The following is a 56,332-nucleotide window of genomic DNA, read 5'->3' as shown; positions in this document are numbered from 1 at the left end:
GTCTTCGCAGAGCTTCTACGACGACTGCCATGAGTCGCTCCAGCCCGACGGCGTCATGGTGGTCAATCTGCAGTTCGGCGACCCGGCGAACGACGAGCACCTGTCGCGCATCCGCCGCAGCTTCCAGGGCGCGGTCCTGGTCGTCGATGACGGCGAGGAGAACCACAGCATCGTCTTCGCCTGCAAGGGCAAGGCCCTGGAGACCTACCGCCTGGGCGCGATCCGAAGGCCGCCGAACCTCGACCGCGCCGCCGCCGGCCAACTGCTTGCGGGCTTTGCGCTGATCGCCTCGGCACTGAAGGACCAGCGAATCTAGTGTTCCCCTGAAATGCATGGTATTCATGTACGATGTGTCGCGGGTACTTATCGCATTAACATGCCGAGGATCCATGAAGTTCAGAACCGCGGCGGGCGCTGCTGATCGATCGGAACAGGCTGGAAGCTTTCGGGCGCCTTGTTGCGGTGCGCGAGGCGGCGCGCCACGCCCCCCGGGGTCCGCGTCGTGAACGGCATGGCTCCGGTCGCGCAATGGCTCCATCTCGACTGGATCCTCGTCGTGGCCTCGGCCTGGTTGCTCGTGGGGGCCGCCGGCATCCTCGCCCTGCATCGATTCATCCTGGTCTCGCGCGTGCTCTTTCCTGTCGGCGCGCTCCTCGGGCTCGTGCTCTCCGGGCTGGCCCTGGATGCGCTGCTGAGCCCCGCCGAAGTCGCGGTGCTGCCCATCGGGCTGCCGTCATTGCCCTTCCACCTCCGCTTGGACGGCCTGTCGGCCTATTTCCTGATGGTGATCGGCGCGGCCTCGGCCGGCATCTCCATGTTCGCCGCCGGCTACTTCCGCAAGGGGGAAGGCACGCCGCCCGGCCTGCTGTGCCTGGAGTACCACGTCTTCCTGGTCAGCATGGCGGGCGTGGTGCTGGCCGACGACGCGTATTCGTTCATGGTGATGTGGGAGACGATGGCGCTCTCGTCCTTCTTCCTGGTGACCGCCAACCACCGCATCGCCGAGGTGCGCAGCGCCGGCTACCTCTATATCACGATGGCGAGGATCGGCGCGATCGCCGTCCTGCTGTGCTTCGGCGTGCTGCAGGCCAACACGGGCGACTACACCTTCGCCAACATGCGCGCCCAGGCGCTGTCGCCGTTCTGGGCCTCCGTGGGGTTCCTGCTCGCCGTGTTCGGGTTCGGCGCCAAGGCCGGCATCCTGCCGCTGCATGTCTGGCTGCCCGAAGCCCATCCCGCCGCGCCCTCTCCCGTCTCGGCACTGATGAGCGGCGTCATGCTCAACACGGCCATCTATGGCCTGTTGCGGATTTCCTTGGACCTGCTGCGGACGCAGATGTGGTGGTGGGGCGGGCTGCTGCTGGCGCTCGGCCTGGCGACCGCCCTGTTCGGCGTCATCTTCGCGGCGGTGCAGACGGACATGAAGCGGCTGCTGGCCTACTCGTCGATCGAGAACATGGGGCTGCTGTTCGTCGGCATGGGGCTGACGCTCATCTTCTCGGCCTATGGCATGAAGGCCCTGGCCGCACTGGCATTGACGGCGAGCCTCTATCACGTCGCCAGCCACGCCTTCTTCAAGAGCCTGCTCTTCCTCGGCACCGGCAGCGTGCTTCACGCCACTTCCGAGAGAAGCCTCGGCAAGCTGGGAGGCCTGATCCGGACCATGCCCTGGGTGGCCTGGCTCACGCTGCTGGGCGTGCTGACCAGCGCGGGCCTGCCGCCGCTGGGCGGCTTCGTCCCGGAGTGGCTGCTGCTGCAGAGCTTCCTCTTCACGCCCGGACTGCCTGTGCCCTTGCTGACCATGCTGATCCCGGTGGTGGCCGCGCTCATCGCGCTGGTCGCGGCGCTGGCGGGCTACACCATGGTCAAGTTCTTCGGCGTGATCTTCCTGGGCCAGCCGCGCGAGGAGAAGCTCGCCCACGCCCACGACGCCGGCAGATGGGAACGCGCGGGCATGGTATGGCTGGCGCTCGGCTGCGTCGCGCTCGGCCTGCTGCCCACGCAGTTCATTCAACTGATCGATCCGGTGACGCGGCGGCTGGTCGGGGCGGGGCTGGGCGCCAGGGTGGCGGCCAATGGGTGGCTGCTGGCGCCCAACAGTCTCGAGCGGGCCAGCTACGGCCCCGTGATCTTCCTGCTCGGCATCCTCGGCAGCTTCGCGCTCGCCTTCCTGCTCGTTCGCAGGCTCTACCACGGCCGCGTGCGCCGCGGCCTGCCCTGGGCCTGCGGCTTCCCGTGGGGCACGGCGCGCATGCAGGACACGGCCGAAGGATTCGGCCAGCCGATCCGCCAGATCTTCGAGCCGTTCTTCCTGATGCGGCGCGAGCTGCCCTCGCCCTTCGACACGAAGCCGCGCTACCGCGTGACGGTGGAGGATCCCTATTGGCGCTGGCTCTATGTGCCCATTGCCGACCTGGCGGCCTACCTCGCGCGGCTGATCGGCGTGATGCAGCAAGGCCGGATCTCGGTGTACCTGCTCTACAGCTTCCTGACGCTCGTGGCCACTCTGCTGGTGGTGATGCGGTGAGATCGCCATGAGCTTCACCGGCTTCATGGCCCAGCTGCTGGCGATCGTCATCGCGATCGGGCTGGCGCCCCTGCTGACCGGCTGGGTCAACCTGTGGCGCGCATGGCTCCAGAACAAGTCCGCGCCCAGCCTCTGGCAGCCCTACCGGATGCTGCACAAGCTGTTCAACAAGGAGTCGATGCTCGCCGAGCATTCGTCGCGGCTGTTTCGCCTCGCGCCCTATGTGATGTTCGGCTGCATGGTGCTGGCTTGCGCCGTCATCCCCACCTTGTCGACCGACCTGCCGCTGGCGCCCGCGGCCGATGCGATCGCGCTCGTGGGCCTGTTCGCCCTGGCGCGGGTGTTCATCTCGCTGGCCGCGATGGATGTCGGCACCGCCTTCGGCACCATGGGCGCGCGGCGCGAGATGCTGGTCGGCTTCCTTGCCGAGCCCGCGCTCCTGATGGTGCTGTTCTCGGCCTCGCTGATCTCCCAGTCGACCTCGCTGACTACCATTGTGGAGACGCTGGCGCATCGCGAACTGGCCATCTATCCCGGCCTGGCCTTCGCCGGGGTGGCGTTCACGATGGTGTCGCTGGCGGAGAACGCGCGCCTGCCGGTCGACAACCCGGCCACGCACCTCGAACTGACGATGATCCACGAGGCGCTCATCCTGGAGTACTCGGGCCGCCACCTGGCGCTGATCGAATGGGCGGCCAGCCTGAAGCTGTTCGCCTATTCGTGCATCGGCCTGGCCCTGTTCCTGCCCTGGGGTGTGGCCGAAGCCCACGCGCCGCTGGCGATGCTGCTGGCGCTGCCCGCCTTGATCGCCAAGCTGGCCGTGGGCGGCTTCCTGCTTGCCGCGCTGGAGATGGCCAGCGCCAAGATGCGAATCTTCCGCGTTCCCGAGTTCCTCGCCACCGCCTTCCTGCTGGCGGTGATCGGCATGCTGGTCCACCTGCTGCTCAAGCAATAGGATGAAACACCCCCGAAGCGCCTGCGGCGCCTCCCCCCTCAAGGGGGCGATACCAGCGGCCCGGCAAAGCCGGTTCCGCGGTATCCCTGGCATCGGGCCGCGCCGGCTTCATGCGTCCTTGGTCGCGGCAAACGCGGTGGGGCAGCTGAGATGAGCAGCGGCCTCCTGACCCAGTTCGTCAACCTGCTCGGCGCGGTGCTGCTGATGCTCGCCTTCGCCATGATCGCGCAGCGGCGCATCCTCAGGCTGATCCACCTGTTCACGATGCAGGGCGCAACGCTGGCGCTCGCGACCGCCGTCGTCGGCTATGTGACCGACCAGCACCACCTCTACCTGTCGGCCGGGCTGACCCTGGCGCTCAAGGTGCTGCTGATCCCGTACCTGCTGCACCGGGTCATCGACCGCCTCGACATCCGCTGGGACGTCGAGACGCTGATCAACATCCCGACGACGATGCTGATCGGCATCGGGGTCGTGATCTTCGCGTTCAACCTGGCCATACCCATCTCCCAGCTGTCGTCCGCGCTGGCGAGCGGCACGCTGGGCATCGCGCTGGCCTGTGTGCTGCTGTCCTTCCTGATGATGATCACGCGCGCCAAGGCGGTGCCGCAGGTGATCGGCTTCCTCGCCATGGAGAACGGCCTGTTCTTCGCCGCCACCTCGGCCACCTACGGCATGCCGATGGTGGTCGAGTTCGGCATCGCGCTGGACGTGCTGATCGGCGTGCTGATCCTGGGCGTGTTCATGTTCCAGATCCGGGAGCAGTTCGACAGCCTGGACATCCGCCATCTCGAGAAGCTCAAGGAAGACTGAGTTGCTCGCCCTCGCCTTCCTCCTCGCAACCCCGCTGGCCGGCGGCATCGTGCTGGCGCTGGTGGGCCATCGCGACAACGCGCGCGACGTCAACGTCGCCTTCAGCCTGGGCACCTTCATCGCGGCCTGCGTTCTCACGGTGCAGATCGTCGAGAGCGGGCCGATGCTGGTGTGGGAGCGCGAGTTCTACATCGACGCCCTGAACGTCTTCCTCGTCACGCTGACGGCATTCGTCGGCCTGACGACCTCGATCTTCTCGCGCCCGTACATGCGCATCGAGCGCGACCACGGCAAGATGACGCCGCCCCGCCTTCGCCTCTACCACAGCATGTACCAGCTGTTCAGCTTCACGATGCTGCTGGCGCTGACCACCAACAACATGGGCATCATCTGGGTCGCGATGGAGGCCGCGACGCTCACGACCGTGCTGCTGGTCAGCGTCTACCGCACCGCCGCCAGTCTCGAGGCCGCATGGAAATACTTCATCCTGTGCGGCGTGGGCATCGCCCAGGCGCTGTTCGGCACGGTGCTGCTCTACATGGCGGCCGAGAAGGTCATCGGCCCCGAGGGCGGCGCCCTGCTCTGGACCAACCTCGATGCGGTGAAGGCGCAGCTCGACCCGAACATCATCACGCTGGCCTTCGCGTTCCTGTTCATCGGCTACGGCACCAAGGTCGGGCTGGTGCCGGTCCACAACTGGCTGCCCGACGCGCACGCCGAGGGCCCGACGCCGGTGTCGGCCGTGCTCTCGGGCCTGCTGCTGAACGTCGCGCTCTATGCCATCCTGCGCTGCAAGGTCCTGACCGACGGCGCGCTGCACAGTGCGCTGGCCGGGCGGCTGATGATGGGCTTCGGCCTGCTGTCGGTGGTGGCGGCGGTGTTCTTCCTGATCCGGCAGAAGGACGTGAAGCGCATGTTCGCCTACTCGTCGATCGAGCACATGGGCATGATGACCTTCGCCTTCGGCATGGGCGGCCCGATCGCCAACTACGCCGGTCTGCTGCACATGACGGTGCATTCCCTGATCAAGTCCGCGATCTTCTTCGCCGTCGGCCATGCCACCCAGAAGGCCGGAACCCAGGTCATGGAGAACATCCGCGGGCTCATTAAAGTCAGCCCGACGGTCGCCTGGGGGCTGATGCTCGGCTCGCTCGCCATTCTCGGCATGCCCCCGTTCGGCGTCTTCGCGAGCGAATTCCTGATCGTCACCACCGCGATGCGCGAGCAGGCCTGGGCAACCCCCTTCCTGCTGATCGCCCTGGGCCTGGCGTTCGCCTCCGTCTTCAGCCGCATCCAGCCGATGGTCTTCGGCGAGACCAACGTCAGGCCCCTGGCGCATCCGCCCGCGCTGGTTCCGGTCTTCGTGCATCTGGCGCTGGGCCTCATGCTCGGCCTCTACGTCCCACCCTATCTCAACGCCTGGTACATCCAGGCGGCGGCGATGCTGGGGAACTGAAGCCATGGCACTCACCGAATTCGGATTCGAGCTGCGCAGCCTGCCGGCGCCCCTGCCCCTCTGGCATGGGCAGGTGAGCCGGGACGCCTGGAGCGCCGTGGCGCGCCGCATCGCGGACACCGGTGGGCGCCTGGTCTCGGTCTGGGGCCGCGCCCGCGGCGATTTCGACGACGCCAGCGCGGCAAGCGCGGCCTATGCCGTCCCCGAAGGGCTGGTCTGGCTGGAACTCGAGCTCGACGAGGCGGCGCCAGGCTTTCCGGATCTGGCGCCGGCATTCCCTTGCGCGGCGCGCATGCAGCGCGCGATGGCCGATCTCTCGGGCCTGCGCGCGCAGGGCGCACAGGACGACCGCCCCTGGCTCGACCACGGAGTGTGGTCGCCCGGATCACCACCGCCCCTGCAACGGGCCGGCGAGCCCGGCAGGGCCTCGGGGCGCCCTCTTCCCGCCAACTACCCCTTCGTGCCCGTCGAAGGCGACGGCGTGCACGAGATCGCCGTGGGGCCGGTGCACGCCGGCATCATCGAGCCCGGCCACTTTCGCTTCTCGGTGGTGGGCGAGAAGGTGCTCAGGCTGGAAGCGCATCTCGGCTACACGCACAAGGGCATCGAGCGCCGGTTCACGGAACTCGCTCCGATCGAGGGCCACCGGCTCGCCGGCCGCGTCTCCGGCGACACGACGGTGGCCTATGCCTGGGCCTACTGCATGGCGCTCGAATCGGCCTGGGGCGTCGAGCCTCCTGAACGCGCCGCCTGGCTGCGCGCGCTGATGCTCGAGCGCGAGCGCGTGGCCAACCACCTGGGCGACCTCGGCGCCCTGGGGAACGACGCGGCGCTGGTCTTCGGCCTGGCGCAGTTCTCGCGCCTGCGCGAAGACTGGCTGCGCCTGTCCAGGGAGATCTTCGGCCACCGGCTGATGATGGACGCGGTCTTGCCCGGCGGCGTGGCGATCGATCCGACAGCGCGGATGTGCGATCGCCTGCGCGCGCAGTGCGACGCGATCGAGCGAGAGGTGCGTGCCCTGCGGCGGGTGTACGACGAGCACGCGGGACTGCAGGACCGCTTCGTCGGCACCGGGAAGGTCAGCCCCCCGCTGGCCGCGCAACTGGGCCTCACGGGCCTCGCGGGCCGCGCCAGCGGGCAGGCGGCCGATCTGCGCTGCGACTTCCCCTGGTCGCCATATGACCAGCTGAAGGTGGCGATGGCAACGCAGCACGACGGCGACGTGGCGGCGCGCGTGACGGTGCGATTCGAGGAGCTGTTCGAGTCCTTGCGGCTCATCCGCGCCATTTGCGCCGGATTGCCGGACGGCGCCGCCCGCGCCGAGATGCGCCCCCGCGCCCTGGCCTCGCTGGGCGCGGGCTGGGTCGAAGGCTGGCGCGGCGAGGTTCTCGTCGCGCTGCGGACAGGCGCCGACGGCCGCATCGCGCGATGCCATTGCCACGATCCGTCCTGGCAGAACTGGCCGGTGCTGGAGCACGCCATCATCGGCAACATCGTTCCGGACTTTCCGCTGATCAACAAGTCATTCAACCTCAGCTATTCGGGGCACGACCTCTGATGTGGCACATCCTCAAGCAGATCGTCCGCACCGGCATCGTCACCGAGCCGGCGCCCCAGGTCGACGAGGCCGAACACGCCGCGGTCGAACGCATCCACCGCGACATCCTCGCCATCCTCGGCCAGGCGCTGACGATCCGCGCGGTCGATGCGGGCTCATGCAATGGCTGCGAGCTCGAGATCCACGCGCTCGACAACCCCTACTACAACATCGAGGGCCTGGGCATCAAGTTCGTCGCCAGCCCGCGCCACGCCGACATGCTGCTGGTGACCGGGCCCGTGTCGCGCAACATGGAAGAGGCCTTGCGGCGCACCTACGACGCGACCCCGGAACCGAAACTGGTGGTCGCCGTCGGCGACTGCGGCTGCACCGGCGGCATCTTCGGCGAGGGCTACGCCAGCCGCGGCAAGGTGGCGAACGTGATTCCCGTCGACATCGCCGTACCCGGCTGCCCTCCACCGCCGATCGACATCCTGCGCGCAATCCTCAGCGCCATCCGCGGGCGCCCGGCGGGCCCCGGCATGCCTGTGCCCTGAGGATGCCGCCGCTCGCCTTCCCGCAGCCGCCCTTCCAATCTCTCGGATCAAGCTTTCACCGATGCCAGACCGACTCGACCCCCGCCCACACCCCCGCCCCATCGTCAAGACCTCGCTGAGCTCGAAGACCCTGCATTTCGCGATCTGCGACGTGCAGAGCCAGATGCGCATCGGCCGGCCCGACGAGCTCATGCTGGCCTACACGCGCCTCATGATGGGCTTCCTGCTGTTCGCGCCGGATCCCCGCCACATCGCCCTGGTGGGCCTGGGCGGCGGGTCGCTGGCGAAGTTCTGCTACCGGTACCTGCCGGACTCGCTCATCCAGGTGATCGAGATCAACCCCCACGTCATCGCGCTGCGCGACGAGTTCGAGGTGCCTCGGGATGATCACCGCTTCAATGTCCGCAAGGAAGATGCGGCCGACCATGTCCGCGCCGGCCACTACCGCTACGACGTGATCGTGGCCGACGGCTTCGATGCCCGCGGGCTGCCCGCGAGTCTCTGCTCCCGATCCTTCTACGACAACTGCTTCGGCATGCTGCAGCCCGGCGGCGTGCTGGTCGCGAATCTCCACTCGCACCACGCGGAGTACCAGGCCTGCCTCGAGCGAATCAGGACGAGCTTCGGCGGGCGCGTCATCACCGTGGATGAGCCCGAACACGGCAACACCGTCGCCTTCGCGGTCAAGGAGGCGCCCGCGGCGCCCCTGCCTTCCAACCTGCGACGCTGCGCGTCGACACTCGCACCCGAGGCATGGAAGCAGCTGGCGCCCAGCTTCTCGCGGATCAAGCAGTGCGGAACCTGGCACAGCGGCAAGTAGGCAAGGCCTAGCGCCGGTCCTCGGCCCGTCGAAACAGGACCTGCTGCTCGGCCGCGCGCGCCCGCAACTGACCGCACCCGCCATCGACGTCCTGGCCGGCCGAATAGCGCAGCTTCGTGAGAATGCCCCGCCGCAGCAGCGTGCGCGCCATCTGCTGGCAGCGCTCCCATGACGGGCGACTGAACGCCGCGCCATCCACCGCGTTGAAGGGGATCATGTTCAACACGCCGTACTTGCCGGAGAGCAGCCTGACGATGCCTTCGATCTCCTCTTCCCCGTCGTTGACGCCTTCCAGCAGCGTCCACTGGTACTGAATCGGGTAGCCCGTCGCCCGGGCATAGCCTTCGCACGCGGCGACCAGTTCCTCGGGCGTCATGTTCGGCGCGCGCGGAAGGAGCTTCCTGCGCAGGTCAGCCCTGGTCGTGTGCAACGAAAGGGCCAGCGCAGGCCTGACGCGTTCCTGCCGCAGTCTCTCGAACGCGCGAGGATCGCCCACGGTGGAGAACACCAGGTTCTTGTGGCCGACGTTGCCCGCGGTGCCGAGCAGGTCGATCGCCTCCATCACGTTGTCCAGGTTGTGGGCCGGCTCGCCCATGCCCATGAACACCACCTTGCGCACCGGCCGGCGCATGCGCGCCAGGGCGACCTGGGCAATGATCTCGGCGCTTCCCAGCTGGCGCAGCAGCCCATCGCGACCCGTCATGCAGAACTGGCATCCGACGGCGCACCCGATCTGCGAGGAGACGCAGAGACCGTCCCGAGGCAGCAGCACGCTCTCCACGGTCTGCCCGTCCGCCAGGGCGACGAGCAGACGCTCGGAACCATCGGCGCCGGGATGGACCGTGTGGATGCGCGCCAGTCCCGCGAGCTCGGCTTCGATGGACGGCAGGGCCGCCAGAAGCGACGACGGAAAGAAACTCTCCGGCCGGCGCCTGCCGCTGTCTCGGGGCAGTGCATGGGACCACAGCCGCAGGATCCGCTGCTCGTGGAGGGGCCCCGCCCCGGCGTCCCGGAGCCGCCGCTTGATTTCGTGGATTCGCATGCGCCGCCTATCGCCAATGGACACCCGCGGATTGTGCACGTCAGTCACTGGCGCACTTCGCCCGCGCCAGCGCCACCGCGTCGGCGCCGGCCGGGAAGTGAAGCTGACCCGACGGGTCGTTCGCGGCGCGCCACACCGCCTCGGCCACCTCCGCTTCGACTGTCACCGGGGAAGACTGCGTGAATGCGGCGAAGACGGATTGCGCGAAAGGCCCGTATGCGTCGGGAATCAGCCCCGCCATGCGTGGGCCGCCGTTCGCGGTGAACCGGGTCGACGGGCCGTAGCCGGGCTCGACCAGCTTGACCCGGACCTCGAACGCCGCGAGCTCGTGGGCGAGCGACGCGGTGAAGCCTTCGATGGCGGTCTTGCTCGCGGTGTACACCGCTACCAGGGGCATCGGTGCGAGCGTCGCGCTCGATGTCACGTTCACCACCACGCCTGAACGGCGCGCACGGAATTGCGGGATCACCGCCTGCGTCATCGCCATCACACCGAATGTGTTCGTCTCGAAAACCTCGCGTATCGTCGCCATCGGCGTCGCTTCGAAAACGCCGAAGAGCCCGATGCCGGCGTTGTTCACTAGCATGTCGATAGGCCCGCTCGCCTCGAGCGCCGCCGCGATGCTCCGGGGCTCGGTCACGTCGAGCGCCAGCACGCGCAGCAGCGGCGACTTCGGCAGAACGTCTTCGCGCGGCTTGCGCATGGTGGCCACCACTCGGCAGCCCCTGGAAAGAAAGTGGCGAGCGGTCTCCAGGCCGTAGCCGGATGAGCAGCCAGTGATGAGGACGGTCTTCATGATGGGATCCTTGCTGGGGTTGATGGGCATGACGATAGCCTGTCGATGCAGGACTATCTACAATCATTCGTCCATCATTTGTTTGCCGGAGTCCGCCAATGATCGACCCGCTCTCGGAGATCATCACGCTCCTTCGGCCTCGCACCGTGTTCTCGAAAGGGATCAGTGGCGCCGGCCCCTGGGGTGTGCGCTACTCCAGCTTCGACCAGCCCAGCTTCTGCACCGTTCTCCAGGGCAACTGCCTTCTTGCCGTCGACGGGCAGCCCCCCGTCACACTCGACGCCGGCGACTTCGTGTTCATGCCCGCGACACCGGGCTTCACCCTGTCAGGCTTCGATCCGGTGACCCCTGAGCAGATCGACCCCAAGACGACGCCGTCGCCAACGGGGGACGTGCGCCATGGCACCCGGGGTGGGCCGCCCGATGTGCGATTGCTCGGCGGCTACTTCGTGTTCGACACACCCGACATCGCCTTGCTCGTGACGCTGCTGCCGGCCCTGGTCCATGTGCGGGGCGACCCACGGCTCTCGGTCCTGGTCCAGTTCCTCGCAGAGGAATCCCGCGCGCGCAAGTCCGGCCGCGAGCTCGTCCTGACACGCCTGGTCGAGGTGATGCTCATCGAAGCCTTGCGCTCGACGTCGAACGACGACGCACCGCCGGGACTGTTGCGCGGGCTGTCCGATGCGCGGCTCTCGGTGGCGATGCGGCTGATGCATGGCGACCCGGGCCGGTCTTGGACCGTGGAGCAACTCGCGAAGAAGGCAGCCCTGTCGCGCTCGGCATTCTTCGACCGGTTCACGCGTTCAGTCGGCTTGCCACCGATGGAGTACCTCCTGGCCTGGCGCATGGCCCTCGCGAAGGACATGCTTCGTCGCCGGGAGGTCGGCATCGCGGAGGTCGCGCAACGCGTCGGCTACGGGTCGGCAAGCACATTCAGCACGGCCTTCAGCCGCTACGTGGGTCAGCCTCCCGGACGCTATGCGCGGCAGCACTGACTGACTTGCACATGCGCCGCACGGCGTCGCCGCCGGCTAAAGTCAGGCCATTGGCAACTTGAATTCAACAATGAGGACGGCAATGGCCAATGGAATACAACCCGCGGACCTGGGGTTCTTCTCGGCCCTTGCCGGCGCCGGCAGCCTGAGCGCCGCGGCGAGGGAACTGGGAGTGACCACCGCCGCGGTGAGCAAGCGCCTTGCGCTGATGGAGTCGCGTCTCGGCATCTCCCTGGTCAACCGGACCACCCGCCGCATGAGCATGACGCCGGAAGGCGATGTCTATCTGGACAATGCGCGCCGCATCCTCGGCGAGATCGAAGGCATGGAGGAGTTGCTCGGTGCGGCCAGGGCGACGCCGAAGGGGCTGTTGCGCGTCAATGCGACGCTGGGCTTCGGACGCAGCCACGTCGGGCCGCTGATATCGAAGTTCGTGCGCAAGTACCCGCAGGTCGAGGTGCAGTTGCAGCTGTCGGTGAACCCGCCGCCGTTGACGGAGGATTCCTTCGACGTCTGCATCCGCTTCGGCGCGCCGCCGGATTCGCGCGTGATCGCGCGGCGCCTTGCCGCGAACCGGAGGCTGTTGTGCGCGTCTCCGGCCTATCTCGACAAGCATGGGATACCCAAGGTCCCGAACGACCTGACCAGGCACAACTGCATCGGCATCCGCCAAGGCGAGGAGGCCTATGGCGTCTGGCGCCTGGCGAGCGGCAAGGGCCGCACGGCCAGCGTCGAAGCGATCAAGACGCGGGGCACGCTCACGACCAACGATGGAGAGATCGCCGTCGCCTGGGCACTCGACGGGCATGGCGTCCTGATGCGTGCCGAATGGGACATCGAGCGCTATCTGCGCAACGGTCGACTCGTGCAGGTGCTTCCCCAGTACTCCACCCCCGATGCCGACATCCACGCCGTCTATCCCCAGCGCCACCAGCTCGCCGCGCGCGTTCGAGCATTCGTCGACTTCGTTGCGCTGGCGCTGAAGCAGCAGGCGCCTGCGGGATGACCCGATCCGGCGGCGGCGCCAGGAAGCGCTCACCGAGGGCAGGTCGGCGGCAGAAGCGACAGCTCGCGCAATCGCAGGTGCGCAGTACCCTCCCACGCAATGGGCTGTTGGTTCTTCGCATGGAGATAGTGATGGGTGAATACCGCCAGGTAAGCCTCCAGGGTCTGCTCGGCAACGTGTTCACCCGCCAGGTTCATGCACAGGGCGGCCACCTCGCTGGTGCAGAAGTAGTCGTCGCGGCCGGAGCGGCGCAGCTTGTATTGCGATATCTGCTCGGGCTCCAGGCTCAGCACCGGCAGTTCGTCAAGGTAGGGGCTTCTGCGGAACATCTTGCGGGCCTCGGCCCAGGTCGCGTCCAGCAGGATGAACAGCGGGCGCTTTCCGATAGCGCCATGAAGAATCGCAGGCGGCCGAACGCTTCGTACCACCCGCTCGGGCGCCGCATACTGACCCGGAAACACCACATAGGGTTGCCACTGCGGGTCGCCCAGCAGCGCCAGAAGCGCGGGGTCGGTCTCGGTGCGCGTCCAGCCGAAGGCAAAGGTATCGGCCACCACGTCGGCGACCAGCCAGCCCGTGTTGCTCGGCTTGAGCGGCTCGATGTCGGCCATGAGCAGGCACACCCCCGCGCGTGTGGGCACCGACGGGCGCAGGCTGCACATGCAGTGGCTGGGCACGAGCCGGCAGCCCGCGCAGCGCTCGCGCTTGAAACCACCACGGGCGAGAAAGGGCTTGGCGCTGCGCGCCAGGCGGGCGGCGCGCAGGAGGGAGACGGCGTGGGGCATGCGGAGATTCTCGCGCAGGCGCCTGGCCCGGCGCCGGCCCGTCGTCTTCCGGGCTCGTCAGGGGAATGGCTTTGGCAATCCGTAACCCTGCTGACGCGCGTGCCGCAAGCAAGAGCAACACCAGCTCGCGTCATCCCATGGCCTGCCGCCACGCTCAATTGCGCACCGGCACGATGCTGAATCCGGCGACGCCCTCGGCCGAGGCCATCTCCTCTGCAAGCGCTGCCGGCAAGGTGGCACGCGAGCGGTCCAGTGCGACGACGCTGAAACGCCACACAGGCCGACTGTCCGCGAAGGTGATACTCAGACTGTTGCGCAGCACGCGGTAGCCGCGTGCTTCCGCGATGCCGGACAGCACCTTGAACGAGGGCGGATCGGGTGGGTGGAAAGTCAGCGTCACATCCAGCGTCGAGCGGCCAGGAAGCAGGGTCTCCAGCCGGTGCAGCATCGACATCGACAGCATGCAAAGAAGTGCCAGCACCAGGGCGGCGGCATAGAAGCCGACCCCGAGCAGCACACCGATCGCCGAAGCCGCCCAGATCGACGCGGCCGTCGTGAGGCCGCTGATGTTCAGGCCGTCCTTCATGATGACGCCGGCACACAGGAAGCCGACGCCGGTCACGACGCCCTGCACCACCCGCGTCGGGTCGGCCTGCAGGTGCGCCGCCGTGCCCCCGTACCACAGCGATGCGTGGCCGACAAACACCGTGAGCGCCGTCGAGGCCATGCAGACGAGACCGTAGGTGCGCATGCCCGCCGCGCGGCCGTTGTACGAGCGCTCGTAGCCGACCAGCATGCCGAGCAGCAGCGCCCCCACCAGGTTCAGCCCGATGAAGGCGTTCGCCGCGAGGAAGGCGCCGCTCCAATAGTGGTGCAGATCTCCGAGCATGTTCTTTCAGCGGCCTGCGATCTGCAGCCGGCGACCTTGAATGGCCGGCCCGGGGTCGGTGCCGCCGGCCGGCTGGCGGCGCACCTTGCACCATGCGGCGTACAGCGCCGGCACGAAGAAGATGGTCAGCAAGGTCGCGACGGTCAGGCCGCCCATGATGGCGATCGCCATCGGGCCCCAGAACACGCTTCGCGTCAGCGGGACCATCGCGAGCACGGTGGCCAAGGCCGTCAGCAGCACAGGGCGGGTCCGGTGGATCGCGGCGTCGAGCACGGCGTTCCACGGGTCACGGCCTTCGGCGATCTCGGTTTGCACCTGGTCGATCAGGATCACGGAGTTGCGCATGATCATGCCGCCGAGCGCGATGATCCCGAGGATCGCGACGAAGCCGAGCGGCGCATGGAAGACCAGCAGCGCGGGCACCACGCCGATCAGTCCCAGCGGCGCGGTGAGCACCACCATCCACATGCGGGAGAAGTCCTGCAGTTGCAGCATCAGCAGCAGCAGAATGGTCACCAGCATGAGCGGGGCCACCGCCAGCAGCGCCTTGTTGGCCTTGTCGCTCTCCTCCACCGCGCCGCCCACGTCGATGCGATAGCCCGACGGCAGCCTGGCCTCGATGTCCTTGAGCAGCGGACGGATCTCCTGCGTCACCGACACGCCTTGCTCCCCGTCCTTCACATCGGCGCGGACCGTGATCGCCATGTCGCGGTTGCGCCGCCACAGCACCGGCTCCTCCAGTTCGTTGCGCACGGTCGCCACTTGCGACAGCGGCACGACCGTGCCCTGGCGGGTGTAGAGATTGATGTCCTTCAGCGTGCCGAGGTTCAGGCGCTCTTGCGGCACCGCACGGGCCACGATGTCGATCAAGTCCTCGTGCTCGCGCAACTGCGACAGCGTCGCGCCGTTCATCACCGTCTGCGCCACCAGCGACACGTCGGCCGGCGCGAGGCCGAGCGCACGCGCCTTGTCCTGGTCGAGTTGCACTCTCAGCGCGCGCACCGGGTCGTTCCAGTCGAGCTGCACGTCGCGCACCTTCGGGCTCGACGCCACAACGTGCTCGACCTTGCGGGCGATCTCGCGCACCACTTGCGTGTCGGGGCCGACGACGCGGAACTGCACCGGGAAGCCCACGGGCGGGCCCAACTCCAGGCGCGTGACCCGCACCCAGGCCTGCGGGAACTGCTGGTCGGCCGACGCCATCAGGCGCGAGCGCACGCGTTCGCGCGCTTGCAGGTCCTTCGTCATCACGACGAACTGGGCGTAGCCGGCGTTCGGCAGCTCCGGGTTGAGCGCGAGGTAGAAGCGGGGTGCGCCGGCGCCGGTGTAGGCGGTGAAGAACCTGACGTCCGCGTCCTTGGCCAGGACGCCTTCCAACTTCCGCACCTGCTCGGTCGTCGCCGCGAACGAAGCGCCTTCCTTCAGGCGCAGGTCGATGACCAGCTCGGGGCGCGAGCTGCTGGGGAAGAACTGCTGCGGCACCAGCTTGATGCCGGCGAGCGCGAGCGCGAGCGCCGCGACCGTCGTGCCGATCACGAGCCACCGGCGCTCGATCGCCAGGTCGATCAGCCCGCGCAATCTGCGGTAGAACTTCGAGCCGTACGGGTCACCGGCGTGTTGATGCTGACCGAAGTCCTTGGGCAGCATCTTGACCGCGAGGTACGGCGTGAAGATGCCCGAGCAGACCCACGAGAACAGCACCGCGGCGCCGACGATCCAGAAGATGCCGCCGGCGTACTCGCCGGTGGTCGACTTCGACAAGCCGATCGGCAGGAAGCCAGCGGCGGTGATCAGCGCGCCGGTCAGGCGCGGCATCGCGGTGGCCTGGTAGGAGAAGGCGGCCGCTTTCGTACGATCCCAGCCGCCCTCCATCTTCACCACCATCATTTCGATCGCGATGATCGCGTCGTCCACCAGCAGGCCCAGCGCGATGATCAGCGAGCCGAGCGAGATGCGCTCGAGGTTCCAGCCCATCGCGAGCATCACCAGCGCCACGCCGCCGAGCACCAGCGGCACTGAGGTCGCGACGACGATGCCGGTGCGCCAGCCCAGGCTAGCCAGGCTCACCGCGATCACGATGACCAGCGCTTCCATCAGCGAGCGCTCGAAGTCCCAGATCGCGTCCTTGACAGTGGTGGGCTGGTCGGCCACGCGCTCCAGCTCCACGCCATGCGGCAGCTCGGACTGGATCTTGGCGACCGCACCGTCCATCGCCTTGCCGAGTTCGACGATGTTGCCGTCGTCGGTCATCGAGATGCCGAGCATCAGCACCGGCTGGCCGTTGTGGCGCACGGTGTAGGTCGGCGGGTCTTCGTAGCCGCGCTGGATGGTCGCGATGTCGCCCAGCTTGATCGTCCGGCCGCCGGCCGAGAGCGGCACGTTGCGGATGTCGTCCTCGCTCGTGAACTGGCCACTCACACGCACCATCACGCGGTCGCCATGGGTGTCCACCTGGCCCGCGGGCAGCATCGCGTTCTGGCTCTTCAGGCTTTCGGCGATGGCCAACGGCGTCAGGCCGAGCGCGGCCAGCCGCTCCTGCGAGAACTCGACGTAGATGCGCTTGGCCTGCTTGCCGACGATGTCGACCTTCTTGACCATTGGCACCTTGAGCATGCGGCGTTTGATGTCCTCGGCCGCGTCGGACAGGTCGGCATGGTTGATGCCGTCGCCCTTGACCGCGTACATCAGCCCGTACACGTCGCCGTATTCGTCGTTCACGATCGGGCCGACGACGCCGTCGGGCAGCTCGAGGCGAAGATCATTGAGCTTCTTGCGCGCCTGGTACCAGGCCTCGCGCTGATCGGCCTTCGAGGTGCCGCCCTTCACGGTGAGCGTCATGCCGCCGTACCCCTGACGAGCAAAGGTGACCACCTTCTCGAAGTGGTCGATCTGCTCGAACTTCTTCTCCATGCGGTTGAGCACCTCGTCCTGTATCTGCTGCGCGGTCGCGCCCGGCCAGGCGACACCGGCGGTCATCGACGGCACGGAAAAATTCGGATCCTCGAGCTGGCCCAGCCTGGTGAAGCTGAACGCTCCGGCCACAGCGACGATGACGAGTAGGAACAGGACGACGGCGCGATGGCGCAACGCCCAGTCGGTGAGGTTGAAGTTGTTCATGGCGCAACCTGCGTGCTGTTGGCTTCACTCAGCGCCGCGCCGGGCAACGCGACCTTCAATCCGGGCGCCATCTTCTGCACCCCGGCGGTGACGACCTGCTCGCCGGCCGGCGGGCCGGAGACCAGCACCTCGTCGTTGCGGTAGCCGTGTACGGCAACGCGCATGAGCTCGACGGTTCCCACCGGCTCCTTGCCCTTGTGCTTGACCACCCACAGCGCCGGCTGGCCGTTGCTTTGCGTGATCGCCGTGGCCGGGACGGCCGCCGCAGGCGTACTCGACATCACGCGGTCGGCCAGCAGCGTGGCGGTGGCGCCGAGCGGCAGCGCACGGGCGCTCACCAGCTTCAGCCGCGCGCGGTACGTGCGCGTCTGGGCCGCTGCCTGCGGCGACAGTTCGCGCAGCGCGACTTCGAAGGTGTCGGCCGGCGTGCTCGCCAGCGATGCCTTGAAATGCGCGGTCTTGAAGGCGGCCACCTGGTCCTCGGGCACGTCGACCACGATCTCGGGCTCGCCGGGGTTCGCGATCGAGACGACCGGCAGGCCTTCGGCGACGACCTGCCCGACCTCGAAGCGCACCGCCGTGACCACGCCGCTGCGCGAGGCGCGCAGCACGGTGTAGTTGAGGCGGTTGCGCGCCAGCTCGAGCTTGCGCGCCTCGGCCTCGGCGGACGCGTGCGCGGTCTGCGCGCCGGTGGTGGAGCGCTCGTCGTCGGCGACGCTGACCGAGCCGTCGGACTTCAGGTGGCCCAGGCGCTGCCGGTCCGAGTCGGCCTGGCGCGCCTGGCTGACGGCGGCGGCATATTGCTGCCGCTCGGCTTCCTCGGCGAGGCGGTAGTCGGCGTCGTCCAGCACGGCCAGAACGTCGCCTTCATTCACGAACTGGCCGACATCGACCTTGCGCTGGACGACCTTGCCGCCAACGCGAAAGGCCTGGTCCACTTCGTGACGCGACTGCACCGTGCCCACGTAGCGGTTGGCTTCACGGACCTGTTCATAGCGGAGTTCGGCGGTGCGCACCGGCCGCGGCGCTTCCACGGACGGCTTGTCCGGCGCGCACGCGGAGAGCATCGCGGCGATCGGCAGTGCGACGACCGCGGCAAGAGAGTTCTTCAAGACAGTTCCTCGTGATAGGCAAAGGGTTTTCAGGAAAGCGGTCGGGTGGCGCCGGCTGCTGCGGCAGGCATGGCCGTGTGGTCGGCCGTGTTGGCGGCGGGTTCGAAGACCTGCCAGCCCCCGCCCAGCGCCTTGTAGAGCTGCGCACTGTCGAGCAGCAGCCGGGTGCTGCTGTCGTTGGCGCTGAGACGGACCGCCAGGCGCTGCCGCTGTGCATCCAGTAGCGGCAGCAGGTCGATCTGCCCGCGGTCGTATAGCGATTGCGCGCGGCCCAGTGCGGCTTCGGCGGAGGCCGCGGCGGTCTGCAGCGATTGCGAGCGTTGCCGTTCGGCGGAAAGCGCGACCAGCGCGTTCTCCACGTCCTCGAGCGCGCGCACCATCCCGTCCTCGGCGCGCAACAGCGCTTCGCGCTGGCCACTCTCGGCAACCTCGTTGAGAGCGCGCGTGCGACCGGCGTTGAAGAGGGGCATCGCGAGCAGACCCGCCACGTTGGTGTAGCGGGTGGAGCCCAGGCCGATGCTGTTCAGCGCCACGTTCTGACGGCCGAACGACGCGTCGAGAAACAGCCGCGGGAACCATTCGGCCGCGGCCTGCCTGCGACGCGCATTGGCCGCATCCAACTGCGCCATCAAGGCGAGCACGTCGGGCCGGCGCTGCAGCAGTGCGGCGGGCTGTCCCGGCCGGGCCTGGGGCACGACCGCGTCGCCATGCCAGGGCTCGATGCGCGCGGCATTGAAAGCCTGGTCGCCGATCAGCACGGCGATGCGGTGCCGCGATACCGCGGCAACCGTCTCCAGCGGCGGGATCTGCGCGCGCGCCGATTCGGCCTCGGTCTGCGCACGCTCCACGTCGAACGAAGTCCCCAGGCCCGCACGTTGGCGCGCCTTCACGAGGCGCAGGGTCTCGTCATGCGCCGCGGAGATCGCACGCAGCGTGTCGAGCTGGCGCAGCGCACCGACCAGCGTGAAGTAGTTGCTCGCGACGTCGCTTATCACCAGCAGGCGCACGCCCCGCACGCCGTGCTCCGCGGCCAGCGCGTCGGCCGAGGCCGCGGCCGCGCCCGCGCGCAGGCGGCCGCTGAGGTCGACCTCCCATGAGACGTCGAGGCCGGCACTGACGCTCTTGGTGTCCGGCAGGAGTTGCTTCACGGCATCCCCGTAGCCACTGCTGCGATCGCCGGCCGAGCCGACGCCACTGACGCTGGGCATCAGGAATGACCGGCTGACCGTTTCGCCGGCACGCGCGGCGCGCAGGCGCTCGGCGGCGATCTTGACGTCGCGGTTCTCGCGCGCCGCGCGGCGGACCAGGTCGGTCAGCACCGGGTCGCGGAAGCTCTCCCACCAGGCGGCCTCGGGCTCCATCTCGGCGCCCGTGCTCGCGGCGAACTGGGCCGGAACGTCGATCGTCGGATGGGAGGCCGGCGTGGAGCAGCCGGTGAAGACCAGGACGATCGATGCGGCCAGCGCCGCCGAAACGACGAGGCCGGCCAGTTGATCGGCCCGTTGGATGGTCTTCTGCCCGGCTTGGCGGGACAGCGGGAGTGCGGATGGAGGTGACATCGGGTGTGGACTCGTCTGGATTCGATGGGGTGTCAGCGTAGGGCGCGCTGCGCACGAAGTCGTCAGCGTTGCGTCGACGTTTGGTCGCCATGCGGGCGGTTCACTTGGTGGTGTCGTCCACGGGGCCCGCGTCCGCTGCGGGCGCGAGGTCGCTGGCGATGGATTCCAGCAACTCGTCGGCGGACGCGAATTCCCGCTGGCGCCCGGTGACCATGTTTTCGATGCGGCCGGCGAGCGCCGCGGGTGTGGCATTGCCGCGCAACTTCAGCACGTAGGCGCGCCGGCTTGGGTACTTGGATTCAGGGTTCAGCTTCATGGCAGCGTGGGGATCGGCAAGGTTGGGCGTCAGCCTAGGCCGATCCCGAGGTCGAGTCGTCAGCGAAAGGTCGACGTTCGGTCAAGACTGCTCATGCAAGGAAACGCGACGCAATCCCGACCTGTCGCTGACGACTCCGGCGGCGCGCATCCCTAGCATCGCCACCCATCACCACCCTCCTCCCCACCGGGTCCCCATCACATGAACCTCAAGCTCACACCAGGACGGCTGCTTGCCGCCGCGATCGTCGTCCTGTCCGCCTGGATCGTGCACGGCTTCGTCGAGGCCCTGCTGGCCGCCTGCGTGACCGCGATCGCGAGTTGGCCGCTCTACGCCTCCTTCAGGGCACGCCTGCCGCGGAGCGTGGGCAAGAGTGCGGGCGCCGCGATCTTCACCGGCGCGATCACGGTGTTCGTGCTCGCGCCGATGGTGTTTGCCTGCTGGGCGCTGCTGAGCGAGACGCACGCGCTCCTGCTGGGCCTCGCGGCCGCCGACAGCCGGGGGCTGGCGGTTCCCGAATGGCTGGCGAACGCCCCCGTCGGGGGGCCCTGGCTGGCCGCGCGCTGGCAAAGTCTGCTCGTCCGCCCCGGCGCGCTGCTGGTGCTGACGCAGCGCGCCGACCCCTCCGCACTTCTCGGCTGGGCGCAGGCGCTCGGACAATTCGCGGCCCGGCATGCGCTGATCATGGGTTTCGCGATCCTGTTGCTGGCTTTCCTCTACCAGGAAGGCGCGTCGCTGGGGCGCGAGCTGACCCGCGGGCTGCGCGAGGCCGTCGGCGACCGGGCGGAACGGTATGTGGACGTCGCCACCCGCGCGGTGCGAGCTTCTGTGAACAGCATGGTGGTCGTGGCCTTGTTCGACGGCCTGGCGACCGCGCTGGCGTACGGGATCGCCGGTGCACCGCGCGCGCTGCTCTGGGCCGCGATCACCGGCTCGCTGGCAGCAGTGCCGTTCCTCGGCTATGGAGCGGTCGCTGCGATGGCGGTGCAACTGACGTTGAAGGGCGCGCCGACGACGGCGCTGATGTCGCTTCTGCTGGGCTGCGTGGTCCTGCTGGGCGGCGACAAGCTGGTTCGGCCCATGGTGGCGCAGGGCGGGATGCGGCTGCCGTTCGTCTGGGTGCTGATGGGTTGCATCGGCGGCTTCAGCGTGCTGGGCGTGGCCGGGCTGGTGATCGGGCCGGTGGTTCTCACTCTGGCCGGGGAGCTGTGGGAGCAGCGGGTGCGCGAGGGTGGCCGCTGAAGGCCTCTGCGCCCCACGCGGTGTCAGGCCGGCTTCACGGCCGCCTGCATGATTGACCGCGCGCGCCGCACCAGCACGGTGTCGCCCGCTTCGGGCAGCCGGTCGACGAGCACGGCGAGGGCGCGGCGCTCCGCGGCCGCCGCCTCGTGGTGCTCGCACAGGTCGACGAGCGCGAGCAGTTCGAGCCAGGGCGCTTCCTGCGTCCGCGCCTCCTCGATCGCGCGCCGGACCGAGGCGGCGCCGGCGTCGGCCTGGCCTTGCGAACGAGCGACCGCAGCCTCCAGCAGCCACAGCTGCGGCAGGTACACGCGCTCGGCCAGTTCGTCCGAGACCCGCAACGCTTCCTGAAGCTGGACCTGCGCCGCATCACCATTGCCGGCCAGCAGCAGGGCCTGCGCCGCATAGCCCAGCACTTCGCTGGAGCCGGAGCGCATGCCGAGCCGGGCGTTCTCTTCGCACGCCTCGCGGATGAGGCGGTGGCCCTCGAACGGCGCGCCGTTCAAGGCTTGCGCCCAGCCGCGGTACCAGCGGCACGCAGTCCGGCCCTGCGCCAGGGAGAACTCGTCGACCAGCGCCTGCATCTCCTCGGCCAGGGCCGCGACCCGCTCGGCGTTGCCCAGGCGTACCTCGAACAGCGCCTCATGCCAAGTGGCAACAAGCTGCGTCATCGGCTGCCGCAGCTCGCGCGCGCGCTCGTGCGAGCGCCGCACATGCGTGCGGGCCTGCTCGACCAGGCCGCGGTGCACGAGCTCGATGGCCAGCATGCCGAGCAGCGTCACCTGCGGGTCGGCGACGAAGATCTCCTTGGCCGCGAGGTCGAGCGGCTCGGCGGTGGCGAGTCCGCGCTCGATCCATGCGAGCGCCGCCTGGGGTCGGCCCCGCAGCTGGTGCACCTCGCCGTGCACGATGCAGGCCGCCAACATCAGCACCGGATCGTTCGATCCCGACGACAGCGCCTCGGCGCGTTTCGCCACCGCCAGCGCCAGTGCATATTCGCCGCGCAGGCTCAGCGCGTAACCGAAGCCATGCAGCAGCCGCCCGCGCATGGCGTGCCCGGGCATGCCCTGCAGCAGTGTGTACGCGCGCTCGAAGGCATTCCTCGTCTCGCTGCCGACGCCGACCGACTGGAAGGCCGAAACGCCGTGCAGCGTAGCGACCGCGATCTCGAGCGCGTTGCGCTCTTCCCCCTGCGGTGCCTGCTGAAGCAGTGCCGAGGCGCGCTCGGTGAGGCTGATGGACGAGGCCGGGCTGAAGTGCAGCTGCGCGGCTTCCGCCGCCTCGGCGTAATAGCGCAGTGCGGTCATCGGCTGCCGGGCCCGGTCGAAGTGCATTGCCAACTCGGCGGCCGCCACCGGCACGCCGGCCGCACGCTCCCGTTCGAGCGCCGCGCCGACCTTGCGGTGCAGGTGCATGCGGGCAGACGGCGCCGTGCGGTCGTACAGCACCTGCCGAAACAGCGCATGCCTGAACGCGTACGGCAACTCGGCCGCCTCGGGGTCCTCGGCTGCGCGCGGCGCGGTGAGCCATACGTGCTCGCGCACCAGCCGCTCGCAGGCATGGCTCACCGATGCGGCGTCGCGCTCCAGCACCAACGCCACCGTGTCGGCGCGGAACTCCACCCCGCAGACAGCCGCCGCCGAGAGCAAGGCGCGCGGCTCGCTGTCCAGCCTGGCGATGTAGTGGTCGATGATGGCCGCCAGGTTCTCCGGCACCGCCATCGCCGCGAGCCGCGCCCCCACCGCCGCGTCGTCCGCCGTGCGCTCCATCACCTCGGTGATGACCGACGAGACGAACAGAGGCACGCCGTCCGTGCGCTCGTGCAGCGCGCGCACGAATGCCTCGTCGCTCGCGAGCGCGGCCGAGCGCCGCGCGATGCAATCGGCCACCTCGGTCTCGGAGAACGGATCGAGCACCACCTCCTGGCACAGGCGGTGCAGGCGCAGCTCATGCCGCAGCGGGTTGAGCGGGTGGTCCAGCGCGATCACCTCGGCCAGGCGGAAGCTCGACAGCCACATCAGGCGCGCGCGCCCGCGCCGCCGCGCGACGTAGTCGATCAGCTGGATCGTTGCCCGGTCGCTCCAGTGCAGGTCTTCCGTCACCAGCAGCAGCGGGCGCTGCTCGGTGTAGCGGTCGAGCAGCTCGCCCATCTCGCGCAGCATTCGGTCCGCGCCAACGCCGGACATCTCGCGCCGCAGCGCGTCGCGCTCCTCCGCGCTGCTCAGCCACGGCAGCTGCAGCAGCCAGGTCGGCGCCACGCTGCGCAACAGCGCCGGCAGCGAGCGGTCCCCCCGGCACAGCTCGGCCAGCGCTTCGAGCACAGGCAGGTACGGCTCCCCGGTGCCATAGAGCTCCACGCACTGGCCGCGCGCGCAGGCGATGCCTCCGAGACCAGCCACGAAGTGCTCGATCAGTGTGGTCTTTCCGATGCCCGGTTCTCCGGCGACCCAGACCACAGCGCGCTGCCCGATGCAGGCCTGATCCCATGCCTGCCGAAGCCGGTCGATCTCGTCCGCGCGGCCGATGAACGACTGCGACGGCTGCGGGCCCGCCGCCGTGGCGGCGAAGGGCGATGCTCGGGGTGCGGGGGGCGCCACGGCCGGCACCGCGATGAAGCGATAGCCGCGCCGCGACACGGTCTCGATGAAGCGCGGCTCGCGCGCGTTGTCGCCGAGCGCCGTGCGCAGGTCGCTGATGGCGGTCTTGAGCACCGATTCGCTGACGAACTGGTGGCCCCACACCGCGTCGAGCAGTGCGTCCTTCGTCAGCAGCGCGCCCGGCTGGCGCGCCAACACGCACAGCAGGTTGAAGGGCGTGGGCGCCAGCGCGATGGCCTTGCCATTGCACAGCAGGCAGGCATTGGCCTCGTCGAGTTCGAACTCGTCGAAGCTGACCCGAACAGGATTCGAGATGGACAGCGAGCGTGTCACGGGTTGCGCCTTGCGAGAGGATCTGGACGAATTATCGCTGGGCCCCTGGCGCAAGCCCTGTCGTCGCGGGCGCCGGCGTTCAACCGGGCTTTCGACGCCCGCCCATGGGCCGGGCCGTCATCGCAACGGCCGGCGCCGCGATTTCCGAGGTCTCGGTCAGCAAGCCCTCCGACAGGATCTCGACGGGCTTCAACGGGCTGTTGGCGATGCGCTCGGCGCTCTTCGCATCCAGGCCCAGCCCACGCAATGCGGCGGCAGCGCTCTGCTCGGCGAAATCGCTGTCGCAACCCGGCTCCAGCATGCAATGCGTCGCACCGAGGACAGCACCGGTCACGATGTTCACGGCCAATGCGATCGGCATGCGCGTGAACCGTCCCTGCCGGATGCCCTCCGTCAGGTCGCGCTTCACGAAGTCGAGCAGCATGTTCGAGCCCCGCGCGTCCGGCCATCCAAGACGGACCAGGAAGGTGGCGGCCAGTGGATGGTCGAGGGCCAGCCTGGCCACCAGGCGCATGCCAATCGACACGCGCTCAGCCGGATCGGCGTAGCTGCGCACGACGGGCTCGGCCATTCCGATCAGCTCGTTGGCGATCTCGATGGCGAGCTCGCGCACCAGCGCGTCAGGCGACGGGAAGTACTTGTAGAACGTGCCCCGCGACACCTCGGCGGCCGAGATCACATCGTCGATCGACGTCGCCGACGGACCCTTTTCCGCGACGAGCTTCATTGCACTGGCGAGCAGGCGAGCACGCATGCGTTCGCGGCGCTCGGCCGCGACGCGCTGGCGGTGGTCTTGGGTTTCCATGGGTGGATTGTGCCCAGTGCCTGGCTAGGTAGAAACGACAGTATTGTCATAGTGACACTATTGTTATTATTAAGCCCTGTCGATACCCCCTGCAAACGCTCGCTGGATTTCACGATGCTCGAACTCTCCCGGCCCCTTCAACTCACGCTCATGCTCGCCGTCGCTGGCTTTCACGCCGCGGCGCTGGCAGTCAATGGCGCGCTGCCCGGCGGCAATGGGATCAAGAACGCGTCGATGGGGGGCGCCTCGATCGCGCTGCCGCTCGACGCCGTGGCCGCGGCGAACAACCCCGCCGGCATCGCCTTCGTACCGTCTTCGACGACGCTCGGCCTGCAGGTCTTCAACGGGCACTCCTCCGCGGACTACGCGCTGCCGGGCAATCACCTCGAGAACCGCCAGACACAACTCGCCCCCGAAGGCGGCTTCAACTGGCATCTGGGTACCGAGGTCACTGTCGGGATCAGCGTCTCAGGTGCCGGCGCAGGTTCCGACTATGGCCAGGCAGCCCTGCCGGTGCACGGTGCGGGAACGGCAAAGACAACGCTTCGCGTCGCCGAGTTCATTCCCGCAATGGCATGGAAGCCCACGCCCGACCTGGCACTTGGCCTGGGCCTCACGCTGGCCTGGCAGCAGTTCGACGCCGATGGCGTGATCGTGCCCGCACCCGTGCCCGGCGGCCTGTTGCCGCTTCCCGGTCACGGCAATCAGACGGCGACCGGCGTTGGCCTTCGAGCCGGCTTTCTGTGGAAGCCGGCGGCCGACTGGTCGCTCGGCATGAACCTGAAGTCCCGTGCTCGCATGGGCCGGCTCGACGGCTACGACCGCGACCTGCTGGCCTACAGCGACGGACGCCTCGATGTACCTGGCCAATACGGCGTCGGCGTTGCATGGCAGCCCATTGAACGGCTGACCTTGGCCGCTGACTGGCTGCGCATCCTGTGGGGCGATATCCAGGCGATGCACGACCCCAACGGCTTCGGCTGGCGCAACCAGCCGGTTGTTCGCTTTGGCGCGGCGTGGATGCTCGACGAGCGCTGGACCTTGCGGGCCGGCTACAGCCGCAATCGCAGCCAGATCGACAGTTCGCGCGCCGCGCAGAACCTGCTCGTACCTTCGATCAACGAGCAGGCCTACACGGCGGGCCTGAGCTGGCGCGTCGACCCGCACTCGGAGTTCAACCTCGGCTACGAACTGAATCCGCGCACCACGCTGACGGGTACCGGCGCCAGCACCGGAACCTCCCTGACGAGCAAGGTCCAGATGGTCCTGCTCGGCTACCACTACACGTTCTGAAGCGAGGCACACCCGTGAGGAACTCCACCGCAGTGCTTCGGCAGCCCGAGTCGTGCCCCGAAAGCCGGCTGCCCGCCGATATCCAGCGACTGTCGCGCCCGCCCGCCCTCGGGCGCGCCACCAGGTTGGCATTCCTGCGCTGGGAAAAGCGCCGGCTGGCGCCCACCGAACGCTTCTGGCGCGACTTCGGCTTTCACATCGTCAGTTCCACGCCCCAGCGTCTTGTGGCCCGGGGCGCGGGGACAGCACCCTGCATTGCGATCGCCGAAGCCGCACGACAGGATCGTTTCGTCGGCCCCGCGTTCCTCATGTCGGCCGACACCGACCTGCACCGCTACGTGGAACAGATGGGAGCGTGCTGGCTCCCGCTCGACCGCCTGCCGGCGGGCGGTCGCGGGGTGGAGCTCTTCGACCCCAGCGGCCGCAGCGTGTGGCTGCTGCAGCATCAGCGGGGCGTCGAACCCCTGCCCTTGCGAGAGGCCGTCACGTCGAGCACGAACACGGCCCAAGAGACACCCCGTGTGAATCGCACGGTGCGCACACCCATCGAGCCGGCCCGCGTCGTGCGGATCGGCCACGTGGTCCTGCAGACGGTGGACTTCGCGCGCATGGCCGAGTGGTACTTGCATGTGCTCGGGCTGATTCCCACCGACGTGCAGTACCTCGCCGACGGCAGCCCCAGCCTCGCGTTCTGCCGCCTCGATCTGGGCAATCAGCCGGCCGACCACCACACGGTGGTGATCGTGGCCGGGATCGAAGAGAAGTACGAGCACAGCGCGTACGAGGTGCTGGACCTCGACGCCATCGGACAGGGGCAGCAGGTCCTGCGGGCCCAGGGTCACCGGCACATGTGGGGCATCGGTCGCCACCTGCTCGGCAGCCAGCTCTTCGATTACTGGTTCGATCCCGACGGCTTCGAGTACGAGCACTACACGGATGGCGACCTCTTTACCGCGGGCTTCGAGACCGCCTATTCGCCGCTCGAATTCGGCGGCATCTGGGCCTGGGGCGACGACGCACCCGCGTCGATGAAGCCGGCGAAGAACCTGCGAACCCTGCTGCACGTGCTGAAGCTCATGCGCGGCAAGGCGATCACGCCGCAGCGACTGAAGCTCATGAGCGCGGCACTCCAAGTGCCCGCGCGCCCCTGGCTCTAACCCTTCCCTCCAAACAGACTCATGCCACGCACGATCATTCGCTACGCCGAAGGCGGCACGCCCCGTTGGGGTGTTCAATTCGGGCGCCTCCTCGCCCCCCTGCAAGTCGATGTGCCCAGCACCGGCGAGCTGCTCTCCGAGCACTGGGAGTTGCTATGGGCCACCGAGGCGACGCAGGCCTTGGTGCCGCTCGAGCGCGTCCAGCTTCTGCCGCCGGTGACACATCGGCAGCAGTTCATCTGCCAGGGAGTCAACTATCACAGCCACATCGCCGAATCGGGCCTGCGCGTCGAAGACTTCCCCTTCAACACCCTCTTCACGAAGGCGCCCTCCTGCATCACGGCGGCCGATGCGCCGGTCGTCCGCCCCGCGCAGGTGCAGATGCTCGACTACGAGATCGAACTCGGCCTGGTGTTGCGCAGGCCGGTGCCGACCGGAACGCAAGTCGGGCGCGACGACCTGCCGCAATGGCTTGCCGGCGTGACGATCGTCAACGACCTGTCGGCACGTGACATCCAACTGCCTCAAGGCCAGTTCTACAAAGGCAAGAGCTATCGCGGCTTCGGACCGGTCGGGCCAGGGCTGGTGCTGCTGACGCCGCAGGAATGGACGCGCTGGCCCGAGCTGCACATGCGCCTGGCGGTCAACGGCCAGACGCGGCAGGATGCCTACTGCGCCGAGATGATCCACGGCCCCGCGGCCACGCTCACCGAACTCGCGGCGCTGCAGGACCTGCATCCGGGCGACCTGATCGCCACCGGCACGCCGGCGGGCTGCGCCGCGCGCGCGCCCGGCAAGGGCGCGATGTTCGTTGCCAGACACCTGCTCAGCGACGCCGGGAAGTGGCGGATGTTCGTTCGCAAGGGGCGTGGCAACCCGGCCTACCTGCGCCCGGGTGACCGCATCAGCGCGTCGATCCGCACCGACGACGGCGCCATCGACATGGGCGAGCAGACGACCTCCATCGCCGCACCATGAACGCGCCCTCCCCCATTCTCACGATGCCGCAGGTCGACACCGACATCCTGCTGGTCGGCCTCGGCCCGGTCGGCGCGGCGCTGGCCAATCTGCTCGGCCGCTACGGCGTGCGCGTATTGGCCATCGACAAGGCAAGCGCCATTTTCGAGAAGCCGCGCGCGATCGCGCTCGACAACGAGGCGCTGCGCATACTCCAACTGGCCGGCGTGCGCGACGGTGAGTTCGAGACTGTCGCCATCCCGCAAGTCCTGTACCACTCCCCGCTCTTCGGGCGCATTGCCCGCATCAACAGCGCCGGAACCATCGACGGCCACCCGACGCTGGTCACCTTCCACCAGCCGGAGCTCGAGCGGCTGCTGCGAGCCAAGCTCGAGCGTTACCCCGTCGTCGACGTGCGGCTCGGCGTCGAGCTGGAGAGCTTCGTGGACGATGGCCGTTTCGTTCAGGCGCGGCTGAAGGACGCCGCCGGCCAGGAGACGCAGGTGCGCGCATGTTTCATCGTTGGCACCGACGGCGCGAATTCGCTGGTGCGGCGCACGCTGGGGCTCGACTTCGAGGGCCGCAGCTTCCACCAGGATTGGCTGATCGTCGATGCGCTCGATGTGCCGGCCCCGATCGACCACGTCGAGTTCAACTGCGACCCACGGCGCCCGACGCCGCGCATGGTGGCGCCGGGCGGGCGTCAGCGCTGGGAGTTCATGCTGCGCCCCGGCGAGCGGCCGGAAGAGATGGAGCGGCCGGAATCGGTGCGGCGGCTGCTCTCGCCGTGGTGCGACAGCGATTGCATCCGGATCGAACGCACGGCGGTCTACCGCTTTCATGCGCGCGAGGCCAGGCGCCTCTCCAAAGGCCGCTGTTTCCTCGCCGGCGACGCGGCGCACATCACGCCGCCTTTCGCCGGCCAGGGTCTCGTGGCCGGGCTGCGCGACGTGGCCAATCTGGCCTGGAAGCTCGCCTGGGTCGTGCGGGGCCAGGCGAGCGAGCAAGTGCTCGACAGCTACGACACCGAACGGCGGCCCCACGCCAGGAAAATCATCCGCCTGGCGCGCATGCTCGGCGCGATCGTGATGCCGCAAAACCGCGCCGCCGCGTTCGCCGTGCACGGCCTGATGAGCCTGCTGCGCCTGCTGCCGGCCAGCCGCGCGCAGTTCGAGGACATGAGGGTCAAGCCGCAGAATACCTTCGACCAGGGCCTGTTCTGGCGCGTGCGTGGCAGCGAAAGGCTGCGTGCCGGGGCCATGCTGCCGCAAGGCTGGGTCCGGCCGGCCATCGGCGACGGGCCGATCCTCAGCGACGATGCGCTGGGACTGGAATGGGCGCTGATCGGCTTCGGCGTGGATCCATCGGCCAGTCAGCCGCCCGAATTGCTGCAGCGCTGGCAAGCCGCGGGCGGACGGGTGTGGCAGTGGTGCCAGCGATCGCAGGCCCAGCACCTCGCGCCTGCGGCGCAGCGGCTGGAGGCGCTCGACGAGGCCCTTCTGCCGCGCCGGGTTCCGCTTGGCTGGGTCGCGATCGTCAGGCCCGACCGCTGCGTGCTGGCCGAAGGGCCGGCATCCGATGGCGAAGCGATGCTGCGGCGAGCGCTCGAGCTCGTCGCGCCCAGGGGCGCGGCGAGCTTTCCGCTCGTGCTCGGCAACGACGTCCATTTGGTGAAGACATGAACGGAATCGCCTCCATGGCAGACGTCCTCGCTCTCGAAGGCGAGCACGACGGCCTCCTGCCCAACAGCACCTACGAGATGGTCGGCGCCACAGCGCGCACCCACCCCAACGCGCCGGCGCTGTCGTTCTTCCCGCGCATCGAAGATCATGCGCGGCCAGAAGTCTGGAATTACGAGACGCTGTTCGCCCGCATCACGGCCACGGCCAACTTCCTCCATGAGTTGGGCGTCGAGAGCGACGATGTCGTCGCCTTCGCGTTGCCCAATTTGCCGCAGACGCATCTCGCGGTCTGGGGCGGCCAGGCGGCCGGCATCGCGTTCGCCATCAATCCCATGCTGGAGCCCGCGGCCATCGTCGAGCTGCTCGCCGCCGGCGAAGCGAAGGTGCTGATCACGCTGGCCCCCCTTCCCGGCCAAGACCTATGGCCGAGGCTGCAGCCGTTGCTCGGCCGTGTCAGCAGCCTCGAACATGTCGTGCTGATCCACCTGCTCCGTGAGGTCGCCGAGGTCGGCGGCGTGGCTCCTGGCGAGACAAGGGGCCGCTTCAGCGTGCACGACTTCGCGCGAGGGCTGCGGCGGCAGCCGGTGGACCGCCTCGTCAGCGGGCGCGTGATCCGCCCCGGCGATCGGTCGTCCTTCTTCTGCACCGGCGGTACCACCGGCGCGCCCAAGATCGCGATGCGCACCCACGCGAACGAAGTCGCCAACGCGTGGAGCACGGGCCAGTTCCTCGGGAATGGCATCTCGGCCGGGAAGACCCTCTTCTGCGGTCTGCCCCTGTTCCATGTCAACGGTGTCCTGGTCACTGGCTTGCTGCCTTTCTCACGCGGCGCACACGTGATCATCGGCACAGCCTCGGGCTATCGCGGCGACGGTGTGATCCAGCACTTCTGGGAGTTGGTGGAGCACCACCGGATCAACTTCTTCAGTGGTGTTCCGACGGTCTATGCGGCGCTGATGCAGCAGCCGACGCGGGGCCGCGACCTCAGTTCGCTGGAATACGGGCTCTGCGGGGCCGCACCGATGCCCGTGGAACTGATGCGCTCCTTCCAGGAGCTGACGGGGCTGAAGATCCTCGAGGGATACGGGCTGACCGAGGGGACCTGCGTCAGCACCTGCAATCCTCCGCTGGGCGAGCGGCGCACCGGGTCGATCGGGCTGCGCCTGCCCTTGCAGGCCATGAAAGCCGTCATGCTGGACGACGCGGGGGCCTACGTGCGCGACTGCGCGGCCGGCGAGGCAGGCGTGCTCGCGATCAGCGGTCCCAATGTGTTTGCCGGCTATCGCGACCCCGATCAGAACAAGGGGCTGTGGCTGGAGATGAACGACGGCCGGCACTGGATGAACACCGGCGACCTCGGCCGGCAGGACGCGGATGGCTACTTCTACCTGACCGGCCGCAAGAAGGAACTCATCATCCGGGGCGGCCACAACATAGACCCTGCGAGCATCGAAGAGCCGCTGCACCGGCATCCGGCCGTGCAACTCGCCGCCGCGGTCGGTCGCCCCGACTCGCACGCGGGCGAACTGCCAGTCGCCTACGTGCAGCTCAGGCACGGCGCCAGCGCGACCGAGGACGAGCTGCTGGCCTTCGCCAGGGACCAGATCACGGAGCGCGCAGCGATGCCGAAGGCGATCAGATTGGTGACGGCCATGCCCCTGACCGGCGTCGGCAAGATCTTCAAGCCCGAGCTCAGGCAGCGCGAGATCGCGGATGCGCTGCGCACGGCGCTGCACGATGCGGGCGCCCCGATTTCTCGGCTCGACGTTGTCAGCGACCCGCGTTTCGGGATTCAGGTCGAGGTCACGGTGGCGGGAAGCGCCACCGCAGCCATTGCGCGCGAGGTCCTGGGCAAGTTCCCGTTCCGCTTCGAAGTGTCGCGGACAAGCCGCGACCAATGATGGTGTTCGAGCGAGTGGTTGCCGAGAGCGACAGCGCTGTACGCGCTTGTCGAGAGTCTCAAACCAGTGACTGCACACGCCCCCCCGCCGGTCACTCGATCCCCGCGATCCCCGCCCCCGCCACCACGTAGGCTCCCTGCGCCACCTTCAGCGTGATGCGCCCCGCGCGGTGGGCCGTGATCTGCATTTCCATCTTCATGGCTTCCATCGATGCGATGGTGTCGTTCGCGGCGACCATGTCGCCATCGGCCACCTTCCACGATTGCAGGGTGCCGGCGATCGGCGCGGCGACCGATGCGGGATCGGCGGCCACGGGCGCCTCCACCGACGGCGACGCGCCACCGCTCGATGCGGACTGCAGCCCGCGCAGCAGTTCCACGGGCAGCCCCAGCGCCATCCGGCGGCCATCGATCTCCAGCGCCGTGCGCACGAGCGCGGCATCCGGCATCGGTGCCTCGGCACGCACCGAGGCCCGCAGCGTGTTGGCGAAGTCGGTTTCGATCCAGCGCGTGTGCACCTTGAATTCGTCCGCGGAGGTGAAGTCCGCGTGCGCCATCACCGCGCGATGGAAAGGCAGCACGGAAGCCACGCCCTCGATGCGGAACTCCTTGAGCGCGCGCCGCGCGCGCGCGATGGCCTGGGCGCGCGTGGCGCCGGTGACGATGAGCTTGGCCATCAGCGAGTCGAAGCTGCCCGGCACCGTCGAGCCCGACACCACGCCCGTGTCGACCCGCACCCCGGGACCCGAGGGCGCGTCGAACACGCGAACCGGCCCGGGCGCGGGCAGGAAGCCGCGGCCCACGTCCTCGGCGTTGATGCGGAACTCGAAGGCATGGCCGCGCGGCGCCGGCGTCTGCGTGATCGACAGCGGCAATCCGTCGGCGATGCGCAGTTGCTCCACCACGAGGTCGATGCCCGTGGTCTCCTCCGTCACGGGGTGCTCCACCTGCAGGCGGGTGTTGACCTCCAGGAAGGAGATGGCGCCCGTGGCACTGAGCAGGAACTCCACCGTGCCGGCGCCGACATAGCCGGCACGCGCGCAGACCTCGCGCGCGGACTGGTGGATGCGCTCGCGCTGTTCGTCGCTCAGGAAGGGCGCGGGCGCCTCCTCCACCAGCTTCTGGTTGCGCCGCTGCAGCGAACAGTCGCGCGTGCCCAGCACCAGCACATGGCCGTGCGTGTCGGCGATCACCTGGGCTTCCACATGGCGCGGCCGGTCGAGGAACTGCTCGACGAAGCATTCGCCGCGGCCGAAGGCGGCGACGGCCTCGCGCACGGCCGATTCGTAGAGGTCCGCCACCTCGTCCATCCGCCAGGCGACCTTCAGTCCGCGCCCGCCGCCACCGAAGGCGGCCTTGATGGCGATCGGCAGGCCGTGCTGTTCGGCGAAGGCCACGACCTCCTGCGCGTTCTTTACCGGCCCGGGCGTGCCCGCCACCAGCGGCGCGCCGACCTCCAGTGCGATCCTGCGCGCCTGCACCTTGTCGCCCAGGGCCTCGATGGCGGCCGGGGGCGGGCCGATCCAGGTCAGGCCGGCGTCGATGACGGCCTGGGCGAAGGCCGCGCTCTCCGACAGGAAACCGTAGCCCGGGTGCACCGCGTCGGCGCCGCTGCGCGCGGCCACGGCCAGCAGCTTGTCGATGCGAAGGTAGGTGTCGGCCGGCCGATGGCCGTCGAGACCATAGGCCTCGTCGGCCATGCGCGCGTGCAGCGCGTCGAGGTCGGCATCGGCGTAGACGGCGACCGACTGGACGCCGTAGTCGGCGCACGCGCGCACGATCCGCACGGCGATTTCGCCGCGGTTGGCAATGAGGACTTTCTTCATGGGGTGTCTCGCGGTTCGGAAAGAAGGCTCGAAGAGGCTTCGAAATGGCGGATCGGATTGAAGCGCACGCGCGCGCCGATGGGGATCTGCCCGGCGCGATCGAGGTGGTGCGTGGCCACGGCGCCGATCACCGGATAGCCACCGGTCAGCGGGTGGTCGGCCAGGAACAGCACGGGCTGCCCGCTCGGGGGCACCTGGATGGCGCCGAGCGCCGTGCCCTCGCTCGGCAGTTCGGCCGGGTTGGCGCGCGTCAACGGCTGTTCGCCGGCCAGGCGCAGGCCGACGCGGTTGGACTGCGGCGTCACCGTCCAGCACTGGCTGGCCAGCCGCTCGACCGCCTCGGGCGTGAACCAGTCGGTGCGCGGTCCCATCACCACGTCGAGCGTGACGGTCTCACTCACCGTGGGCAGGTCGGCGGCCGGCTGTTCGTGCAGGCCCACCACGGCGCCGCGCAGCACCGGCCGCACGGGCAGCACGTCGCCGGCCGCGATCGGCGGCGGCCCGACATGGGCCAGCGTGTCGGTCGAGCAGCTGCCGAGCACCGGCGCAACGGCGAAGCCGCCGCGCACCGCCAGGTAGGTGCGGATGCCCGCGCGCGGCTCGCCGAGCGTGAGGCTGTCGCCATCGGACAAGGCGATCGCCTCGTAGCCGGGCACGGCCCAGCGCGCGCCGCTGGCGGTGTCGAGCTGGATGGGTGTGTCGGCGCCGGTGAGGGCCACCACGGCCTCGCCCCGGCAGACGAGCTGGAAGCCGCCGTAGACGATCTCCACGCAGGCCGCGTCGCCGTCGTTGCCGACCAGCCGGTTGGCCGCGCGCAGGGCGCCCCGGTCCATCGCGCCGGAGGCCGACACGCCCTGCCCGGCCTGACCGTGCCGGCCCGCGTCCTGGAACAGCGCCTGCAGCCCGGTGCTGCGGATCTCCAGCGCCGCACCGTCGACGGCGACCACCGCGGGCGGCGCGGCTCGCGGGGCCGGCGCCGCGGGCGATGCCGGCGCGCGCCGGACCGCCACGTCGACGAAGCGCACGCGAAAGCCCGGCTGCAGCAGCGCCGGCACCTCGCGGCCCAGGTCCCACATCGGCGTGGCGGTCACGCCGATGATCTGCCAGCCACCGGGGCTGGCCTGCGGATAGACCCCGCTGAACTGCCCCGCCAGCCCCACGGCGCCGGCGGGGATGCGCGTGCGCGGCGTCGCGCGGCGCGGCACGTTCAGGCTCGGGTCGCCGCCGCTCAGGTAGGCGAAGCCCGGTGCGAAGCCCGTGAAAGCGACGGTGTAGTCACTGCCGGTGTGGCGGCGGATCACCTCCTCGCGCGAAAGGCCCAGCAGCCGCGCGACCTCGTCGAGATCCTCGCCCTGGTAGTCGACCGGAATCTCGACCCGCGTGCGTGCGCGCTCGACCGGTGCCGTGAGGCTTCTTCGGCCGATGCGCTCGACCAGTTCGGCGTGCGACACGGCCATGGGACGGTAGCGGACCAGCAGCGTGCGCGCCGCCGGCACCAGTTCCTCGATGCCGGCGATGGGCTCGGCCTGCAGGGACGCGAGCAGCGCCAGCGTCTGCGCGAGGTCGTCGAGCTCGACCAGCATCGCATCCAGGTTGACCGGAAGAAAGCGCATCATCGCGTCGCCCCCGCCGTGGCCGCATCGACGAAGGGCCGCACGGTCACGCCAGAGCGTTCCAGCAGCGCCCGCACCTGCCGCGCCATCTCGACCGCGCCCGGACTGTCGCCATGCACGCAGACCGAATCGGCCTGGATGCGCACGCTGCTGCCGTCGACGGCCGTGACCACGCCTTCGGTGGCCAGGCGCAGCATGCGCGCGGCCACCTCCCGCGCGTCGTGCAGCACCGCCCCCTTCTCGCGGCGCGAGACCAGCGCGCCGTCGGGCATGTAGGCGCGGTCGGCGAAGGCCTCGGCCACCACGCGCAAGCCGCTCGCCCGTGCCCAGCCCAGCAGCGGCGAGCCGGCCAGCCCGACCAGCCACAGCTCGGGGTCGATCGCGCGGATGGCGGCGATGACGTCCCGCGCCTGGCGCTCGTCATGGGCGATGGTGTTGTAGAGCGCGCCATGCGGCTTGACGTAGCGCACCGTGGTGCCGGCGGCGGCCGCCAGGCCCTTGAGCGCGCCGATCTGGTAGATCACGTCCGCCACCAGGTCGGCGCTGGCCACGTCCATGTTGCGCCGGCCGAAGCCGGCGAGGTCCGGGTAGGCCACATGGGCGCCGACCACCACGCCGAGCGCCCGCGCGCGGCGCAGCGTGTGCAGGATGCCGGCCGGGTCGCCGGCGTGGAAGCCGCAGGCCACGTTGGCGCTGCTCACGATGCCCAGCATCGCGTCGTCGTCGCCCATGCGCCAGGCGCCCAGGCTCTCGCCCAGGTCGCTGTTCAAGTCGATCTTCATCGCCGCGTCCATCCCGCGCTACATCAGGAAGTACAGCAGGAACACGTTGCAGCTGAGCAGCGTGAGCGCGGTCGGCACCTGGGCGCGGATCACCGCGTTCTTGTCGGGCAGCTCCAGCAGCGCCGCGGGCACGATGTTGAAGTTGGCGGCCATCGGCGTCAGCAGCGTGCCGCAATAGCCCGAGAGCATGCCGATGGCGGCCATCACGGCCGGGTTGCCGTGGTACATGCCGACCAGGACGGGAACGCCCACGCCACCGGTGACGACCGGGAAGGCGGCGAAGCCGTTGCCCATGATGACCGTGAACAGCGCCATGCCCACCACGAACACCAGCACGGCGAAGAAGCGCACGTCCATGTTGACGTAGCTGGTCGTGATGTGCGCCACGGCCTTGCCCACGCCCGCGTCCGAGAACACCAGACCCAGCATGCCCAGCATCTGCGGCAGCACCAGCGCCCAGCCCAGCGCGTCGGTCAGGCGGCGGGATTCCCGGATGCCCTGCATCGGAGTCTCGTGCGTGAGCCGGCAGGCCAGCGCGAGCGCGATGATGCAGCCGATGCCCAGGCTGACCAGCGTCGTGTTCTTCGGATCGAGCAGCGGCACGCCGCCGATGTCGAGGTACTTGGCCGACACGGTGCCGATCATCGTGACCACTGGGATCGCCAGCGCCGGGATGAACAGCTTGTTGCCCAGACGCTTCGCGCTCGCCGCGTAGTCGGCCGCGCTGCGCGCGGCATGATGGCCGACACCGACGCCGCCGAAGGCGGCGATCAGCGCCATGACGACCACGCCGACGCCGACCCACACGGGCGGCAGCTGGTCGCCGACGATGAACACCAGCGCGTAGAGGCCCCAGAAGAAGGCGCTGGAATAGCGCTTGGGATGCTGGCGGTCGGCCAGCGTCATCACGGCGGTGATGGCCAGGATGGCGCCGACCAGGTAGTAGAGGTGAACGATCGAGAGCGTCATGATCAGGCCCCCTTCGCGGCGACCGCGCTTGTGTCGTCCACCGGCGCATCGCCGGCATCGCCGCCCAGCTCGCGGGCCAGCATCCGGTCCAGCCGCCGCAGCCGCCAGGCATGGATCACGAAGGCGCAGACGGCCGTCGGGATGCCCCACAGCGCGACATGGATCGGCTCGAGGTCGATGCCGGCCTCGCGCAGGAAGGTGGTCATGAGCACGATGGCGCCGAAGGCCACGAAGATGTCTTCACCGAAGAAGAGGCCGACGTTGTCCGTGGCGGCGGCATAGGCGCGCAGCTTGTGGCGGATGTGGTCGGGCAGCTTGCCGTAGCGGGCCTGCGTCGCGCCCTCGGCCATGGGTGCCAGCAGCGGCCGCACCATTTGCGGATGCCCGCCCAGGCTGGTGAGGCCGATCGCCGCCGTCAGCTGCCGCGCGCCCAGGTAGACGATGAGCAGGCGCCCCGCCGTCGCCGACTTGATGCTGCTGATCCAGTTCTGCGCATGCTGGCGCAGCCCGTGCCGCTCCAGCAGGCCGATCACCGCCAGCGGCAGCAGGATGATCAGCGGCAGGTTGCGCGTCTTGATGAAGCCGGTGCCGATGGTCGCCAGGATCTTGTCGACCGGGAAGTGCGCCGCCAGGGCGGTCACGACGGCCGTGATGATCACGACCAGCATCGGATTGAAGCGCAGGATGAACCCCGCGATGATGACGGCGACCCCGAGCAGGGGCCACAGATTGATGTCGGTAGGCAAGACATTTCTCCTGGAAGAAGGGTGGATGACTCAACCATTCCGAATGTTTTGGTGAGTCGCGCGAATCAGATTGTTCAACAATCTAGCGAATCTTGCTCGCATGTCGCATGCCAGTTTCTAGGTGAAATCCCGCGATTCGTTGAGCAATCGAGGGGCGGGGCACGGCCGGATCTGTTACAACCCAGGCCCTATGACCCTTCCCGCCGCCCCCACCGCCGCCGCGACCCAGACGCTGAGCGAACGCGTGGCCGACCAGCTTCGGCAGAAGATCACGCAGGGGGAGTTCTCACCCGGCCAGCGCCTGTCGGAACAGGCCTTGAGCACCAGCCTGGGCATCTCGCGCAACACGCTGCGCGAGGTCTTCCGGATGCTCACCAAGGACGGGCTGATCAAGCACGCACCGAACCGGGGCGTGTTCGTGGCGATTCCGAGCATCTCGTCGATCATCGACATCTACCGGGTTCGCCGGCTGATCGAATGCCAGGCGCTAGCCCAGGCCTATCCGCGCCATCCGGCCAAGAAGAAGATGCGCGAGGCGATCGAGAAGTCGCTCGATTGCCGGGCGCGCGGCGACTGGCTCGGCGTGGGCACCGCCAACATGGCCTTCCACATGGCGATCGTCGAACTGGCCGACAGCGAGCGGCTCAACCTGCTGTTCGCCCCGGTGCTGGCCGAATTGCGGCTGGCCTTCGGCCTGCTGCGCGACCCCGAGTTCCTGCATGCCCCCTACGTGGACATGAACCTGAAGATCCTGGAACTGGCCGAGGCCGGCGAGTTCGCGCGCGCCGCCGAGGCGCTGTCGGAGTACCTGGTGCATTCCGAGCGCATCGTGCTGGCGGTGTATGCGCGGCACATGAGCGATTCGGGCTGGGCCAACTGAAGGCCCGGGCCCTTCAGGCGCGGCGCGCAGGCGTCGTCACCGCCCGAGCGCAGGAAGCGCCCAGCACCAGGTCCATCGGCACGGTGACCTTGCGCGGCGCGGCCGGCGCCGTCCCGGCGATGCGGTCCAGCATCAGGCTCGCCGCCGCCTCGGCCGCCTGCTCGATGTTGAACCGCAGCGTCGTGAGGGTGGGATGCATCAGCGCGAAGACGCTCTCCGTGCCGATGCCCATGACCGACAGGTCGTCCGGCACCACCCGGCCCGCGCCGCGGGCGCTGCGCAGGGCGCCGGCCAGAATGCTCGTCCCCAGCGCGATCAACGCCGTCGGCGGCGCGTCGAGGGCGAGCATCTGCCGCATCTCGGCTTCGGGCGAATCGACCGCCGACTTGAGCATGCACACGAGCGCATCGTCGAAGGGCAAGCCGGCTTCCCGCAGGCCGTCGCGGTAACCCAGCAGCTTCTCCCTGCCGGGCCGGATGGCCACACTCGGGCCGAACATCGCGATGCGCCGGTGACCCAGCGAGACCAGATAGGCCACCGCCTGGCGCACACCATCGCGATGGTCCTGGAACACGAGGTCGGCATCGCAATCGATCTCGCGATCGAAGATCAAGAGCGGCAGCTTGCAGCGCGCGAAGGGATTGCGCCCGCGCGGCACGGCTTCGACGCTGGGTGAGGCCATCACGCCCTCGAGGCGGCGATTCTCGAACAGCGTGAGCAGTTCACTCTCCCTGTCGGGCTGGTCGTAGGTGCTCGCCACCAGCAGCGAGAAGCCGGCCGCCTGCATCCGGATCTCCACCGCCGCGAAGAAGGCCGAAAGAAAGGGATTGGCCATGTTGGAGACCATGAATCCCACCGCCTTGCTGCGGCCGGTGCGCAGGTGCTTGGCGCTGAAGTTGGGCGTGTAGCCCGTCGTCTTGACCGCCCGCAGCACGCGTTCGCGCACCGCCGCGCTCGCGTAGCCCGAGTCGTTGAGCACCCGCGACACGCTCGCGACGGACACGCCCGCGGCCACCGCGACGTCGCGCACCGAGACTGAATCACCCATGTTTTCCCTGATGTAAACGTTCCATGGATTGCATGGTATTCCACCTCGAACCTAAGCTACGGAAAAACATGAAAACGTTTCCATGTTTTCAGCTTTCCACCCCAAACCACCCGGAGCCTCTCATGAACATCGAAGCGGTCTATCGAAAGGCGACATGGCGCATCGTCCCCCTGCTCTTTCTCTGCTATGTCGCCGCTTTCGTCGACCGCATCAACATCGGCTATGCGCAACTTCAGATGAAGGACGCGCTCGGCTTCAATGACGCTGTCTATGGCTTCGGCGCCGGGATCTTCTTCCTCACCTACGTCATCTTCGAGATCCCGAGCAATCTGCTGATGGCGCGCATGGGCGTGCGGAAGACCTTGTTTCGCATCATGTCGCTGTGGGGCCTGGTGAGCATGGCCACGGCCTTCGTGAAGACGCCGCAGCAGTTCTACGCGGCGCGCCTGCTGCTCGGCGTGTTCGAGGCGGGCTTCTTCCCGGCCGTGATGCTCTACCTGAGCTACTGGTTTCCGGCGACGAGGATCGCGCGAATCACGGCCTTGTTCATGACGGCGGTCATGGTGGCCGGCCTGGTGGCCGGTCCGATATCGGGCTGGATCCTGCAGAACCTCGAAGGCGTGTCGGGCTTGCGCGGATGGCAATGGCTGTTCATCCTGGAGGGCATCCCGAGCCTGGTGCTCGCCGGGCTGGCCGCCTGCTTTCTCGCGGATCGGCCGGCCTCGGCGCGCTGGCTGACCGAAGACGAGCGCGACCCTATCGAATCCCGGATTCGCCAGGCGGCGGACCTGAGGGACGGCCAGACAGCCTCGTTCGCGGAGACCGTGCGCGACTGGCGGCTCTATGCCTGGGGGCTCGCGCTGTCATGCGTGATCTGCGCCGGCTACGGCGTGACCTTCTGGCTGCCGCAGATGATCCGCGCCGCGGGCGGACTCGACTTCCGGCAGACCGGTCTTTATTCGGCCATTCCCTATGTCGTCGGCCTGGTGGCGATGCTGTGGACCGCAAGACATGCCGAGCAGGCACAGGAATACCGGTGGCACTACGCGGCGGCCTCCCTGCTGTGCGCGGCCGGACTGGGCCTGACCTTGATCTCGAACACGAATCTGCCGCTCTCGCTCTTCGCGCTGTCGCTGGCCAATGCCGGGCTGGCCGGCGCCCTGCCCGTCTTCTGGGCGCCGGTCGTCGCCCATCTGTCGTCGCGGCATGCGCCGATCGGCATCGCCATCATCACGAGCATGAGCGTCGCGGGCGGCGCCCTCAGCCCGATGATGGTGGGCTGGGCCAAGACATCGACGGGCGACATCCGCTATGGGATGCTGCCGCTGATCGCGCTGGCCATCGCCGCCGCGGTGGTCTATCTCCGTGCGACGCCGAAGAGCGCCGGGCGCCTGCCGATGGCGCTGCGCGAAGCACGGACCTGAACTCATCGTCAAGGAATCAAGCCCCGTCATGAAACCAGCATCCAGTGAACGATGGAAAGTCAGGCCCCCAGGCGCGAACTGGGGCGACTTCGGACCGGACGACCAGCTCGGCCGGCTCAACCTGATCACGCCGAAGAAGGTGCTGGAAGGCATCGGGGAGATCCGCGAGGGTCGCAGCTTCTGCCTGAGCCTGCCCCTGGACTGTCCGGGCGGCAACGTCCTGAACGAAAGGCGGCATGCGCCGCGCCTGTCGCCCACCCTCGTGAAGGACGGCTGCGCCTGCTTCAACTACCCGGCCTGGAAGAACTACGCCGATGCGACGGACGTCATCAGCGACGACATGGTGACGCTGTTCCTGCAGTACTCGACGCAGTGGGATTCGCTCGCGCACGTGGGCTCGCTCTTCGATGCGGACGGCGACGGCGTGCCCGAGATGGTGTACTACAACGGCTTCAGGGCGAACGAGCACATCGTCGGCCCCACGCGCCATGCGGCCGGCGGCGACACGCCGATGGAAGGACCCCACGGCGCCCGCGCCCTGGACATCGCGACGCTCGCGGTCAAGGCGATCCAGGGCAGGGCCGTGCTCGTCGATCTCGCGCATCACTACGGCCTCGCTCGGCAGCCCATCGGCTACCGGGAGCTTCGCCATGTCATCGAGTCCGATGGCCTGTGCATCGGCGAAGGCGACATCCTGTCGATACGCACGGGCTTCGCCGAAGTCCTGCTCGGCATGAACCGCCAGCCCGACAGCGCGCTCCTGAACGCCTGCGGCTGCGTGCTGGACGGGCGCGACGAGGAATTGCTGCAATGGATCAGCGCCTCGGGCATCTCGGCGATCTGCGCCGACAACTACGCCGTCGAGGGGATCTCTTCGCCGCGTGAACCAGGCGCGCACTCGGTGGTGCCGTTGCACGAGCATTGCCTGTTCAAGCTGGGCATGCCGCTCGGCGAGCTGTGGTGGTTCGAGGAGCTGGCCGCCTATCTGCGATCGGCCGGGCGCCACGCCTATTTCCTGACCGCGCCGCCGCTGCGGCTGCCGGGTGCGGTGGGCTCGCCGGTCACGCCGGTGGCCACCGTCTGAAGCTGCCGTGACTTGCGGCGGCAACGCGGCCGCCTGATGGTTTCTTGCGCCTGATCAAGCCCTGGCGGCACGGCCCGCCTTAGCGTCTGGAATCAATCCAGCCCAGCAGGAGCCAGTGATGACGCAACCCGTCCCATCCGAACCGTCCACCACCCCCGTCGAGCCGGCCATCGTCTTGCCGCCCGACGTGTTGCCGCTCATCCCCATGCGCAACCTCGTGCTGTTCCCGCATGTGATGACGGCCGTGAGCGTCGGCCGTGAGAAATCCATCGCCGCCCTCAAGCACGCGCTGGAAGGCGGCACGCAAGTGGGCATCGTGCTGCAGAAGGACCCCGCCGACGAGGACCCCGACTTCGACGCGCTCTGCGCGGTCGGCACCCTCGCCACGATCGTTCACCATTTCGAGCCCGAAGCCGGCCAGCACCATGCGGTGTGCCGGGGAATGCAGCGCTTCCGCATGGTCGCGCCCGTCGCGGGCTACCCCTTCTTCGCCGCGAAGATCGCGCTCATCGAGGAAGTCGAAGACGAGTCCGCCGAGGCCGAGGCGCTGGCGCTCCAGCTGCGCGAGCGCGCGGTCGAGCTGATGTCCTTCCTGCCCAGTGTGCCCGCCGAGCTGGTGCATGCGCTGCAGACCACGCGCGGCCCCTCGGCGCTGGCCGACATCACGGCGAGCGTGATCGATGCCGAGATGCACGAGAAGCAGACGCTGCTGGAGACCATTGCCCCGGCCGAGCGGGTCGGCAAGCTGCTCAAGCTCCTGTCGCATCGCCTCGAAGTGCTGCGCCTGTCCAAGGAGATCGGCGAGCGCACCAAGGAACAGCTCGACGACCATCAGCGCAAGTTCCTGCTGCGCGAGCAGCTCAAGTCGATCCAGCATGCGCTCGGCGAGACCGGCGGCAACGACGAGGAGATGACGCGCCTCGAAGAGGCGATCGCCAAGGCCGGCATGCCCGCCGACACCGAGGCCCACACCCGCAAGGAGCTCAACCGTCTGCGCAACATGCCCGACAGCTCGGGCGAATACTCCATGCTGCGCACCTACCTCGACTGGATGGTGGAGCTGCCCTGGGCGGCCCCGGCCGCGACCTCGATCGATCTCGCCGCCGCGCGCCGCACGCTGAAGACCGATCACTTCGGCCTCGAGCGGGTGAAGCAGCGCATCGTCGAATTCCTCGCCGTGCGCAAGCTCAACCCCGAGGGCCGCGCGCCCATCCTGTGCTTCGTCGGGCCGCCCGGCGTCGGCAAGACCTCGCTCGGCCAGAGCATCGCCCGCGCGATCCAGCGCCCCTTCGTGCGCGTGTCGCTCGGCGGCGTGCACGACGAGGCCGAGATCCGCGGCCACCGCCGCACCTACATCGGCGCCCTGCCCGGCAACATCGTGCAGGGATTGCGCCGGGCCGGCGCGCGCGACTGCGTGATGATGCTCGACGAGGTCGACAAGCTCAACGCGAGCGCGCACGGCGATCCCTCGGCCGCCCTGCTCGAAGTGCTGGACCCGGAGCAGAACAACAGCTTCCGCGACAACTACCTCGGCGTGCCCTTCGACCTGAGCCGCGTGGTGTTCATCGCCACGGCCAACGTGATCGACAACGTGCCGCCGCCCGTGCGCGACCGCATGGAGGTGATCGACCTTCCCGGCTACACGCAGGAGGAGAAGCTGCAGATCGCGCAGACCTACCTGGTGCGCCGCCAGCGGGAAACCAACGGCCTGAAGGAAGAGCAGTGCGAGCTCACCGAGGCGGCCCTCAAGGCCATCGTCTCCGACTACACCCGCGAGGCGGGCGTGCGCCAGCTCGAGCGCGAGATCGGCCGCGCGATGCGCCATGCGGCCATGAAGGTGGCGGAAGGATCGACCGGCAAGGTCCGCATCGACGCGCCCGACCTGGACGCCATCCTCGGGCCGGCCAAGTACGAGAGCGAGATCGCCCTGCGCAGCAGCGTCACCGGCGTCGCCACCGGCCTCGCCTGGACGCCCGTGGGCGGGGACATCCTCTTCATCGAGGCCACCCGCGTGTCCGGCAGCGGCAAGCTGAGCCTCACGGGGCAGCTGGGCGACGTGATGAAGGAGAGCGCCCAGGCCGCGCTCACGCTGGTCAAGTCCCGCGCCGCCGACCTGCGCGTGGCGAGCGCGATGTTCAACGACATCGACATCCACCTGCACATCCCCGCCGGCGCGATCCCCAAGGACGGGCCGAGCGCCGGCGTCGCCATGTTCATCGCGCTCGCCTCGCTGTTCACCGATCGCCCGGTGCGGCACGAGGTGGCGATGACCGGCGAGATCAGCCTGCGCGGCCTGGTGCTGCCGATCGGCGGCGTCAAGGAGAAAGTGCTCGCCGCGCAACGCGCCGGCATCACGACCGTGCTGCTGCCGGCGCGCAACCTCAAGGACCTGCGCGACGTGCCGGAGAGCGTGCGCGCCGCCATGAAGTTCGTCCCGCTGGAGACGGTGGACGACGCGATGCGCGAGGCACTGGCCGAGGCCGGGGCGCGCCGCGCGCCGCCCGAACTCAACCTGGTCTGAACGCCGCCGCCGCGCGCGGCCTTGACAAGGATCAATGGGCCGCGCCCGCGGACGCCTATTCTGGATTCGTCAACACGGCAGTCTGCCCCGTCGAATGGTGGACTCAACAACGGAGACCAGCGATGCAGATGAATGTCGAACAATTGATGGCGGCCTACCGCGGCATGAGCACCATCCGCGAATTCGAGGAGCGCGTGCACAAGGAATTCGCGACCGGCCAGATCCCCGGATTCGTGCACCTGTACGCGGGCGAGGAAGCCTCCGCCGTCGGCGTGTGCATGCAGCTGGGCGACGGCGATCACATCGCCAGCACGCACCGGGGCCATGGCCATGCCATCGCCAAGGGCTGCGACGTCGGCGGGATGATGAAGGAGATCTTCGGGCGCCAGGGCGGCCTCTGCAAGGGCAAGGGCGGCTCCATGCACATCGCCGACATCGGCAAGGGCATGCTCGGCGCCAACGGCATCGTCGGCGGCGGGCCACCGCTGGCCTGCGGCGCGGCGCTGGCCGCCCAGGTGCGCAAGACCCAGGGCGTGGCCGTCGCCTTCTTCGGCGACGGCGCATTCAACCAGGGCACGACGCTGGAGGCGATGAACTTCGCCTCGGTGTACCGCCTGCCTGTGTTCTTCGTGCTGGAGGACAACGGCTACGCCGAGAGCACCTCGAGTTCCTGGTCGATCGGCGGCCACAACCCCGTGCGCCGCGCGGAAGGCTTCGGCCTGCGAGGCAACCGGGTGGACGGCCACGATTTCTTCGCCGTCTACAGGGCCGCGAAGGAGGCGGTGGAGCGGCTGCGCGCGGGTGGCGGGCCGGAGTTCCTGCACATCGAGTTCACGCGCTACTTCGGCCACTTCGAGGGCGACCAGATGACCTACCGCCCACCGGGCGAGGTCAAGGAAGAGCGCAACTTCCTGGACTGCCTGAAGTTCATGCGCGCCAGGCTCACGAGCGCCGGCCTGGTCGGGGCGGATGCGCTGGACCGCATCGAGGCCGAGGTGTCCGCGCTCATCGACACGGCGGTGAAGGATGCCAGGGCGGCGCCGCCGCCCGATGTGTCCGACCTGCTGACGGACGTCTACCAAACCTACCCGGGAGCACTGGCATGAGCAAGAAATCATTCCGCACCGCGCTCAACGAAGCCATGCGCCAGGAGATGGAACGCGACGCCTCGGTCATCGTCATGGGCGAGGACATCGCCGGCGGCATGGGCGCCAAGGGCGAGCAGGACGCATGGGGCGACGTGCTCGGCGCGAGCAAGGGGCTGCTGGGCGAGTTCGGCCGCGGCCGCGTGTTCGACACGCCCATCAGCGAGAGCGCCTTCATCGGTGCCGCGGCAGGCGCGGCGGTGGCGGGGCTGCGCCCCATCGCGCAATTGATGTTCGTCGACTTCTTCGGCGTGTGCGGCGACCAGATCATCAACCAGATGGCCAAGTTCCGCTACATGTTCGGCGGCAAGGCGACCACGCCGGTCGTCATCCGCACGCTCTACGGCGCCGGCACGCGCGCGGCCAGCCAGCACAGCCAGTGCCTCTATCCGATCTTCACCCACATCCCCGGCCTCAAGGTCGTGATTCCTTCCTCGCCCTACGAGGCCAAGGGCCTGCTGATCCAGGCGATCCGCGACGACGACCCCGTGATCTTCTTCGAACACAAGGCGATGTACGACGACGTGGAGGAAGTGCCCGACGAGCCCTATGCCCTGCCCTTCGGCGAGGCGAAGCTCGTGAGAACGGGCGGCAGCGCGACCATCGTCGCCGTCGGGCGCATGGTCAAGCTCTCGGCGCAGGCCGCCGACGCGCTGGAGAAGGAGGACATCCGCTGCGACGTGCTCGACCTGCGCACGACCTCGCCGCTGGACACGCGCTCGATCCTGGCCAGCGTCGCGAAGACCGGCCGTCTGGTGATCGTGGACGAAGCCAGCCCGCGCTGCGGCCTGGCGGCGGACATCTCGGCCATGGTCGCGCAGGCGGGCTTCGATTCGCTGAAGGCGCCCATCCGGATGGTGACGCCGCCGCACACGCCGGTGCCCTTCGCGCCGGGCCTGGAGGATGCCTACATCCCCAGTGCCGCCGCCATCCAGGCGGCCGTCAGGGACACGCTGAAGCCGCGGTCATGAGCGAGGCCATCACCGCCGTCACCGTGCCGAAGCTCGGCCTGACCATGAAGGAAGGCACGGTGGCCGCCTGGCATGCCGCGCCCGGCGCGGCGGTCAGCGTCGGCCAGGCACTGTTCGACATCGAGACAGAGAAGGTCACCAACGAGTGCGTCGCGGAGAGCGCCGGGGTGCTGAGGCGGCAGGTGGTGCCCGAGGGCACCACGCTCCCGGTGGGCGCCCTGGTCGCGGTGATCGCATCGGCCGAGGTGCCGGACGCGCAGATCGACGAATTCATCGCCCGCTTCAAGCCCGAGCAGCAGGCCTGACGGCACCCACACCGGAGAAGAGCATGACATTGAAGGCCGCATTCATCTTCCTGGCCGAGGGCGCGCGCCAGGACGAGCACCGCGCCGTCGTGCGCACGCCGCAGGTCGACCTGGTCGTTGTCGGCGTGCCCGACTACGCGCAGGCCGAACTCGTCGCGCGACAGCTCGTCGATCAGGGCACCGTGGCCATCGAGCTGTGCGGCGGCTTCGGCGTCGCCGGGACGGCGCGCATCGCGCGGGCGGTCGAGGGCAAGGCCGCGGTGGGCGTGGTCCGCTTCGACGCGCACCCGGGCCTGGGCGGAAAGAGCGGCGACCAGGTCTTCGCGACCGCCGCATAGCCCCCGGCCCTCTGGAGACACCATGGCCAGCGAAGCGCCCAAGGTCGAAGGCTACGACTACGCGATGTTCGGCGAAGTCGAGACGAAGCCGCTCAGCCGCATCCGCCAGGTGATCGGCAGGCGCATGACGGCCAGCTGGACCCACGTTCCTCACGTGGCCCAATTCGACGAGGTCGATCTCACGGCGCTGGAGGCGCTGCGGCAGCGCCTGCTGCCGCAGGCGACGGCCGCGGGCCACGCGTTCAGCGTGCTGCCCCTGGTCATGAAGGCCTGCGCCCATGCATTGAAGGCCTTCCCCGACTTCAACGCCTCGCTCGACGAATCCGGAACGCGGCTGATCCTGAAGAAGTACTGCCACATCGCATTCGCCGCCGAGACACCCGTGGGGCTGATGGCGCCGGTCGTGCGCGACGTCGACAGGAAGGACCCGATGGCGATCGCGCGCGATGTCCATGCCCTGGCCCGGCGGGCCAGGGAAGGACAGCTTGCGCTGTCGGACGCCGAGGGCGCCTGCTTCACCGTTTCCAACCTCGGCGCGCTGGGGGGCACCGGGTTCACGCCGCTCATCAACGCGCCGGAGATCGGCATCCTGGGTGTCGCGCGCGCGGCGCCGCGGGTGGTCGAGGACGACGGCCGCTTCGTCTCGCGGCTCTTTCTGCCGCTCTCGCTGGTCTACGACCACCGGGTGATCGATGGCGCGGTGGGCGCGCGCTTTCTCGCGCTCATCCACCAGCAGCTTGCGCAACCCGACATGCTCGGCATGCCCTGAGCGGTACACGCGATGACCGCCCTCCTGACCGACCTGTACCAGCTCACGATGCTGCAGGCCTATCTTGAAGAGGGAATGAGCGCGCCGGCCGTCTTCGAGTTGTTCGTGCGCAAGCTGCCGCCGCAGCGCAACTTCCTGGTCGCCGCCGGGCTGGAGCCCGTGCTTCAGTTCCTGGAGACACTGTCCTTCTCCGAAGCGGAGATCGACTGGCTGCGCGAACAGGACGGCTTCTCCCCGCAGCTGCTGGAGCAGCTCGGCGGGCTGCGCTTCGAAGGCGATGTCGATGCCATGCCCGAGGGCACCGTCTTCTTTGCCGACGAGCCTTTCATCCGCATCACCGCCGCGCTGCCGCAGGCGCAGCTGGTGGAAAGCCGGCTGCTGAACCTCGCGCATTTCGCGACGCTCATCGCGTCGAAGGCCGCGCGCATCGCGCTGGTCGCCGGCGGCAAGCGGCTGATCGATTTCGGCATGCGCCGCGCCCATGGCGCCGAGGCGGCGCTGCTGGCCGCGCGCTCGGCCTACCTCGCGGGCTTCGACGGCACCGCCACGGCCGAAGCCGGGCGGCGCTACGGCATTCCGGTCTCCGGCACCATGGCGCACTCCTTCGTGCAGGCCCACAGCAGCGAGCGCGCGGCGCTGGAGGCCTTCGCGCGCGCCCGGCCCCACGGCCCCACCCTGCTGATCGACACCTACGACACCGAGGCCGCCGCGGCCAAGGTGATCGAACTCGTGCCGCTCCTGCGCCGGGACGGCATCGCGGTGGCCGGCGTGCGCATCGACAGCGGCGACCTGGCCGCGCATGCGCGGGCGGTGCGCGCCCTGCTCGACGCGGCCGGGCTGCGCGACATCGGGATCTTCGCCAGCGGCGACCTCGACGAGCACCGGGTCGCGGCGCTCGTCGCCGACGCGGCGCCCATCGACGGCTTCGGCGTCGGCACCGCCCTGGACACCTCCTCCGACCATCCCGCCCTCGACGCGGTCTACAAGCTGCAGTCCTATGACGGCCAGCCGCGCCGCAAGCGCTCCGAAGGCAAGGCCACCTGGCCCGGGGTGAAGCAGGTGGTGCGCCTGCTCGGGAGCAACGGCCGCATCGAACGCGACATCGTGCAGCTCGACAGCGAAGCCTGCGGCGGCGAAGCCCTGCTGCTTCCCTGCATGCGCGGCGGGCGGCGCGTCGGTGCCGCGCCGACTTTGCGGGAATCGCGGGACCATCACGCGCGGCAGATGAAGCTGCTGCCGGACGCCCTGCGAGGCCTCCAGGCGGCGCCGGCCTGTGTCGCCGTGGACATCTCTTCGCAGGTCCGTGCGCTGGCACTGCAGGTCGATGCGGCCGTCCATTGAGCGCCCGGGGAGCCGCGCGTGACCCCGATGGACGCCGACGCCGGCATGGAAGCCAGGCTGCGCTGCCTCGAAGCGCATCTCTGCGCCGACGACCGGGACGCGCAGGTGCGCCGCATCGAGACCCACATGTCCTGGGTCCTGGTCGGGCAGCGCCGCGTCCTGAAGCTGAAGAAGCCCGTTCGCATGTCCTTCCTGGATTTCTCGACCCTGGAGGCGCGCGAGCGCAACGCGCGGCAGGAAGTGCTGCTCAACCGCCGGCTCGCGCCGAAGGTGTACCTCGGGCTGCTCGCGCTCCAGCAGGAAGACGGAGAGCTTCGCGCCGTGCCGGAAGAGCGGCTGCCGGCCCCCGGCCGCACCATCGATTGGGTGGTCGTCATGCAGCGCCTGCCATCGGAGCGCATGCTCGACGCGCTGATCGCGCGCGGCGAGCTGCGCCCATCCCACATCGATGCGCTGCTGGGCATCCTGGTGCCCTTCTATCGCGGCGCGGCGCGCGCGAAGGTCGACGAGGCCGGCTACGTCATGCGCATGCGCGAGGACCTTGCCCGCAGCCGCGACGTGCTCGAACGCCCGCAGCTGGGCCTGCTGCGCGCGCGCGCGCTGATCGAGCGCACGGACAGCGCCATCACGCGGCACGAAGGACTGCTGCGGCGGCGCGTCGCCGAGGCGCGCATCGTCGACGGGCACGGCGACCTGCGGCCCGAGCACGTGGCGCTCACCGATCCGCCGGTGGTGATCGACGCCCTGGAGTTCGACGAACGGCTGCGCGAGGTCGATCCCTTCGACGAGCTGTGCTTCCTCGGCCTCGAATGCGCGGTCGCGGGCGATGCCTCGGTCGGCCCCAGCCTCCAGGCGGGGCTGGCCTCGGCCCTGGGGGATGCGCCACCGGCCGCACTCCTGATGCTCCATACGGCGGCGCGCGCCCTGCTGCGCGCCCGGCTGAGCGCGGCGCACCTGCTCGAAGCCGAGGTGCGCACGCCGTGGAAATGGCTGCCCCAGGCCTCGCGCTACCTCGACCACGCGACTGCCGCGCTGGAGCGCCTGGAGCGCCTTGTCGATAGCTGAGGCCTAGCTGCCGCGGGGCTCCATCCCTTCAAGCGCGGCGGGGACTTCGCCCGCGTCCCACTTCTTCAGCAGATCGAGCGGAATGGCATCGGCCAGCTGGGAAAAGCGCTGGCCCACCATGCGCTCCGCCTGCTTCAACAGCACGGCGACCGTTCGCCCGGCGGCACCCTGGCCTGGAAGGCGGTCGCGCGCGGCACCACCACCCCGCGCGCGATGTCGCCTTCGCTCGTCCTCGGGTGGCCACCCAGCGCGGCCCGGATTCTTTCACTTGCCATTTTTCTGGAACTCCTTGGCATAGCCGAGGCCACGCGCGCTTTGTTGGGGGAAATGCTCACTCGCGCTAAGTTCGCCGGTGCCGTCGGGATAGATGTGCAAGCCCAGGTAGCGGCTGTTCGGCGCGAGGTGTTCCTCGTCGAAGCGGATGGGCGTCCTGTTGGCGAACCTTCGGCCTGAAATCGCGTCCCGCCACGTCAGTGATTGAAGCCCGAAAGGGATGGCGACGCGCGCGACCACCGAGTTCTTGCCAAGGGGCGTGCGCGACAAGGAGGCCGAGTGGCCGACCACCCTGTCGTTCAGGTGAACGTCATAGATCGGGCGGTCGATGTAGTTGAAGACGACCACATCCAGCACGGCCTCCCTCTTCCCGTGCGCGCTCTCAGCCGCGCTCTGCGCGATGCAGATCGGGAACGGGCAGGGCAGGCTCGCGGCAAGCAGCCGGCAGACGATGACGAGGGCGCGGCGCTTGTTCATTTCTCCCTGACTCCCCAGAGTTCCATGCGCAATCCGGGCAACTCGCCCGCCACGCGCAACGCCATCCCGCCGTACTTGAGCAGGTGCTCCCAGAGCGGCCCGCGCGGTTGGAACTGGAAGTACACGAAGCCGGCGTTGAACGGAATCTGCCTCGGCGGCACGGGCAGGCTCCGCAGGGCGATGCCCGGCAGCTTCGCGTGGATGAGGTCCGGCAGGCGGTCGCTCGGCGCCGCCTTGCAGTGCGCGGGGAACTGCGTGGCCAGCTGGTCCGGGGGCATCTGCGCCGCGCCGGCGAACACGAGGCTGGCAAAGCCCTGCGGTTCGGACGGCTCGACGCTCGCCACCCGCATGCCGTTGGGGCGCTCGGTCAGCGCGATGCTCCCGGCGCTGCGCACCAGCACGTCGTTGAGCATCGCCTGCACGTCAGTGACCAGCTCCCTGAAGAAGTGGTACGGCTCCCCGTGCTGGTCGCCCGCGTCGCCCGTCAGCAGGGGGCGACGGCGCAGCAGGATGTCGACCATGGTCCGGATCTCGTGCGCGCGACCGACGACCCCGTCGATGCCGCCGCCGCGCGCCCGCTCGGTGAGATCGCTGCAGTACCTGGCCAGGGCGGACTCTCCGTCCGCCGCCGCGGCCATGGCGCCCGTTGCCTCGCCCGGCATGACAGGGGCCGGCCCGGAACCGTCGTGCGCGCCCTCGCGCTCCTCGATGCCGCAGTGGCGGCAGATGCGGTGCAGGTCGCTGTCGCCGAGCTGCCAGAGCTGGTGGAGCCAGTGCGTCAGCTCGACATGCGGATTGCCGCGCAGCCTGGCGAAGGTCGTGGCCGACTCGATGGAGCGAAACAGCGTGCGATTGAGCTTGCCGAACAAGACCCTGCGCGAGACGGCCGTCGCCCGCCCCTCCCCCATCCCCAGTGAACCCATGGAAACCCAACCTTCGAAGACACCCCACCCATGCCTGAAGTCCCCGAGGCGTACTGCCGTCGAGTGACCCAGGCCCTCCCGTCCCACATGCGGTCCGGCGCGAGCCGGCCTCAGCGAACGGGCCGTTGTGTCACGAGATCAGCGCGCGCCGGAAGGCGCTCGCCAGAATTAGTCAGAATCAGATGTGCCCAAAAAGGGGGAGGTCGCCCGCTAGCGCATCCAGCCCGCGTGGCTCGCGCGGATGGCGTCGGCGAACAGCGGCACCACCGAGGCGACCTCCAGCTTGTCGCGCACCGCGCCGCTGTCCGGCAGCCGGAATGGCGGCACGCTGTCGGTCACGATCAGGCGCGACACCTCCTCGGAGGCCAGCGTCTGCGCCGCCTTGCCGACGAAGAGGCCGTGCGCCGCGCAGGCGATCACGGTCTTCGCTCCCGCGCGGCGCAGGGCATGGGCGCCGCGCTGCATGGTGTCGCCGCTGGCGATCAGGTCATCGAGCAGCAGCACCGTCGCGTCCGCCACCTCGCCCGCCACCAGGTCGCCGCCGCTCAGCACCCCGGCGCTGCGGCGCTTGTCGATCATGGCGAAGCGCACCGGCTCGCCCAGCTGCGCCTCCAGCGCCTCGCGCCACAGCAGCGCGCGCTTGACGCCGCCCGGGTCCGGCGAGGCCACGGCCAGGGGCCCCTGGCCCGAGAGCGCCTGCGCCATCGGCCGGAAGGCCTGGTGCGCCTGCAGATGGATGGTCGGGCAGCGGAATGCGTTCTGGAAGGCCGCGAGGTTGTGCGCCTCCAGCACGATCAGCTGGCTCATGCCGGCCGACTCCAGCCACTGCGCGATGTAGCGCAGGCCCAGCGGGTCGAAGGGCTTGGTGCGGGCATCCTTGCGCGCATAGGCGAGGTAGGGAACCACCGCGGTCACGCGCGCGGCGCCATGGTCCTTCAGCGCGCCGATGAAGATCAGCAGGCGGCAGAGCTTGTCGTGGGGACTCAGCCGCGGACCGCCGTGCAGGCTCAGCAGCACATAGGCGTCGGCACCGCGCGGGTCGACCAGCGGGCGCAGCTTGCACTCGCCGTCCTCGAACACGCGCTCCTCGTGCGGCGAGAGCGGCACGGCCAGCGCATCGGCCAGCGCGCGCGCGAAGGCATCGGCGGGTTCGAGGGAAAAGAGGAGCATCGGCGAGCCTCCCTGAACTGCGCGGGCCCCCGCCGTCCGCCCTCAGAGCACCTCGATCGCCAATGCGATGCCCTGCCCACCGCCGATGCACAGCGTGACGATGCCGCGCCGCAGGCCGTCGCGCTTCATCGAATGGATGAGCCGCGTCGTCAGCACCGCGCCGGTGGCGCCGATCGGGTGGCCGTGGGCGATGGCGCCGCCCTCCACATTGACCAGCTCCGGCGCGAAACCCAGTTCGCGCAGGCAGGCCAGCGTGATGGCGGCGAAGGCCTCGTTGATCTCCACGCGCTGGACCTCGCCCACCGTCCATCCGGCGCGCGCCAGCGCCTGCCGCACGGCCGGCACCGGCCCCAGGCCGAAGAAGCCGGGCTCCACGGCACTGACCCCGTAGGACACCAGCCGCGCCATCGGCTTGAGGAAGTTCTTCTCGGCCCACTGATGCTCGGCCACGAGCATCGCCGCGGCGCCCGAGTTCAGGCCCGGCGCGCTGCCGGCGGTGATGGTGCCGTCCTTGCGGAAGGCGGGCTTGAGCCGCGCCAGCGACTCGGCCGTGGTCTCGGGCCGGTTGTGCTCGTCCTTGGCGAAGCGCTCGGTGCCCTTGCGCGTCGGCACCTCGACCGCCGCGATCTCCTCCTCGAAGCGGCCGGCAGCCTGCGCCGCCGCGAAGCGCTCCTGCGAGCGCAGGGCCCAGCGGTCCTGGTCCTCGCGCGTGATGCCGCGGGCCTCCACCAGGTCCTCGGTGTGCCAGCCCGAATGCTGGCCGCTGAACGCGTCGTTGAGGCCGTCGTGCAGCATGCTGTCGAAGAAGGTCACGTCGCCCATGCGCGCGCCCCAGCGCCCCTGCGGCAGCAGGTAGGGCGCGCGGTCCATGTTCTCCATGCCGCCGGCGATGGCGCAGTCGACCATGCCGGCGCCGACCTCCAGCGCCGCGCTGACGATCGCCTGGGCACCCGATCCGCACACGCGGTTGACCGTCAGCGCGGGCACCTCGACCGGCAGGCCGGCGGCGATGCCGGCCTGGCGCGCCGGGTTCATCTTCCCCCCCGCCTGGATGACGTTGCCCATCACCAGCGTCTGCACCTTGTCGGCGGGCAGGCCGGACAGGCGCAGCGCCTCGCGCACGACCACCGCGCCCAGGTCGGGTGCGGGCACCTCCTTGAGGCTGCCGCCGTAAGTGCCGATGGCGGTGCGCACCGGGTGACAAAGAACGATGTCGCGCTGGGTCATGGAATCACTCCTCGTATCGAGATACACAGAGGCTAGGCGCATGCCGTGGCCGGCGCATTGACGCTCATCAACTCGCCCGCCGGGCCTCGATGTAGGCGAGCACGTCCGCGAGGCAGACCAGGCGGGCGTAGTCCGACTCCGGGACCTCGAAGCCGAAGCGCGCGCCCAGCGCCATCAGGAAGTTGAGCCAGTCCATCGAATCCAGGTCGACCTGGCGGCGCAGCGGACGCCGCCAGTCGATCTCCGCGGGTTCGATCTCGGGCGCGATCGTGCGCAGGAGCGCGAGCACCGTGTCGGCCATGGCCTGGCGATCTTCATTCATGGGCTTCACCTTCCTCGGGCATGCCGGCGCCCGTCCGTGCCGCCAGCGCCTGCGGCTCCTGCAGCAGCTCGCGCAGCTCGGCGAGGAACAGCGCGCCGCGATGTCCGTCCGACACCCGATGGTCGGCGGCCAGCGTGGCGCAGACCACCGGCAGGAGCGCGATGGCGCCGTCCGCCCGCGCCCACGGACGCATGGCGATCCGGCCCAGGCCCACGAGCGCGACTTGGGGCGGATAGATCACGCCATACACGGCCTCCACGCCCTGGTCGCCGAGATTGGTGACCGTGATCGTCGGGTCGGACATCTCGGAGCTGCGCAGCGAGCCGGCGCGCGCGCGCCCCACCAGGTCGTTCAGGTCGCGCATCAGCTGCTCCAGCGACTTGCCGCCCACGTCGTGGATGGCCGGCGCCACCAGCCCTCCGCCACGCAGCGAGATCGCCACGCCCGCATGCACGGCGGCGGCGGGCACGAAGACCCCTTCGCGATGGAAGCCGTTGAGCTCCGGCGTGCGCCGCAGCGCGGCGGCCACCGCCTTGAGCATCAGCACCGCCGCGAGCATGCGCTCGGCGATGGGCACGCCCTCGTTGCGCTGCTGCAGCCAGGCCAGCGCGTTCGCCATCGGGATCGACTCCGACAGGTAGTAGTGCGGAATCTCGCGCTTGGAGCGGCTCATGGCCGCCGCGATCGCCTTACGCATCGCCTGGCTGCGATCGGCGGTGGATGGCGCGCCGGCGCTCGCGCTTGCCGCCGCCTCGACGTCCGCCAGCGTGACCGAGCCCTGGACCCCGGTGCCCGCCACCGTGTCGGCGTCGATGCCCAACTCGCGCGCGCGCCGGCGCGCGGCGGGCGACACCGCCCTGCGCGGCGC

The 56,332-nt window shown here is 69.2% G+C and carries 51 protein-coding genes (1 of these 51 cut by a window edge); 27 read left to right on the top strand and 24 right to left on the bottom strand.

The genetic code is table 11. The features are described from left to right. From AC1DNF_RS24310 to AC1DNF_RS24275, 8 genes are all read left to right on the top strand, one after another. Positions 1-316, top strand: the 3' portion of a protein-coding gene (locus AC1DNF_RS24310) for a fused MFS/spermidine synthase (RefSeq protein WP_478151207.1). The gene continues 440 nt to the left of window position 1, outside the view; the window shows 316 of its 756 coding nt (coding positions 441-756); its start codon lies beyond the left edge, outside the window; it ends in the stop codon at positions 314-316. A gap of 195 nt (positions 317-511) precedes the next feature. Continuing rightward, complete coding sequence (gene hyfB / locus AC1DNF_RS24305; protein ID WP_478151223.1) at positions 512-2,527, top strand: hydrogenase 4 subunit B; 2,016 nt, start codon at positions 512-514, stop codon at positions 2,525-2,527. Positions 2,528-2,534: 7 nt separating this feature from the next. Next, positions 2,535-3,482 carry a respiratory chain complex I subunit 1 family protein gene (locus AC1DNF_RS24300; protein ID WP_478151206.1) on the top strand — a complete coding sequence of 316 codons (948 nt, stop codon included), beginning with the start codon at positions 2,535-2,537 and terminating at the stop codon, positions 3,480-3,482. A gap of 150 nt (positions 3,483-3,632) precedes the next feature. Next, a complete protein-coding gene (locus AC1DNF_RS24295; protein WP_478151205.1) occupies positions 3,633-4,295 on the top strand; it encodes a formate hydrogenlyase in 663 nt (220 codons plus the stop codon). Position 4,296: 1 nt separating this feature from the next. Next, entirely contained in the window at positions 4,297-5,751 is a 1,455-nt protein-coding gene (locus AC1DNF_RS24290) for a hydrogenase 4 subunit F (RefSeq protein ID WP_478151204.1), read from the top strand. Between the two features lie 4 nt (positions 5,752-5,755). Continuing rightward, on the top strand, positions 5,756-7,309 hold the full coding sequence (locus AC1DNF_RS24285; RefSeq protein ID WP_478151203.1) for a hydrogenase large subunit: 1,554 nt from the start codon (positions 5,756-5,758) through the stop codon (positions 7,307-7,309). Continuing rightward, complete coding sequence (locus AC1DNF_RS24280; protein ID WP_478151202.1) at positions 7,309-7,845, top strand: NADH-quinone oxidoreductase subunit B family protein; 537 nt, start codon at positions 7,309-7,311, stop codon at positions 7,843-7,845. The genes AC1DNF_RS24285 and AC1DNF_RS24280 overlap by 1 nt, the downstream gene beginning before the upstream one ends. A 61-nt stretch (positions 7,846-7,906) precedes the next feature. Continuing rightward, positions 7,907-8,665, top strand: a complete 759-nt coding sequence (locus AC1DNF_RS24275) for a fused MFS/spermidine synthase (RefSeq protein ID WP_478151201.1) — start codon at positions 7,907-7,909, stop codon at positions 8,663-8,665. Positions 8,666-8,672: 7 nt separating this feature from the next. Here AC1DNF_RS24275 and AC1DNF_RS24270 read toward each other — a convergent pair whose 3' ends face one another. Beyond that, the gene (locus tag AC1DNF_RS24270; protein ID WP_478151200.1) at positions 8,673-9,707 is read right to left on the bottom strand and encodes an RNA methyltransferase; all 1,035 of its coding nucleotides are present in this window, start codon (positions 9,705-9,707) and stop codon (positions 8,673-8,675) included. A 40-nt stretch (positions 9,708-9,747) separates the two neighbouring features. After that, a complete protein-coding gene (locus AC1DNF_RS24265; RefSeq protein WP_478151199.1) occupies positions 9,748-10,503 on the bottom strand; it encodes an SDR family oxidoreductase in 756 nt (251 codons plus the stop codon). A 98-nt stretch (positions 10,504-10,601) separates the two neighbouring features. Between AC1DNF_RS24265 and AC1DNF_RS24260 the strand changes: the two genes are divergently transcribed. Together AC1DNF_RS24260 and AC1DNF_RS24255 are read left to right on the top strand one after the other, a co-directional pair. Further along, positions 10,602-11,498 carry an AraC family transcriptional regulator gene (locus AC1DNF_RS24260; RefSeq protein WP_478151198.1) on the top strand — a complete coding sequence of 299 codons (897 nt, stop codon included), beginning with the start codon at positions 10,602-10,604 and terminating at the stop codon, positions 11,496-11,498. Positions 11,499-11,580: 82 nt separating this feature from the next. Further along, positions 11,581-12,504 (top strand): LysR substrate-binding domain-containing protein, encoded by a 924-nt coding sequence (locus tag AC1DNF_RS24255; RefSeq protein WP_478151197.1) that lies wholly within the window; start codon positions 11,581-11,583, stop codon positions 12,502-12,504. 29 nt (positions 12,505-12,533) lie between these two features. Here AC1DNF_RS24255 and AC1DNF_RS24250 read toward each other — a convergent pair whose 3' ends face one another. From AC1DNF_RS24250 to AC1DNF_RS24225, 6 genes are all read right to left on the bottom strand, one after another. Beyond that, entirely contained in the window at positions 12,534-13,289 is a 756-nt protein-coding gene (locus AC1DNF_RS24250) for a tRNA-uridine aminocarboxypropyltransferase (RefSeq protein WP_478151196.1), read from the bottom strand. Between the two features lie 154 nt (positions 13,290-13,443). Further along, positions 13,444-14,178: an MgtC/SapB family protein gene (locus tag AC1DNF_RS24245; protein WP_478151195.1), complete on the bottom strand. Its 735-nt coding sequence runs from the start codon at positions 14,176-14,178 to the stop codon at positions 13,444-13,446. A gap of 6 nt (positions 14,179-14,184) precedes the next feature. Beyond that, on the bottom strand, positions 14,185-17,295 hold the full coding sequence (locus AC1DNF_RS24240; RefSeq protein ID WP_478151194.1) for an efflux RND transporter permease subunit: 3,111 nt from the start codon (positions 17,293-17,295) through the stop codon (positions 14,185-14,187). After that, complete coding sequence (locus tag AC1DNF_RS24235) at positions 17,292-18,407, bottom strand: efflux RND transporter periplasmic adaptor subunit (protein WP_478151193.1); 1,116 nt, start codon at positions 18,405-18,407, stop codon at positions 17,292-17,294. The genes AC1DNF_RS24240 and AC1DNF_RS24235 overlap by 4 nt, the downstream gene beginning before the upstream one ends. A 29-nt stretch (positions 18,408-18,436) precedes the next feature. Then, complete coding sequence (locus tag AC1DNF_RS24230) at positions 18,437-19,966, bottom strand: efflux transporter outer membrane subunit (RefSeq protein ID WP_478151192.1); 1,530 nt, start codon at positions 19,964-19,966, stop codon at positions 18,437-18,439. 100 nt (positions 19,967-20,066) lie between these two features. Next, a complete protein-coding gene (locus AC1DNF_RS24225; protein WP_478151191.1) occupies positions 20,067-20,282 on the bottom strand; it encodes a hypothetical protein in 216 nt (71 codons plus the stop codon). 201 nt (positions 20,283-20,483) lie between these two features. Here AC1DNF_RS24225 and AC1DNF_RS24220 point away from each other — a divergent pair, with 201 nt between their 5' ends. Beyond that, positions 20,484-21,524 (top strand): AI-2E family transporter, encoded by a 1,041-nt coding sequence (locus AC1DNF_RS24220; protein ID WP_478151190.1) that lies wholly within the window; start codon positions 20,484-20,486, stop codon positions 21,522-21,524. 23 nt (positions 21,525-21,547) lie between these two features. Here AC1DNF_RS24220 and AC1DNF_RS24215 read toward each other — a convergent pair whose 3' ends face one another. Continuing rightward, positions 21,548-24,451, bottom strand: coding sequence for an ATP-binding protein (locus tag AC1DNF_RS24215; protein WP_478151189.1), 2,904 nt, complete (start codon positions 24,449-24,451; stop codon positions 21,548-21,550). A gap of 79 nt (positions 24,452-24,530) precedes the next feature. Beyond that, entirely contained in the window at positions 24,531-25,256 is a 726-nt protein-coding gene (locus AC1DNF_RS24210; RefSeq protein ID WP_478151188.1) for a TetR/AcrR family transcriptional regulator, read from the bottom strand. A gap of 114 nt (positions 25,257-25,370) precedes the next feature. Here AC1DNF_RS24210 and AC1DNF_RS24205 point away from each other — a divergent pair, with 114 nt between their 5' ends. Genes AC1DNF_RS24205 through AC1DNF_RS24185 form a run of 5 tightly spaced genes read left to right on the top strand, consistent with a single transcriptional unit; the run spans position 25,371 to position 32,246 of the window. Next, positions 25,371-26,549, top strand: coding sequence for an OmpP1/FadL family transporter (locus tag AC1DNF_RS24205; RefSeq protein WP_478151187.1), 1,179 nt, complete (start codon positions 25,371-25,373; stop codon positions 26,547-26,549). 14 nt (positions 26,550-26,563) lie between these two features. Continuing rightward, the gene (locus tag AC1DNF_RS24200) at positions 26,564-27,706 is read left to right on the top strand and encodes a VOC family protein (RefSeq protein WP_478151186.1); all 1,143 of its coding nucleotides are present in this window, start codon (positions 26,564-26,566) and stop codon (positions 27,704-27,706) included. Between the two features lie 21 nt (positions 27,707-27,727). Beyond that, positions 27,728-28,684, top strand: coding sequence for a fumarylacetoacetate hydrolase family protein (locus AC1DNF_RS24195; protein ID WP_478151185.1), 957 nt, complete (start codon positions 27,728-27,730; stop codon positions 28,682-28,684). Continuing rightward, positions 28,681-30,345 (top strand): bifunctional 3-(3-hydroxy-phenyl)propionate/3-hydroxycinnamic acid hydroxylase, encoded by a 1,665-nt coding sequence (locus tag AC1DNF_RS24190; RefSeq protein WP_478151184.1) that lies wholly within the window; start codon positions 28,681-28,683, stop codon positions 30,343-30,345. Before AC1DNF_RS24195 ends, AC1DNF_RS24190 begins: the two co-directional genes overlap by 4 nt. Next, a complete protein-coding gene (locus AC1DNF_RS24185; RefSeq protein WP_478151183.1) occupies positions 30,342-32,246 on the top strand; it encodes an acyl-CoA synthetase in 1,905 nt (634 codons plus the stop codon). The genes AC1DNF_RS24190 and AC1DNF_RS24185 overlap by 4 nt, the downstream gene beginning before the upstream one ends. Before the next feature lie 91 nt (positions 32,247-32,337). On the opposite strand, the gene AC1DNF_RS24180 is transcribed toward AC1DNF_RS24185, so the two are convergent. From AC1DNF_RS24180 to AC1DNF_RS24160, 5 genes are read right to left on the bottom strand one after another with little or no spacing between them, the layout of a single operon-like run. Continuing rightward, positions 32,338-34,071: an acetyl/propionyl/methylcrotonyl-CoA carboxylase subunit alpha gene (locus AC1DNF_RS24180; protein ID WP_478151182.1), complete on the bottom strand. Its 1,734-nt coding sequence runs from the start codon at positions 34,069-34,071 to the stop codon at positions 32,338-32,340. Beyond that, a complete protein-coding gene (locus AC1DNF_RS24175) occupies positions 34,068-35,684 on the bottom strand; it encodes a 5-oxoprolinase subunit B/C family protein (RefSeq protein WP_478151222.1) in 1,617 nt (538 codons plus the stop codon). Before AC1DNF_RS24175 ends, AC1DNF_RS24180 begins: the two co-directional genes overlap by 4 nt. Beyond that, complete coding sequence (locus AC1DNF_RS24170; protein WP_478151181.1) at positions 35,684-36,466, bottom strand: LamB/YcsF family protein; 783 nt, start codon at positions 36,464-36,466, stop codon at positions 35,684-35,686. Before AC1DNF_RS24170 ends, AC1DNF_RS24175 begins: the two co-directional genes overlap by 1 nt. 18 nt (positions 36,467-36,484) lie before the next feature. After that, a complete protein-coding gene (locus AC1DNF_RS24165; protein ID WP_478151180.1) occupies positions 36,485-37,435 on the bottom strand; it encodes a DUF979 domain-containing protein in 951 nt (316 codons plus the stop codon). A 2-nt stretch (positions 37,436-37,437) separates the two neighbouring features. Beyond that, a complete protein-coding gene (locus AC1DNF_RS24160; RefSeq protein ID WP_478151179.1) occupies positions 37,438-38,181 on the bottom strand; it encodes a DUF969 domain-containing protein in 744 nt (247 codons plus the stop codon). A 190-nt stretch (positions 38,182-38,371) separates the two neighbouring features. On the opposite strand from AC1DNF_RS24160, the gene AC1DNF_RS24155 reads away from it, so the two are divergent. Next, the gene (locus AC1DNF_RS24155; protein ID WP_478151178.1) at positions 38,372-39,061 is read left to right on the top strand and encodes a GntR family transcriptional regulator; all 690 of its coding nucleotides are present in this window, start codon (positions 38,372-38,374) and stop codon (positions 39,059-39,061) included. Positions 39,062-39,074: 13 nt separating this feature from the next. Here AC1DNF_RS24155 and AC1DNF_RS24150 read toward each other — a convergent pair whose 3' ends face one another. Beyond that, positions 39,075-40,109 (bottom strand): substrate-binding domain-containing protein, encoded by a 1,035-nt coding sequence (locus AC1DNF_RS24150; protein ID WP_478151177.1) that lies wholly within the window; start codon positions 40,107-40,109, stop codon positions 39,075-39,077. 122 nt (positions 40,110-40,231) lie between these two features. Between AC1DNF_RS24150 and AC1DNF_RS24145 the strand changes: the two genes are divergently transcribed. The 10 genes from AC1DNF_RS24145 (at position 40,232) to AC1DNF_RS24100 (ending at position 51,072) form a co-directional block, all read left to right on the top strand. Continuing rightward, a complete protein-coding gene (locus AC1DNF_RS24145; protein ID WP_478151176.1) occupies positions 40,232-41,533 on the top strand; it encodes an MFS transporter in 1,302 nt (433 codons plus the stop codon). Positions 41,534-41,561: 28 nt separating this feature from the next. Next, positions 41,562-42,617: a cyclase family protein gene (locus AC1DNF_RS24140; RefSeq protein WP_478151175.1), complete on the top strand. Its 1,056-nt coding sequence runs from the start codon at positions 41,562-41,564 to the stop codon at positions 42,615-42,617. 118 nt (positions 42,618-42,735) lie between these two features. Then, positions 42,736-45,138, top strand: coding sequence for an endopeptidase La (gene lon / locus AC1DNF_RS24135; RefSeq protein ID WP_478151174.1), 2,403 nt, complete (start codon positions 42,736-42,738; stop codon positions 45,136-45,138). A gap of 122 nt (positions 45,139-45,260) precedes the next feature. Further along, positions 45,261-46,244, top strand: coding sequence for a thiamine pyrophosphate-dependent dehydrogenase E1 component subunit alpha (locus tag AC1DNF_RS24130; RefSeq protein WP_478151173.1), 984 nt, complete (start codon positions 45,261-45,263; stop codon positions 46,242-46,244). Further along, the gene (locus AC1DNF_RS24125; RefSeq protein WP_478151172.1) at positions 46,241-47,254 is read left to right on the top strand and encodes an alpha-ketoacid dehydrogenase subunit beta; all 1,014 of its coding nucleotides are present in this window, start codon (positions 46,241-46,243) and stop codon (positions 47,252-47,254) included. The genes AC1DNF_RS24130 and AC1DNF_RS24125 overlap by 4 nt, the downstream gene beginning before the upstream one ends. Continuing rightward, positions 47,251-47,559 (top strand): biotin/lipoyl-containing protein, encoded by a 309-nt coding sequence (locus AC1DNF_RS24120; protein ID WP_478151171.1) that lies wholly within the window; start codon positions 47,251-47,253, stop codon positions 47,557-47,559. The genes AC1DNF_RS24125 and AC1DNF_RS24120 overlap by 4 nt, the downstream gene beginning before the upstream one ends. Before the next feature lie 23 nt (positions 47,560-47,582). Further along, a complete protein-coding gene (locus AC1DNF_RS24115; RefSeq protein WP_478151170.1) occupies positions 47,583-47,897 on the top strand; it encodes a DUF6506 family protein in 315 nt (104 codons plus the stop codon). A gap of 22 nt (positions 47,898-47,919) precedes the next feature. Beyond that, on the top strand, positions 47,920-48,666 hold the full coding sequence (locus AC1DNF_RS24110) for a 2-oxo acid dehydrogenase subunit E2 (protein WP_478151169.1): 747 nt from the start codon (positions 47,920-47,922) through the stop codon (positions 48,664-48,666). A gap of 12 nt (positions 48,667-48,678) precedes the next feature. Then, on the top strand, positions 48,679-50,007 hold the full coding sequence (locus AC1DNF_RS24105) for a nicotinate phosphoribosyltransferase (protein ID WP_478151168.1): 1,329 nt from the start codon (positions 48,679-48,681) through the stop codon (positions 50,005-50,007). An 18-nt stretch (positions 50,008-50,025) separates the two neighbouring features. After that, positions 50,026-51,072 (top strand): hypothetical protein, encoded by a 1,047-nt coding sequence (locus tag AC1DNF_RS24100; RefSeq protein WP_478151167.1) that lies wholly within the window; start codon positions 50,026-50,028, stop codon positions 51,070-51,072. 3 nt (positions 51,073-51,075) lie between these two features. On the opposite strand, the gene AC1DNF_RS24095 is transcribed toward AC1DNF_RS24100, so the two are convergent. From AC1DNF_RS24095 to AC1DNF_RS24060, 8 genes are all read right to left on the bottom strand, one after another. Next, positions 51,076-51,216, bottom strand: a complete 141-nt coding sequence (locus AC1DNF_RS24095; RefSeq protein WP_478151166.1) for a hypothetical protein — start codon at positions 51,214-51,216, stop codon at positions 51,076-51,078. Then, the gene (locus AC1DNF_RS24090) at positions 51,207-51,347 is read right to left on the bottom strand and encodes a hypothetical protein (protein ID WP_478151165.1); all 141 of its coding nucleotides are present in this window, start codon (positions 51,345-51,347) and stop codon (positions 51,207-51,209) included. The genes AC1DNF_RS24095 and AC1DNF_RS24090 overlap by 10 nt, the downstream gene beginning before the upstream one ends. Then, complete coding sequence (locus AC1DNF_RS24085) at positions 51,337-51,822, bottom strand: hypothetical protein (protein WP_478151164.1); 486 nt, start codon at positions 51,820-51,822, stop codon at positions 51,337-51,339. The genes AC1DNF_RS24090 and AC1DNF_RS24085 overlap by 11 nt, the downstream gene beginning before the upstream one ends. Then, on the bottom strand, positions 51,819-52,745 hold the full coding sequence (gene tssK, locus AC1DNF_RS24080; RefSeq protein WP_478151163.1) for a type VI secretion system baseplate subunit TssK: 927 nt from the start codon (positions 52,743-52,745) through the stop codon (positions 51,819-51,821). The genes AC1DNF_RS24085 and tssK overlap by 4 nt, the downstream gene beginning before the upstream one ends. Before the next feature lie 210 nt (positions 52,746-52,955). Beyond that, entirely contained in the window at positions 52,956-53,915 is a 960-nt protein-coding gene (locus AC1DNF_RS24075; protein ID WP_478151162.1) for a ribose-phosphate diphosphokinase, read from the bottom strand. 42 nt (positions 53,916-53,957) lie between these two features. Further along, positions 53,958-55,142 (bottom strand): thiolase family protein, encoded by a 1,185-nt coding sequence (locus tag AC1DNF_RS24070; protein ID WP_478151161.1) that lies wholly within the window; start codon positions 55,140-55,142, stop codon positions 53,958-53,960. Between the two features lie 67 nt (positions 55,143-55,209). Continuing rightward, positions 55,210-55,464 (bottom strand): acyl carrier protein, encoded by a 255-nt coding sequence (locus AC1DNF_RS24065; protein WP_478151160.1) that lies wholly within the window; start codon positions 55,462-55,464, stop codon positions 55,210-55,212. Further along, positions 55,457-56,332: dihydrolipoamide acetyltransferase family protein (locus AC1DNF_RS24060; RefSeq protein ID WP_478151159.1), on the bottom strand; the 876-nt coding region annotated here is incomplete at its 5' end. The genes AC1DNF_RS24065 and AC1DNF_RS24060, both read right to left, overlap by 8 nt.

Source organism: Variovorax sp. 01T432, assembly GCF_056398605.1.
Note: the sequence above shows the minus strand (reverse complement) of the source record. Positions and strands in the feature narration are given on the sequence as shown.

Bases quoted from the DNA above. Each gene is read 5' to 3' on its own strand.
- hyfB (WP_478151223.1), top strand. From the start codon at position 512: ATGGCTCCGGTCGCGCAATGGCTCCATCTCGACTGGATCCTCGTCGTG.
- AC1DNF_RS24300 (WP_478151206.1), top strand. From the start codon at position 2,535: ATGAGCTTCACCGGCTTCATGGCCCAGCTGCTGGCGATCGTCATCGCG.
- AC1DNF_RS24295 (WP_478151205.1), top strand. From the start codon at position 3,633: ATGAGCAGCGGCCTCCTGACCCAGTTCGTCAACCTGCTCGGCGCGGTG.
- AC1DNF_RS24285 (WP_478151203.1), top strand. From the start codon at position 5,756: ATGGCACTCACCGAATTCGGATTCGAGCTGCGCAGCCTGCCGGCGCCC.
- AC1DNF_RS24280 (WP_478151202.1), top strand. From the start codon at position 7,309: ATGTGGCACATCCTCAAGCAGATCGTCCGCACCGGCATCGTCACCGAG.
- AC1DNF_RS24275 (WP_478151201.1), top strand. From the start codon at position 7,907: ATGCCAGACCGACTCGACCCCCGCCCACACCCCCGCCCCATCGTCAAG.
- AC1DNF_RS24270 (WP_478151200.1), bottom strand. From the start codon at position 9,707: ATGCGAATCCACGAAATCAAGCGGCGGCTCCGGGACGCCGGGGCGGGG.
- AC1DNF_RS24265 (WP_478151199.1), bottom strand. From the start codon at position 10,503: ATGAAGACCGTCCTCATCACTGGCTGCTCATCCGGCTACGGCCTGGAG.
- AC1DNF_RS24260 (WP_478151198.1), top strand. From the start codon at position 10,602: ATGATCGACCCGCTCTCGGAGATCATCACGCTCCTTCGGCCTCGCACC.
- AC1DNF_RS24255 (WP_478151197.1), top strand. From the start codon at position 11,581: ATGGCCAATGGAATACAACCCGCGGACCTGGGGTTCTTCTCGGCCCTT.
- AC1DNF_RS24250 (WP_478151196.1), bottom strand. From the start codon at position 13,289: ATGCCCCACGCCGTCTCCCTCCTGCGCGCCGCCCGCCTGGCGCGCAGC.
- AC1DNF_RS24245 (WP_478151195.1), bottom strand. From the start codon at position 14,178: ATGCTCGGAGATCTGCACCACTATTGGAGCGGCGCCTTCCTCGCGGCG.
- AC1DNF_RS24240 (WP_478151194.1), bottom strand. From the start codon at position 17,295: ATGAACAACTTCAACCTCACCGACTGGGCGTTGCGCCATCGCGCCGTC.
- AC1DNF_RS24230 (WP_478151192.1), bottom strand. From the start codon at position 19,966: ATGTCACCTCCATCCGCACTCCCGCTGTCCCGCCAAGCCGGGCAGAAG.
- AC1DNF_RS24225 (WP_478151191.1), bottom strand. From the start codon at position 20,282: ATGAAGCTGAACCCTGAATCCAAGTACCCAAGCCGGCGCGCCTACGTG.
- AC1DNF_RS24220 (WP_478151190.1), top strand. From the start codon at position 20,484: ATGAACCTCAAGCTCACACCAGGACGGCTGCTTGCCGCCGCGATCGTC.
- AC1DNF_RS24210 (WP_478151188.1), bottom strand. From the start codon at position 25,256: ATGGAAACCCAAGACCACCGCCAGCGCGTCGCGGCCGAGCGCCGCGAA.
- AC1DNF_RS24205 (WP_478151187.1), top strand. From the start codon at position 25,371: ATGCTCGAACTCTCCCGGCCCCTTCAACTCACGCTCATGCTCGCCGTC.
- AC1DNF_RS24195 (WP_478151185.1), top strand. From the start codon at position 27,728: ATGCCACGCACGATCATTCGCTACGCCGAAGGCGGCACGCCCCGTTGG.
- AC1DNF_RS24190 (WP_478151184.1), top strand. From the start codon at position 28,681: ATGAACGCGCCCTCCCCCATTCTCACGATGCCGCAGGTCGACACCGAC.
- AC1DNF_RS24185 (WP_478151183.1), top strand. From the start codon at position 30,342: ATGAACGGAATCGCCTCCATGGCAGACGTCCTCGCTCTCGAAGGCGAG.
- AC1DNF_RS24180 (WP_478151182.1), bottom strand. From the start codon at position 34,071: ATGAAGAAAGTCCTCATTGCCAACCGCGGCGAAATCGCCGTGCGGATC.
- AC1DNF_RS24175 (WP_478151222.1), bottom strand. From the start codon at position 35,684: ATGCGCTTTCTTCCGGTCAACCTGGATGCGATGCTGGTCGAGCTCGAC.
- AC1DNF_RS24170 (WP_478151181.1), bottom strand. From the start codon at position 36,466: ATGAAGATCGACTTGAACAGCGACCTGGGCGAGAGCCTGGGCGCCTGG.
- AC1DNF_RS24165 (WP_478151180.1), bottom strand. From the start codon at position 37,435: ATGACGCTCTCGATCGTTCACCTCTACTACCTGGTCGGCGCCATCCTG.
- AC1DNF_RS24155 (WP_478151178.1), top strand. From the start codon at position 38,372: ATGACCCTTCCCGCCGCCCCCACCGCCGCCGCGACCCAGACGCTGAGC.
- AC1DNF_RS24150 (WP_478151177.1), bottom strand. From the start codon at position 40,109: ATGGGTGATTCAGTCTCGGTGCGCGACGTCGCGGTGGCCGCGGGCGTG.
- AC1DNF_RS24145 (WP_478151176.1), top strand. From the start codon at position 40,232: ATGAACATCGAAGCGGTCTATCGAAAGGCGACATGGCGCATCGTCCCC.
- AC1DNF_RS24140 (WP_478151175.1), top strand. From the start codon at position 41,562: ATGAAACCAGCATCCAGTGAACGATGGAAAGTCAGGCCCCCAGGCGCG.
- lon (WP_478151174.1), top strand. From the start codon at position 42,736: ATGACGCAACCCGTCCCATCCGAACCGTCCACCACCCCCGTCGAGCCG.
- AC1DNF_RS24130 (WP_478151173.1), top strand. From the start codon at position 45,261: ATGCAGATGAATGTCGAACAATTGATGGCGGCCTACCGCGGCATGAGC.
- AC1DNF_RS24125 (WP_478151172.1), top strand. From the start codon at position 46,241: ATGAGCAAGAAATCATTCCGCACCGCGCTCAACGAAGCCATGCGCCAG.
- AC1DNF_RS24120 (WP_478151171.1), top strand. From the start codon at position 47,251: ATGAGCGAGGCCATCACCGCCGTCACCGTGCCGAAGCTCGGCCTGACC.
- AC1DNF_RS24115 (WP_478151170.1), top strand. From the start codon at position 47,583: ATGACATTGAAGGCCGCATTCATCTTCCTGGCCGAGGGCGCGCGCCAG.
- AC1DNF_RS24110 (WP_478151169.1), top strand. From the start codon at position 47,920: ATGGCCAGCGAAGCGCCCAAGGTCGAAGGCTACGACTACGCGATGTTC.
- AC1DNF_RS24105 (WP_478151168.1), top strand. From the start codon at position 48,679: ATGACCGCCCTCCTGACCGACCTGTACCAGCTCACGATGCTGCAGGCC.
- AC1DNF_RS24090 (WP_478151165.1), bottom strand. From the start codon at position 51,347: ATGGCAAGTGAAAGAATCCGGGCCGCGCTGGGTGGCCACCCGAGGACG.
- AC1DNF_RS24085 (WP_478151164.1), bottom strand. From the start codon at position 51,822: ATGAACAAGCGCCGCGCCCTCGTCATCGTCTGCCGGCTGCTTGCCGCG.
- tssK (WP_478151163.1), bottom strand. From the start codon at position 52,745: ATGGGTTCACTGGGGATGGGGGAGGGGCGGGCGACGGCCGTCTCGCGC.
- AC1DNF_RS24075 (WP_478151162.1), bottom strand. From the start codon at position 53,915: ATGCTCCTCTTTTCCCTCGAACCCGCCGATGCCTTCGCGCGCGCGCTG.
- AC1DNF_RS24070 (WP_478151161.1), bottom strand. From the start codon at position 55,142: ATGACCCAGCGCGACATCGTTCTTTGTCACCCGGTGCGCACCGCCATC.
- AC1DNF_RS24065 (WP_478151160.1), bottom strand. From the start codon at position 55,464: ATGAATGAAGATCGCCAGGCCATGGCCGACACGGTGCTCGCGCTCCTG.